36 protein-coding genes and 4 pseudogenes are annotated in these 40527 nt (G+C 33.6%); 29 read left to right on the top strand and 11 right to left on the bottom strand.

Going from position 1 to position 40527, the window contains the following annotated elements; genetic code table 11:
• Positions 1–177 precede the first annotated feature (177 nt).
• Positions 178–456, bottom strand: a pseudogene (locus tag CO726_RS27040) (MerR family transcriptional regulator); the annotation flags it as partial.
• Positions 457–631: 175 nt separating this feature from the next.
• Here CO726_RS27040 and fumC point away from each other — a divergent pair.
• Entirely contained in the window at positions 632–2020 is a 1389-nt protein-coding gene (fumC, locus tag CO726_RS27035) for a class II fumarate hydratase (RefSeq protein WP_099686296.1), read from the top strand.
• Positions 2021–2119: 99 nt separating this feature from the next.
• Here the strand turns inward: fumC and CO726_RS33070 are convergent.
• Positions 2120–2775, bottom strand: a pseudogene (locus CO726_RS33070) (FAD-binding oxidoreductase); the annotation flags it as partial.
• A pseudogene (locus CO726_RS27025) lies at positions 2768–3061 on the bottom strand (PH domain-containing protein); the annotation flags it as partial. The pseudogenes CO726_RS27025 and CO726_RS33070, both read right to left, overlap by 8 nt.
• A gap of 163 nt (positions 3062–3224) precedes the next feature.
• On the opposite strand from CO726_RS27025, the gene CO726_RS31985 reads away from it, so the two are divergent.
• The 3 genes from CO726_RS31985 to CO726_RS27010 all read left to right on the top strand — a co-directional run bounded on the left by CO726_RS31985 (position 3225) and on the right by CO726_RS27010 (position 6006).
• On the top strand, positions 3225–3386 hold the full coding sequence (locus CO726_RS31985) for a hypothetical protein (protein WP_169513091.1): 162 nt from the start codon (positions 3225–3227) through the stop codon (positions 3384–3386).
• A 345-nt stretch (positions 3387–3731) separates the two neighbouring features.
• Positions 3732–4496, top strand: coding sequence for a DUF2087 domain-containing protein (locus CO726_RS27015; RefSeq protein WP_016088466.1), 765 nt, complete (start codon positions 3732–3734; stop codon positions 4494–4496).
• A gap of 100 nt (positions 4497–4596) precedes the next feature.
• Positions 4597–6006, top strand: coding sequence for an MATE family efflux transporter (locus CO726_RS27010; protein WP_099686294.1), 1410 nt, complete (start codon positions 4597–4599; stop codon positions 6004–6006).
• A 55-nt stretch (positions 6007–6061) separates the two neighbouring features.
• On the opposite strand, the gene CO726_RS27005 is transcribed toward CO726_RS27010, so the two are convergent.
• Positions 6062–6760 (bottom strand): peptidase E, encoded by a 699-nt coding sequence (locus CO726_RS27005; protein WP_098760396.1) that lies wholly within the window; start codon positions 6758–6760, stop codon positions 6062–6064.
• A gap of 393 nt (positions 6761–7153) precedes the next feature.
• Between CO726_RS27005 and CO726_RS27000 the strand changes: the two genes are divergently transcribed.
• From CO726_RS27000 to CO726_RS26940, 13 genes and pseudogenes are all read left to right on the top strand, one after another.
• On the top strand, positions 7154–7552 hold the full coding sequence (locus tag CO726_RS27000; RefSeq protein ID WP_136699872.1) for a DUF3942 family protein: 399 nt from the start codon (positions 7154–7156) through the stop codon (positions 7550–7552).
• 107 nt (positions 7553–7659) lie between these two features.
• Complete coding sequence (locus tag CO726_RS26995; protein WP_099686293.1) at positions 7660–8073, top strand: BlaI/MecI/CopY family transcriptional regulator; 414 nt, start codon at positions 7660–7662, stop codon at positions 8071–8073.
• Between the two features lie 4 nt (positions 8074–8077).
• Positions 8078–8890 carry a M56 family metallopeptidase gene (locus CO726_RS26990; RefSeq protein ID WP_099686292.1) on the top strand — a complete coding sequence of 271 codons (813 nt, stop codon included), beginning with the start codon at positions 8078–8080 and terminating at the stop codon, positions 8888–8890.
• 74 nt (positions 8891–8964) lie between these two features.
• Positions 8965–9057: pseudogene (locus CO726_RS33335) on the top strand (cytochrome c biogenesis protein CcdA); the annotation flags it as partial.
• 91 nt (positions 9058–9148) lie between these two features.
• Positions 9149–9703, top strand: a complete 555-nt coding sequence (locus tag CO726_RS26980) for a TlpA family protein disulfide reductase (RefSeq protein WP_099686290.1) — start codon at positions 9149–9151, stop codon at positions 9701–9703.
• A gap of 18 nt (positions 9704–9721) precedes the next feature.
• On the top strand, positions 9722–10402 hold the full coding sequence (locus CO726_RS26975; RefSeq protein ID WP_099686289.1) for a prolipoprotein diacylglyceryl transferase family protein: 681 nt from the start codon (positions 9722–9724) through the stop codon (positions 10400–10402).
• Between the two features lie 712 nt (positions 10403–11114).
• Positions 11115–12434 (top strand): hemolysin BL lytic component L2, encoded by a 1320-nt coding sequence (gene hblC, locus CO726_RS26970; protein ID WP_099686299.1) that lies wholly within the window; start codon positions 11115–11117, stop codon positions 12432–12434.
• Between the two features lie 61 nt (positions 12435–12495).
• Complete coding sequence (gene hblD, locus CO726_RS26965; protein ID WP_099686288.1) at positions 12496–13740, top strand: hemolysin BL lytic component L1; 1245 nt, start codon at positions 12496–12498, stop codon at positions 13738–13740.
• A gap of 31 nt (positions 13741–13771) precedes the next feature.
• Complete coding sequence (hblA, locus tag CO726_RS26960; protein WP_099686287.1) at positions 13772–14905, top strand: hemolysin BL binding component B; 1134 nt, start codon at positions 13772–13774, stop codon at positions 14903–14905.
• Between the two features lie 608 nt (positions 14906–15513).
• The gene (locus CO726_RS26955; RefSeq protein WP_098760387.1) at positions 15514–16134 is read left to right on the top strand and encodes a DsbA family protein; all 621 of its coding nucleotides are present in this window, start codon (positions 15514–15516) and stop codon (positions 16132–16134) included.
• A gap of 290 nt (positions 16135–16424) precedes the next feature.
• On the top strand, positions 16425–17246 hold the full coding sequence (locus CO726_RS26950; protein WP_099686286.1) for an MBL fold metallo-hydrolase: 822 nt from the start codon (positions 16425–16427) through the stop codon (positions 17244–17246).
• Between the two features lie 4 nt (positions 17247–17250).
• Complete coding sequence (locus CO726_RS26945) at positions 17251–17643, top strand: nuclear transport factor 2 family protein (RefSeq protein WP_098760385.1); 393 nt, start codon at positions 17251–17253, stop codon at positions 17641–17643.
• A gap of 153 nt (positions 17644–17796) precedes the next feature.
• Complete coding sequence (locus CO726_RS26940; protein ID WP_099686285.1) at positions 17797–18324, top strand: nuclear transport factor 2 family protein; 528 nt, start codon at positions 17797–17799, stop codon at positions 18322–18324.
• Between the two features lie 368 nt (positions 18325–18692).
• Here the strand turns inward: CO726_RS26940 and CO726_RS26935 are convergent, their stop codons facing one another.
• A complete protein-coding gene (locus CO726_RS26935; protein ID WP_098760383.1) occupies positions 18693–19238 on the bottom strand; it encodes a helix-turn-helix domain-containing protein in 546 nt (181 codons plus the stop codon).
• A 149-nt stretch (positions 19239–19387) separates the two neighbouring features.
• On the opposite strand from CO726_RS26935, the gene CO726_RS26930 reads away from it, so the two are divergent.
• Positions 19388–20719: a D-serine ammonia-lyase gene (locus CO726_RS26930; protein ID WP_099686284.1), complete on the top strand. Its 1332-nt coding sequence runs from the start codon at positions 19388–19390 to the stop codon at positions 20717–20719.
• Between the two features lie 153 nt (positions 20720–20872).
• Complete coding sequence (locus CO726_RS26925; protein WP_099686283.1) at positions 20873–22120, top strand: DUF445 domain-containing protein; 1248 nt, start codon at positions 20873–20875, stop codon at positions 22118–22120.
• Between the two features lie 30 nt (positions 22121–22150).
• On the opposite strand, the gene exsE is transcribed toward CO726_RS26925, so the two are convergent.
• From exsE to CO726_RS26905, 4 genes are read right to left on the bottom strand one after another with little or no spacing between them, the layout of a single operon-like run.
• Positions 22151–23107 (bottom strand): exosporium protein ExsE, encoded by a 957-nt coding sequence (gene exsE / locus CO726_RS26920; protein ID WP_099686282.1) that lies wholly within the window; start codon positions 23105–23107, stop codon positions 22151–22153.
• Positions 23104–24174: a hypothetical protein gene (locus tag CO726_RS26915; protein ID WP_099686281.1), complete on the bottom strand. Its 1071-nt coding sequence runs from the start codon at positions 24172–24174 to the stop codon at positions 23104–23106. The genes exsE and CO726_RS26915 overlap by 4 nt, the downstream gene beginning before the upstream one ends.
• Positions 24167–24610, bottom strand: a complete 444-nt coding sequence (locus CO726_RS26910) for a hypothetical protein (protein ID WP_099686280.1) — start codon at positions 24608–24610, stop codon at positions 24167–24169. The genes CO726_RS26915 and CO726_RS26910 overlap by 8 nt, the downstream gene beginning before the upstream one ends.
• Positions 24607–25089, bottom strand: coding sequence for an RNA polymerase sigma factor (locus CO726_RS26905; RefSeq protein ID WP_001195471.1), 483 nt, complete (start codon positions 25087–25089; stop codon positions 24607–24609). Before CO726_RS26905 ends, CO726_RS26910 begins: the two co-directional genes overlap by 4 nt.
• Positions 25090–25372: 283 nt before the next feature.
• Between CO726_RS26905 and CO726_RS26895 the strand changes: the two genes are divergently transcribed.
• From CO726_RS26895 to cls, 6 genes are all read left to right on the top strand, one after another.
• The gene (locus tag CO726_RS26895) at positions 25373–26011 is read left to right on the top strand and encodes a response regulator transcription factor (protein WP_098760376.1); all 639 of its coding nucleotides are present in this window, start codon (positions 25373–25375) and stop codon (positions 26009–26011) included.
• 4 nt (positions 26012–26015) lie between these two features.
• The gene (locus CO726_RS26890) at positions 26016–27116 is read left to right on the top strand and encodes a sensor histidine kinase (protein ID WP_099686279.1); all 1101 of its coding nucleotides are present in this window, start codon (positions 26016–26018) and stop codon (positions 27114–27116) included.
• 138 nt (positions 27117–27254) lie between these two features.
• Positions 27255–28193: an ABC transporter ATP-binding protein gene (locus CO726_RS26885; RefSeq protein WP_099686278.1), complete on the top strand. Its 939-nt coding sequence runs from the start codon at positions 27255–27257 to the stop codon at positions 28191–28193.
• A 37-nt stretch (positions 28194–28230) separates the two neighbouring features.
• Positions 28231–29340: an ABC transporter permease gene (locus CO726_RS26880; protein WP_099686277.1), complete on the top strand. Its 1110-nt coding sequence runs from the start codon at positions 28231–28233 to the stop codon at positions 29338–29340.
• 1 nt (position 29341) lies between these two features.
• Positions 29342–30487, top strand: a complete 1146-nt coding sequence (locus tag CO726_RS26875) for an ABC transporter permease (RefSeq protein ID WP_099686276.1) — start codon at positions 29342–29344, stop codon at positions 30485–30487.
• A 110-nt stretch (positions 30488–30597) separates the two neighbouring features.
• The gene (gene cls, locus CO726_RS26870; RefSeq protein WP_136699869.1) at positions 30598–31809 is read left to right on the top strand and encodes a cardiolipin synthase; all 1212 of its coding nucleotides are present in this window, start codon (positions 30598–30600) and stop codon (positions 31807–31809) included.
• 52 nt (positions 31810–31861) lie between these two features.
• On the opposite strand, the gene pyrH is transcribed toward cls, so the two are convergent.
• On the bottom strand, positions 31862–32605 hold the full coding sequence (gene pyrH / locus CO726_RS26865) for a UMP kinase (RefSeq protein ID WP_099686275.1): 744 nt from the start codon (positions 32603–32605) through the stop codon (positions 31862–31864).
• A 378-nt stretch (positions 32606–32983) separates the two neighbouring features.
• Between pyrH and CO726_RS26860 the strand changes: the two genes are divergently transcribed.
• The 3 genes from CO726_RS26860 (at position 32984) to malS (ending at position 37506) form a co-directional block, all read left to right on the top strand.
• Positions 32984–34255 carry a cation:dicarboxylate symporter family transporter gene (locus CO726_RS26860; protein WP_099686274.1) on the top strand — a complete coding sequence of 424 codons (1272 nt, stop codon included), beginning with the start codon at positions 32984–32986 and terminating at the stop codon, positions 34253–34255.
• Between the two features lie 24 nt (positions 34256–34279).
• Positions 34280–35719: an aspartate ammonia-lyase gene (gene aspA, locus CO726_RS26855; RefSeq protein ID WP_099686273.1), complete on the top strand. Its 1440-nt coding sequence runs from the start codon at positions 34280–34282 to the stop codon at positions 35717–35719.
• A gap of 74 nt (positions 35720–35793) precedes the next feature.
• Complete coding sequence (gene malS / locus CO726_RS26850; protein ID WP_136699868.1) at positions 35794–37506, top strand: oxaloacetate-decarboxylating malate dehydrogenase; 1713 nt, start codon at positions 35794–35796, stop codon at positions 37504–37506.
• Between the two features lie 537 nt (positions 37507–38043).
• Here the strand turns inward: malS and CO726_RS26845 are convergent.
• A complete protein-coding gene (locus CO726_RS26845) occupies positions 38044–39171 on the bottom strand; it encodes a DUF11 domain-containing protein (protein ID WP_099686272.1) in 1128 nt (375 codons plus the stop codon).
• 881 nt (positions 39172–40052) lie between these two features.
• Here CO726_RS26845 and CO726_RS32185 point away from each other — a divergent pair.
• A partial coding sequence (locus CO726_RS32185) for an alpha-helical endospore appendage domain-containing protein (protein ID WP_483860602.1) occupies positions 40053–40527 on the top strand: 475 nt, incomplete at its 3' end.

Here is a 40527-nt window from a genome sequence, read left to right as displayed (position 1 = left end):
TTTGTGTAATCTCAAGATTTTGTTGATTATAAAACATAAAAACGCCTCCTTTCTTTTTATTCTTCTAGAAAAGGAGACATTTTTAAAGTGTTTTATTTAAAAATTGTATTGACAGAGTTGTTTTTCAACACTCTGAAAATAAAAAATCACCTTCTACAATATGTAGAAGGTGATTTTTTATTTTGTAATAGGAGTTGAAGAAGTTATCTCGTCCTCATATTTAGAAATTTTTTGTTGTATCTTTTTTAAGTTTTTTTCAGTGTCTCGAATGAGCTGTAAGAGATTGGCCTTCTGTTGTTTCATTAATTCCAACCGTTGAAAGATGGTAGATTCTTCAGCCATAGACCAGTCGATAAATTGTTTTATTTTTTGAATTGGCATACCGGTGTTTTTTAAACATAAAATCATTTCTAAATATTTCAGTGCTTCTTCATCAACCACTCGATCTCCTTTTTCATATGGAATTCCTCCAGTAGTGTTATAGAAAGGATATAGCCTAAACTTAAGTTTAGGTCAAGAAGAATTTTTAAAAATAAAATATCTATATGTGAGAGTGAGAATTCTTATCATTTGAGAGAAAGTCTGTTATGATAAGAAATGTAGGTATTATATTTTTCAAGGGGATGAAAACATGGAGTACAGAATTGAAAGAGATACATTAGGAGAAATAAAAGTTCCAGCTGATAAATTATGGGCAGCACAAACACAACGTAGTAAAGAAAACTTCCCGATTGGAACAGAGAAAATGCCACTTGAAATTGTAAAAGCATTTGCAATTTTAAAGAAGAGTGCAGCACTTAGCAATCAAAAATTAGGAAAGTTATCAGAAGAAAAAACAGAAGCAATTGTGGCAGCAGCTGACGAAGTGATTGCAGGGAAATGGAATGAACATTTTCCACTTGTCGTATGGCAAACGGGTAGTGGTACACAGTCAAACATGAATGTGAATGAAGTAATTGCAAATCGAGGGAATCAAATTTTGAAAGAGAAGGGGTTTGACGTACATATACATCCGAATGATGATGTGAACATGTCCCAAAGTTCAAATGATACATTTCCAACGGCGCTGCATGTAGCTTGTGTAATCGCAGTAGAAAATCACGTATTACCAGCAATTACGAAATTAAAAGAAACGTTGGCAGAAAAAGTAACTGCATTTGAACATATTATAAAAATTGGTCGTACACACTTACAAGATGCAACACCGTTAACATTAGGACAAGAAATTAGCGGATGGCACCGTATGCTTGAAAAAACAGAGCGTATGATTGCAGAGAGCAATACATATATGAAAGAGCTTGCAATTGGTGGTACTGCAGTTGGAACAGGTATTAATGCTCATCCTAAATTTGGTGAGATGGTGTCAGAGGAAATTAGTCAATTTACAGGTAAGAAATTTATTTCTGCACAAAATAAGTTCCACGCATTAACGAGCCATGATGAAGTTGTATATACGCATGGTGCATTAAAAGCATTAGCAGCTGATTTAATGAAGATCGCGAACGATGTGCGCTGGCTGGCAAGTGGCCCACGTAGTGGTCTAGGAGAAATTATTATTCCGGCAAATGAGCCAGGAAGCTCTATTATGCCAGGTAAAGTAAATCCAACGCAAAGTGAAGCGTTAACGATGGTTGTAGCGCAAGTGATGGGAAATGACGCAACAATCGGATTTGCTGCGAGTCAAGGTAATTTTGAGTTAAACGTATTTAAACCAGTTATTGCATATAACTTCTTACAATCCGCTCACTTATTAGCAGATGCAATTGTTTCATTTAATGATAATTGTGCAGTAGGTATTGAAGCAGATGAAGAAGTAATTAAAGAGAATGTGAATCGTTCACTAATGCTTGTAACAGCATTAAACCCGCATATCGGATATGAGAATGCAGCGAAAATTGCGAAGCATGCTCATAAAGATGGTTTAACTTTAAAAGAAGCAGCATTGCAATCTGGACTGCTAACAGAAGAACAATTTGATGAAATTGTAGATCCGAAAAAAATGATTGCTCCAAAAGAGTAATAGAAGAAGCCAAGGTTCGTATTTTAGAATCTTGGCTTTTTAGATGTTAATTTTTAATTCCTTGTGGAAAAGTGAATACATTTAAAGGATCATACTGTTCATCGCTTCAAGGAAACTGACATATTGTAAATTCATTCTTACTCCACTTATATGGAGTAGTTCTTGTAAAATAATCGTTGCATCTTCGGGAGGACCGTAATATAAACCACGTCCATATATCGCTAGTCCTTCTGCGGAGGAATTATAAATACTTACACCGATTGTCATTTTCTTATTTAAATTAACTAACCAGCTTTGCCATGTATGAAGAAATTCTTTTTGCATGTCTACTGAAGTGTTAGGCCAATATAGTTCAATTAAAGTAACTTTGTCAACTTTTGGAGGAAGCTTAAACGTTAATGAAACGATGACACCAAAGTTTCCGCCACCTGCCTCGCGGCACGCCCAAAATAAATCTTTATGGCAAGTTTCATTAGCTGTAATCACTCTACCTTTATAGTCTATTAATTCTAGCTCTATTAAACTGTCACAACCAAGTCCAAAATATCTGCTAGAATAGCCCCAACCACCACCTAATGTGTATCCGCTTACTCCAACAGTTGGACAAGTTCCTCCTGGAAATGGATAACCTTTTGAGGAAATATAGTCATAGACTTGTTTGTTTTGAGCTCACCTTGAATTACTAGTATATTTTTGTGCTGATTAAGTTGTATACAGTTCATTTTACTTATATCAATTACGAGGACGTTGCTGCCTAGTCCACTTTTCGGAGCGAAGTGTTTTGCCAGAGTATTTAATGTGGCGAATATTTTCAAATGGAATTTCAGTACGCAGTATGAAACCATGTTTTACAACAAGAGATGATGCCGTTATGTTGTAGTGAGAAAAATAGAATGATGAAAGATTTACGATATTTAGTAGCATCATGAGAGTGAAAAAAATAGAATTTTCATTTTGGAAGAATAGCGAAACGAAAAAAATAATTATAAATAATGTAATAAAAATGACATGAAATGGATTCTTTTTCGCTTTAAATTTCAAGATAGTCACCTCGGTATACGTGTACTTTAACTAAATTAAATCACAACATTGTAATAAAACGGGTGGATATGCATAATTGCATATTCTTTCGGTTTATTATTAATGTAAAATTTCTTGATGGGATAAATTCAAAGGAAGTTTTGTAATAGTGGAGTGGCATAAAGTGACTTACAAGAATAGAAAGCTAGCGTTAGTCATAATTAGTTGTATGATGATTATGGGTAGTTGTGCTAATAAATTTGTTGAAGATCGAAACCGAAAGCATGTATTTGTACAGGCAAGTAAAGTTTTAGTAGAGATTGTAGATAGAATATATAAAAGGTAAAAGGTGTTTTCGTAAACGGAAACATCTTTTTTATAGTTAAAATTGAATGTTGAAGTTTTGGAATGAGTGAATACCGGTTCCGTGTTTAATAAGCTCTTTATCATTTAAATATTGAATAGCATATTTCACCTCTTTCAATTCGTAATTCATGTATTAAATACATTCGCTTTTCGTTGCTTTATGTCCTTTTTAAATAATATCTAATAGATGTTTTTATAAAAGTTTATAAAATAGGTAAACGAAACATTGAAATGTTTATTTTAATTGTGTTAAGATGATGAGGTGGTGATAAACAATATTGGGATTTGTCTGTTTTTAGATAAACATTTTAAAGGAGTGTTTAGTATGAGTGATATTTCAGAGAAGTTTTGGGATGCGTCGGTAGAGGAATTGAAAAAAGGGTATGTGTTTGATGAGGAAGCAGAGGAATATATTTGTTTAGCTTGTGGAGAAGCGTTTATTAAGGGTGTTATTTATCAAGATAATCAAGTTTTGTATGAAGCAGAGAAGTTTGTACAAGTGCATGTGCAAAATGAACATACGTCTATGTTTGATTATTTATTAAACCTTGATAAGAAGTATACGGGTTTAACTGATTTGCAAAAGAAGATGGTTCAGTTTTTCCATATGGGGCTGAATGATAAAGAGATTGTAAAAGAGATGGATGGCGGAAGTACTTCAACAATACGAAATCATCGATTTACACTTCGAGAGAAAATGAAACAGGCGAAAGTATTTTTAGCGTTAATGGAACTGTCAGAAGAAAAATCAAAAGTACAAACGAAATTTGTACCCATTCATAGAACAGCAACGATGGTGGATGATCGTTACAATATTACGCAAGAAGAAAATGATGAAGTATTAAAAGCTCATTTTACAGAAGGATTAGATGGACCGCTTTCTAAATTCCCGAAAAAGCAAAAGCGTAAATTAATTATATTACGCCATTTAGTGACGAAGTTTGATAGTAATAAAAAGTATACTGAAAAAGAAGTAAATACTATCATAGAAAGCGTATATCCGGATTTTGTGACTTTAAGAAGATATTTAATCGAATATGGTTTTTTAGATAGAACAGCTGATGGAAGCCAATATTGGGTGAAGTTATAATAATACGGAAAAGAAAATGAATAGAAGTATATCATTATAACAACTATACAAAGAGATGGAAATTGAAAAAATAGATTTTTAATAAAAGGAGAAATGAAATTTGAAACCACCTACAGATAATAATAAAGAAGGTGCGGAGTCACATAAGTTAGAAAGTAAGAGTAAACCGATATGGAAATCGATGTCGATGTTTTTAGTACCGTTACTATTAAGTAATGTATTACAATCGGTTGGACAATTATTTGGTATGGTAGTAGTAGGAAGATGGCTTGGTGTAAATGATTTAGCGGCCATATCAGCATTCTTTCCACTATTTTTCCTACTCGTTTCATTCGTAATTGGTATCGGTTCAGGAAGTTCTATATTAATTGGTCAGGCGTTTGGTGCTAAAAACGAAGATCGTTTAAAAGCTATCGTTGGTACGACACTGACATTTACCTTTATTATTGGAGTTGTGTTGGCGATAATAGGTAGTATTTTTGCGATGGATATTATGCGCCTTATGGGAACGCCAGAAAATATTATTGAAATAAGTGTACACTATGCACGTATTTTATTTATATCGATGCCAGTATTATTTTTATACTTCGCATACACAACATTTATGAGAGGTACAGGAGATTCTAAAACACCATTTTACTTTTTAATTGTAAGTACAGCGCTAAATATGATCTTATTACCGATTCTTATTTTTGGATGGCTAGGAGCTCCGAAATTAGATGTGTATGGAGCAGCCTATGCTTCTGTTATATCTACAGTGATTACGTTCATTGTCATGTTAGTGTATTTAAAGAAGAAAAATCACCCACTACAATTAGATAGTACGGTAAGAAAATATCTTCGAATGGATGGGGAGTTATTAAAGTTATTGCTACGACTCGGTATTCCAGCAAGTATTAATATGATATTAGTTTCATTATCTGAAATTGCAGTAATCGCGTTTGTAAATCGTTACGGTTCGGATGCAACAGCGGCATATGGCGTTGTGAACCAAGTTGCAAGTTATGTACAAATGCCAGCAGTTAGCCTTGGTATTACAGTTTCCATTTTTGCGGCACAATCCATTGGTGCGAATCAATTTGATCGATTGCAGAAAGTTGTGAAGGCCGGAATTATTATGAACTACGTCATCGGTGGTGTGCTAATATCTCTTATTTACTTGTTCTCAAGAGATATTCTATCACTATTTTTAACGAGTCAAACTACAATTGAAATTGCTCATAGTCTAGTTATGATTACATTATGGAGTTATTTAATTTTCGGGCATGCGCAAATTATTAGTGCGACAATGCGAGCAAGTGGTACAGTACTTTGGCCAACTGTTATCGGCGTTGTATCAATATGGCTTGTTGAAGTACCTGTAGCGTATTATCTTTCTTACCATACAAGTCTTGGCATAGAAGGGATATGGATTGGGTACCCAGCAGCATTTATTGTCAGCTTACTATTACAGTATGCATATTATAAGCTTTCATGGCAGAAGAAACGAATTACACGATTAGTGAGTTAAATAATAAAAATGTCCCTAAGTAATTATACTGAGGGACATTTTTGTAAGTGTAGTTTTACAAATAGCTTTTCAAAGTGATATCAAAATGTTGTCTAATGAGTTTGTTATCACTTATATAAAACTCCCACGCTTTTTCAGGTTCACCGATAATTTCAAAAGATTCTTCTGTAATATATAAAGCGCAATTATCCTCTAGTGCAATTCCTTCTATATTACCTTGATGATGTTGTAAAAAGGAATGGAAGGCGTTCATTCTATTTAATTGATTATAATGTGGACAAAACCTTTTGTTCACAATCCCCCAGCCATTGCTCTCTATATAACCAGAACCTTCATAATCTGAGCGGATACTAGATGTGAACCAGCACATAGCACCAGCGCTACATCCTGCAATGAGTGTTCCTTGCTCCAGAGCCAATAATAATTTTTCATCTAGTTTATGTTCTTTCCATTGTGTAAGCATGTGAATATAGTTCCCACCACCGAGATAAATTAAATCAGCAGACTGAATTATTTCGTCTATTTCATATTTAGAAGGTGTATCGGCTATAATACGTAAAATTTGTACTTCACAGTGTAATTGTTTTTCAAATGTGTCTAAAAATAATTTTATATAGCTTTCATCATCATTACTAGCTGTAGGAATGAATAATACTTTTGGATACTGTTTATTTGTTAATTCTATAAGTCGCTCATTAATAGGCGAGTGATTTGATTCTTGTAAATCACCGCCACCAATGACAGCTAATTTCATAGTAAAGCACCACCTAATCATTTTCGTTATATAAAAATTCGATAGAAGAGAGTTACATTCCTTCTGTGATGTAATGAATAAGTAGAAAATATAGTTTGAATATATTGGAATAGTAAAGCAGAGACTGGCTACATAGAGAAATGAATTAGAAACAATTTATCGATATATAATACTTCATACTATTGTTTCAAAATATGGAAACAATATGTTTAAATGGATATAACGAAGCATGAATTCATATTGAATGAGTGCTTATACTTTAAAAAGGAATCGGAAATAATAGAGATTTTACAAATGAGTTTTTACTTTTAATAGGAACTTGTATTACAATATGGTAAAAGTATTTCAATATATTTATTTAATATAAAAATACAAAGAGGGAGCGTGAAAAAAGTGGATTTTCGATTCGAATTTACAACGAAGGTGAAAGAATACTTGGATGATGAGAAGGATGAAAAAATAATAAAAGATGGACATAGAGATATCATTTTTCAGTATTTATATCCGCTAGAGAGTGAAATTGGTATTTATAAAAATCCTAACTTTACTTTTTTTGCATCAGGAAGACGCTCACATATCGTATTAGAAAATGTTGAATTTAAAACAGAGGTAAATGTAAAAAGTAATATCATTGAAATTACAAAAATAGTGGATAATGTCGTTATTCCGTTAGATACTATCGTAGCGAAAAATCGGGAATTATTTGCACTTGGGCGTAATGAGAAGTTTAGTGTACAAATATTAGAGCAGTATCTCTTTGATACATTTGGAGAGAAATTAGGTTTAAAATGAATGGAATGGCGGACGTATTTATAGGTAGTGAATTTTAGTGTATATCATTCGTGTTTGACCTTTCATTTAATTTGTACTACAATTCGTAGTGTGAAAGGAGCCATACTATGTTTACTCAAAACTATAAGTTAAATGAGCAAGGGTTAAATCATTTTTTTGGACCGCTTGAAGCGAAAATTATGGAGATTGTTTGGTCTACCGAGGGTATTACGATCAAAGAAGTGCAGCAGAAATTAAGTGAAGAATCACCTGTGAATTTTAATACTGTAATGACAGTTATGAACAGGTTAGTAGAGAAATTACACTTAGAAAAACAGACTGTGAAAAGAAGTGGTATATATCGCGCTGTACAAACGAAAGAAGAATTCTTATCCAATCAAACTAAGAAAATGACACAGGAATTGATGGGGGAATTTGGAGAGTTAGTTGTAAATCATATGCTAGATGAGTTAGAGCAAGCTGATCCGACTTTAATAAAAAAATTAGAAGAAAAATTGAGTCAGTTAAAAAAAGAGGGTTAATGAAATGAAATGGCAAATGCGTAAAATCGTATTGTTAGCAGTCATTGTGAGTACCCTCTTTTTCAGTATGTTAGTGTATTACGTTACATATCCATTTCTGTTTCAAAATAAGGCGTTCTTTCTTTCGAATTTTTGCTTGTTCCAGTTAGAACAACATATGAAGGAATTATCGCTCATTCGTAGTATAATTGCTGGATTTCTACTACTTACTGTGTTCATCGTGTGCAAAAGAATGTGGCGACAATTTTTCTATAGTAAAAAATTACAAAAAGTACTTATCCCTTTCGTTCGAAAAGGAAAACAAATATATATATTGCCGACCGCAGAAGTTGCGGCATTTACAATTGGATTATTTCGTCCGAAAGTTGTCATGTCGGAAGGGATGCTTCAAACATTTTCAGATGAAGAAATGGATGCGATTATTTTTCATGAAGAATATCATCAAACTAATCGAGATCCGTTAAAATTATTTTGTTTTACGTTATTAGCAGAAGGAATGGTGTACATCCCAATATTAAAAGGGCTATTACAGCGCTATCATGTGTATCAGGAGTTAGCTGCAGATAAGTATGCGATGCGAAAAATGAAATCTAAATTCGAGTTAGGTAGCGCGTTATTAAAATTAATTAAAATAAAGACAATGGAAAATCGATGTGTTACAGCTTCATTTGCAAAAACAGCAATAAATTTACGAATCGAGCAAGTGTTAAATGAAAAAGTTGTTAAGCTTAATATTCCGTTACATACGAATTCGGTATATGTAACATTAGGTTTATTCTGTATGTCGGTTGTACTTATTGTCGGAGAGTGCATATAGCCTCTTTTTTTTAGAATTAGAACTACATATTGTAGTGCTTCAAGGGGAATAAAACGAATGCAGCAGATTTAACAATTTGGCTTGTAGCTGGGGCAGGAGTATTGTCATTTATATCACCATTTTTTTTACCGCTATATCCATCTTATTTATCATATATTACAGGTATTTTATTGTATACAAATCAAATGACAAAAATTACAGCGTTCTTTATCCGTCTATTTGGTGGATTTACAGGGTTTTAAAATGAGGAGGAAAAAAGTGAAGAAACTAATTGCTATTATACTAGTAGGAGCGCTCGTTTGGGCGGGTGTTAACTTTTATAATTCAAAGAAAGAAGAAAAGGAAAGAAAAGCGAAGCAAGCAGAGTTACAAGAGAAAGAAGTATTACCACAAGTAGGCTTTAAAGCGCCAGACATAACATTAAAAGGATTAGACGGGGAGTTGTATTCGTTAAATGATGCAAAAGGAAAACCATATGTTATTAATTTTTGGGCATCGTGGTGTGGCCCATGTGAAATGGAGGCACCTGACTTAGTTCATATGTATGATAAATATAAAAAGGACGTTGAAATTTTTGCGGTAAATGCAACTATCGGAGATCCAGTACAAGAAGCGAGTGCATTTGCAGATCGTCATGGATTTAAGTTTCCTGTTTTACTAGATATGGACGGAGTTGCTGGATTAGATTATAAAGTATTCTCGTTACCAACGACATTTTTTGTTAATAAAGATGGAATTATAGTAGAGCAAGTACGAGGCGTATTACCTCCAGATCAATTAGAAGAGAAATTTAAGAAATTAATTGAGAGTTAAAGAGGGGATTTTGTAGTGATGGAGTGGATCGTAAGGTTACAACCCGTATCTCTTATAATTGGAAGTCTATTTGGATTTATGTTAATGAAACGAAAGATGAAGCAACAAAGTGTACCATATGAAAAAATGATGGATGCTGTAACAAATGCTTTTCTTATCATCGTATTTGTATGGAAATTTACACCAGCAATTTTAAATCCAGTATGGGCTATTAGGTCGCCATTGCAAGCATTATTAGCTATAGGAAGTATGCAGCATATTATAGTAGGATGCATAATGGCAAGTGTATACATTGTTTGGAGAAGTAAAAAGGAGCAATTTTCGCTTCGTATTTTACTTGATGTATTGCCTTTTGCATTGTGCATGAGTAGTATCTTTTATTTTTTATTCCATCGAGAAGTAGGTGCACAAACGACACTACCATGGGGAATGAAAATATATGAATCTAAATTTTTATACCACCCCATTTTCGCATACGAGATCATCCTTGCTCTTTGTATAATGGGCTTGTTATGGATAAAAAATGAAAGGATAGGAAATGGAAAAAATATAAGTGTTTTTCTAATTATTGAGGGATTTGCTCATATCATTATTTCGTTTATTAATGAACAAAATTCGGTTCTATTTGGTTTATCAATAGAACAAATAATGAGTGTATTTGTTATTAGTTTAGGGATTTTATTGATTCAAAAACATTAAGAAATAGCCATGTGCAGACAAAGTAAGGCAGACTGCTGAACCGGTGGTATAAAAGGCAAGTTATAATTGATAAAATATAATGAATAGGCTGATAGATTATGTATAAGAAGAGTAAATTGAAGAGATGTCCTAAATATGGTACTAGGACATCTTTTTTTGCTTTAATGGGATTTAGTCTATACATAATAATTGATAAAACGCTTAATGTATGAGTGAAATCACAGTAAAAAACTCTTCTATAGGAAAGAAGATATACTATTCTGAAGGCAATGCTGTTTTGTCTAACTTTATGGGATCACTTCATTTGTAAATATGCAATTTTACATATTCATATAAAGTACATATATACATAAAAAACCATAAAATTATATTAAAATCATTTTTTTAAAAGATATATATTAAGATTGAATGATATCATTAAAATTTTCGTTTAATTATCTTAGTATAATTACTTCACCTCGTGAAGTGATAGTTATACTTAAGTTTTTTAAGTATAACTTTAAAAAAATAAAACGTTTAATGTCAGAAAAATCAAATATAACAAATGCGATTTTCTAGTTTACTTATGAAAAACATAGTGTTTAAATGATGGGGAAGTAAAGTCTTTACGCTCTATTAAAAAATCGAGTGTACGAGAGGAGAAATTCTAACGTTAGATTTTACAATGTATACGATTAATATCGTAAAAAATAATAGTGAAGAGGTGTACGGAATGAAGAATAAAATTATGGCAGGATTTTTAATAACATCAATTGTTTCTGGTGCGACTATTCCTATTAATACACTCGCAATGCCAATCGTTCAGGCAGAAATGAAACAAGATAATATAGATATTTCCTCAGCATTACGAAAAATAGGTGCACACTCCAAATTAACACAAACCTTTATAGATGGAGCCTTAGCAAGTCCGAATGTACAACTTGAAGAAGTTCCATCTTTAAATACAAATCAATTTCTAATTAAACAAGATATGAAAGAGTGGTCATCAGAACTATACCCAAAATTAATTCTATTAAATTCAAAAAGTAAAGGATTTGTAACTAAATTTAATAGTTATTATCCAACATTAAAAGGGTTTGTAGATAATAAGGAAGATAAAGAAGGGTTTACAGATAGACTGGAAGTCCTTCAAGATATGACCATAACAAACCAAGAAAGTGTGCAACGTCAAATTAATGAGTTAACAGATCTAAAACTACAGGTAGATAAGAAGTTGAAAAATCTTGATACCGATGTGACAAAAGCACAGAGTATCCTTAGTTCAGAGGGAACAGGAAAAATAGATAAGTTAAAAACTGAAATGCTAGATACAAAAAAATCAATTCAAAATGATTTACAGCAAATAGCATTATTACCAGGAGCTTTAAATGAACAAGGGCTGAAGGTATTCCAAGAAATTTATAGTTTATCAAAAGATATCATTGAACCGGTTGCTCAAACAGCAGTAGTAGCGTATAACAAAGGAAAAGAAATAAACAATGCTATTGTAGACGCAGAGAAGAAAGCAGAGAAAGAAGCAAAAGAAAAGGGAAAATCAGATATAGAAATTGAGGCGGCCAAAAAAGAAGCACGTGAAGCGATAGAGAAAAGTAAAAAAGGTGAAATCGCCGCAGCTGCAGTTACAAAAACGAAAGAGTATGATCTTATGAAAGTGATTGACCCTGAAAAAATAAAAAAAACATATAGTACTTTTGCTGAAATTAATAAACTAACAACAGAGCAAATAGCACATTTAAATGATTTAGAGAAACAAAACCAGAAATTATATAACTTAACAACTAAATTAACAGTGGCAGATTTACAAAAATCAATGATTCTTTTCATGCAAAATGATTTGCATACATTTGCTAACCAAGTAGATGGAGAAATTAATTTAATGAAACGCTACAAAGAGGATTTGAATCTAATAAATAATAGTATTACAAAATTATCAACTGAAGTTGATACAAATAATACTCAGTCTCAAAAAGCTATATTAAGACGACTAAAAAATGTAACAACTCAACTCGAAGAGCAAGTTAATAAATTTTAATATTAAGAAGTTAGGTTTAACGAAAGATTAAAAAGCAACTGAAAATAAGGAGGAGAATCAAATAATGAAATTCCCATTTAAGGTCATAACTTTGGCCACTTTAGCAACGGTTATAACTGCTACAAATGGTAGTACTATTCATGCACTTGCACAAGAACAGACAGCTAAAGAACAGACAGTTCAAGAACAGAAAATAGAAAAGTATGCGTTAGGACCTGAAGGGTTAAAGAAAGCGTTGGCTGAAACAGGTTCACATATTCTTGTAATGGATTTGTACGCAAAAACAATGATTAAGCAACCAAATGTAAATTTATCCAATATTGATTTAGGTTCAGGAGGGGGAGAATTAATCAAAAACATTCACCTGAATCAGGAACTGTCACGAATCAATGCAAATTACTGGTTAGATACAGCGAAGCCAAGCATTCAAAAGACAGCACGTAATATTGTGAATTATGATGAACAATTTCAAAATTATTACGACACACTAGTAGATACTGTAAAAAAGAAAGATAAGGCGGGCCTCAAAGAAGGTATAGATGATTTAATCGGTACAATTCATACAAATTCAAAAGAAGTTACGGAAGTCATTAAGATGTTAGAAGCTTTCAAAACAAAGTTGTATACAAATACTATAGATTTTAAAAATAATGTTGGAGGTCCAGATGGTCAGGGAGGATTAACGGCTATATTGGCAGGAAAACAAGCACTAGTCCCACAACTTCAGGCTGAAATTGAGAATCTACGTTCTACGCAGAAAACACATTTTGATAATGTATTAGCCTGGTCAATTGGTGGTGGATTAGGAGCAGCTATTTTAGTTATTGGAACGATTGCAGGAGCGGTAGTAATTGTTGTGACTGGTGGCACAGCGACACCAGCTGTTGTTGGTGGTCTTACAGTACTAGGGGCAGCGGGTATTAGTTTAGGAACAACAGCTGGTGTTGAGGCATCTAATCATATGAACTCTTATAATAAGATTTCAAATAAAATTGGAGAATTAAGTATGAAAGCCGATCTTGCTAACCAAGCAGTTATTTCACTTACTAATACAAAAGATACTTTGACATATTTGTATCAAACAGTTGATCAAGCAATTATGTCTCTAACAAGTATTCAGCAACAATGGAATAAAATGGGAGCAAACTATAAAGATTTATATGATAATATCGATCAAATGCAAGAACATAAACTTTCGTTAATAACTGACGATTTAAAGGCTGCTAAACAAAGTTGGAATGATATTCATAAGGACGCAGAATTCATTTCAAAAGACATTGCTTTTAAACAAGAAAAAATAAACTAAAAATTTATATATATGTATAGGAGGAATTAAAGTGAATAATAAATTTCCTTATAAACTACTTGCTGTATCGACATTTTTAACCCTGACAACAACTACTGTAGTTTCTCCAGTAGCAGCTTTTGCAAGTGAAAATAAAATAGAACAAACGAGTACTGAAGATATATCTCTTTCTGTAAACAGCGAAAAGATGAAAAAAGCTTTGCAAGATGCTGGGGTATTTGCAAAATCCATGAATGATTACTCTTATTTGTTAATTAATAATCCAGATGTTAACTTTGAAGGAATTGATATTAAAGGATATACAAATCTACCTAGTCAAATTCTACAAGATCAAAAGAATGCAAGAGAGCATGCTACGAAATGGGATACGCACATAAAAAAACAACTTTTAGATACACTGACAGGGATTGTAGAGTATGATACCACATTTGACAATTATTACGATACATTAGTAGAAGCAATTAATGAAGGAGATGCAGATACATTAAAAGAAGGTATTACAGACCTACAAGGTGAGATTAAACAAAATCAAGTGTATACACAAAATTTAATACAAGAACTAGCTAAATTAAGAGATAATATTGGAGATGATGTACGAGCATTTGGGGGGCATAAAGATATCTTGCAATCGATTTTAAAAAACCAAGCATCTGGAATAGATGAAGATGAAAAGCGCCTAAATGATGTTTTAGAGCAAGTAAGACATTTTAAACAAGTAGAATCGGATGGAATCATAACTGTATCAGTTCCCTCAATTCCTACATGGATTGCTGGCGGTGTAATGATAGGGGTAGCAAGAAATAATTTAGGTACGTTAGAGCCGTTATTAGTGCAATTACGTCAAACGGTAGACTATAAAATAACATTAAATCGTGTAGTTGGAGTTGCGTATAATAATATTGCTGAAATGCAAAATGCAATTGGATCAGCTATTAATGCTCTTACCTATATGTCAGCACAATGGCATGATTTAGATTCTCAATATTCAGGAGTACTTAATCATATTGATAAAGCATCCAAAAAAGCAGGTCAAAATAAATTTAAATTCTTAAAACCTAACCTGAATGCAGCGAAAGATAGTTGGAAAACATTAAGAGCAGATGCGTTTACATTAAAAGAAGGAATAAAAACATTAAAAATGGATCCTGTTCCTTCAAAAAAATAGGGAAATACGGTTTTGTTGTAAAGTTTTCTAAAATATAGAGACTTTAAAAACATACTGTTAAATAATCAAATGATTCTTTATATATTAAAAAGGTGGAGTTGCATTAAGGGCTCCGCCTTTTTGACGATATGCCTCTAATGAGCTAAAACTTTTGAAATGTTAATTTCAAATCTTTATTAGGATAGAAATTTAATGTTTTTGTTAAAAAAGAATTGACTTCTATAAAAGTTGTAACTAAAATGGTTACATAGAGTTGTAATTGATTTAGTTACAACTTGTGGCTATTTAAAGTGAAAATAAGGTTTATATATTTAATTAAGGATGGTAGTCCGCATTTTATTGCTCGGTGTAGAAAGTTACTAACGTATTTAAATCCAGGCATATTCCGAACTTTATTATCTTCTATTTTGGAGCAATAATGTGCAGCATTATCTTTTGTTAAAGATCTTATCTGATTTTTTGGGGAAGGGTTAGTTTTGAAAAATATAGTAAGGTAACTCAAAAAAGAACAAGATATAAAAAAGATGTACTTATATAAGCCAGAAAGTTAGCTGAGAATTTTAAGTGTTAGCTGGACTGGTTAATAAAAATAAAGGTAGGAGATTTAAATGGAGAAGAAACAAGATAATCTTATATACGTATGGGACGCATATTGTGGGTGGTGTTATGGATTTTCAGAAAGTATTAAAGGATTTTACAAAGAACACACTGAAATGCCGTTAACAGTTTTATGTGGAGGGTTATTTTTAGATGATTTACCAATAAAAAATTTCTCATATATAGAAGAGGGGAATAAAAGAATTAATCAACTTACAGGTGCAGAATTTGGTCCTTCCTATCAAAAATTGGTGGAAGAAGGTACTTTTAAAATGAATTCAAAAGATGCTGCAATTGGCTTTTCAGCATTACGCTCATTAGCGCCAGACCGTTTGTTAGAATTCACTTCGGCTATGCAAAAAGCGTTTTATTATGAGGGAAAAAGTCTAAGTGATCCTGAAACATATCGTAAGATTGCAATTGAGCATGGTTTGAATCCTGAACAAGTACTAGAACGTTTAAACGCTCAAGAAACAATAATAGATGTCCAAAACGATTTCAATAAAGTTCGACAGCTTGGTGTTAATAGTTATCCTTCATTACTTTTACAAAAGGATAATCAAATTATTCCTATTGGTGGTGGGGTAATGACGCCAGATAAAATTGAAGCGCGTTTTAAAAATTTATATTAAAAAATTTCAAGTTACAGTTTATAACATGTAACGTTTTGAAAAAGACTAGAAGTGGATGGACTTAAATCTTTTTTATTACAGTTAGAGTTTCAATTTATTTTTAAAGAGAGTTCAAGTTATAGGGTAAAGTAAGTAGCAAACATGTTAGCTTATACAAAATGATATTCATGTCCCGTCAATTTGCTGATGTTATCACACCTTCAAGCAAATTGAAGAGAACGCTTCTGTCAGAACAGGATAAAAATGTGTGACCTATTTGATAACTTTTAACAAAAGGAGAATAACATTCTATGTTTAAAACAATCGATACAAATCAAAAAGATGTAAAATTGACGGTGTTTAGTTCAGACGAAAAAAGTTTCATGGTCACTGCAACCTTAGTTGAGAAAGCAGGACATGCATTTTTAATAAACTCAAAATTTACGCAGTCTGATTCGAAAGAAATTGTAGAGTATTTGAAAAAAAACGATTTATCTTTAGATAAAATCTTTATTATTCATGGGGATCCTGACTACTACTTTGGATTAGAAAGTATGAAAGCTGCATACCCAGAAGCTATAGCGTATGCTACAGAGTCTACGGTTGAACATATCGTTCATTCTGTATTAGGGAAATTGAAAGTTTGGAAAGATGCACTTGGAGAAAATGCACCAAGTAATGTGGTATTGCCTCAAGTGTTTAAGGAAAAAACGATTGATTTTCAGGGATTAACATTTGAACTAGTAGGCTTAGACGATTACAGAACTAGCTTATTTAACAGAGAACTGAAATTATTAATTGGGGGAATAGATGTATTTAACGAAATCCATCTATTCTTAGCGGATACTAGCTCAAAAGCAGCAATGGAGGCATGGATTGCGAACTTGAAAGTATTACAAGCTTTAAATGCTGACATAATAGTACCAAGCCATGGATCAATTGAAAAATCATTAGATAATCAAGCGATTACTGCAACTATGGATTATCTAAGAACTGCAATTCAAGCTTCTGAGGAAAGTAAAACTTCAAAAGATTTTGTAGCAAAACTTGATACAGCATATCCAGGCTATGCTAATAAAGGTGTATTAGAATTAAGTGCAAAAGTTGTAACAAAAGAAATGCCATGGGGTTAATGCTATGAATAAATATCAAAAATTATTACATGAAACGTATGTGTTAACTGGCGAGGGAAAATTGGATGATTTCAAAGCGTATTTAAGTGAGAATGTATCTTGGACAGAGTCTGCTGGATTTCCATATGCAGGTACTTATATAGGCCCAGATGAAGTAGTGAAAAACGTACATGAACGTCTTGGCACGGAATGGGATAACTATAGCGCTAAAGATGAAATGTATGCATTTAATAATAATACTGTTATCGTTTATGGGAAATATAGTGGAACATTTAAAGCAACAGGAAAATCATTTGTAGCTGATTTCTGTCATCTTTATGAATTTGATGAGAACGATAAGGTTAAGAAATTTATTCAAATTGTGGACAGTGCAACTGTTAATGAGGTATTAAGTTAAAGTTAATAGTTTCTAGCATACCGTGTATAGGGGGCAGTGTTAGTAAAAACTGGTCTTGCCAACATTACTTCTCACTTCACATTGTGGGAAGTTTTTTCCTTCATCAAGCGTGTTATCGAAAATGAATTATATAATTAGAAGAGGTATGTATATATGAAATTAGAGAAAAATTTAATAATAATAATTGTTTCTGTATTTATTTTAGGAATTGTGTCAACTTTGATATTCCAAGCTTCCACTGGCAATAAAAAAGGCAATTCAATAAAGAATGAGAATGTTGCACCAGTATCGAAAGATGATGTGACAGAAAAAGAAAAGAATAAAAAGATGGTAGTTGATTTCTATAATGAAGTTTTTAACAAACATAATATCGATATTATCCCTAAATATGTAAGTGAAGATTATAAGCAACATAATCCTTTTGTGGCTGATGGACGAAAAGCTTTCATGGATTTCTTTAAGGAGGATTTTGTTAAAAAACCTAATTCCTCTGCAGAAATTAAACGTGTAGTAGCTGAAGGAGATACAGTTGCTCTTCATGTACATTCTCGTACGAATTCTCAAGATAAGGGAGTTGCTATAGTGGATATTTTTCGTATAAAGGATGGTAAGATCGTCGAACACTGGGATGTAATTCAAGAGATTCCAAATGAGACAGCCAATAATAATACTATGTTTTAGGTAGAAAATATATTGGATTATTTTTTAATATTAGAGTTGTATAGTATCCGGAAATTTAGATGAATTGTGTATAAGAAGAACAAAATAAAGGGATGTCCTAGATATAGTACTAGGACATCTTTTTTGTTTTAAAGAGATTTAATTTATATATAATAATTGATGATACTCTTGATGTATGAATAAAATTGCAGTAAAAAACTCTTCTATAGGAAAGAAGAGTTTTTTGAGTCTATACTATTCTGAATACAGTATTGTTTTGTCTAATTTTATGGGGGCAGTTAATTATGAATTGACTCCAATTGTTAGATACAGTCTAACAATGGAAGGCGTAATTTTTTTATGAGGATTAACCTGTTTTTATATGTATATTAAAAAATCGGCGGAGTAACAGAAAATAAAACAATCGCATTTTTCTCGAAATGATTCACCCATTTATGTTTTAAATAAGCAGGTATTTTTACGCTATCACCAGTTTCTAATATGTATTCTTCTTCGTTTAAATATAATGTGATTTTCCCTTCTAATACAAATGCTAATTCTTCACCTTTATGTTCTAGCACATTTTCTGATGAAGCTGTATTCGGTGGAACAGTCATAATTGCTGTGGCTAAATTCCCTGTGAAATCAGGTGATAACAATTCATATGATAAATTATCGATAATCATTTTTTTACGTTTATGAGAACGAACAATTAAATCGTCTGTATTTGTATCTTCAAGTAAAAAACTAAATGTTGGAACATCAAGGGCTTTAGCGAGCATCTTTAATGTTTGAATGGAAGGGTTAGCAGAACCACGCTCAATTTGACTTAACATAGATGGTGTAATATCGGCCATCTTTGCTAGGTCTTTACTCGTTAAACCTTTTTCTTTTCTTTGTTTTTCAATTTTTTTACCAATATCTATATTTTCCATAATGAAAATCTCCTAACGATTATCAAATTATATTTAAATAAATTAAATTAAAATTAACTAAAATGAATAATTTATGTTAAACTATATTAAAATTAAATTAATTATAATTTATTATTTAGCAAGCTACAAGGTTATGAGGAGGAAGAGGAATGAAAGGAATCGAGAAAATAAAAGAGCAATATCCACTATTAAACAAACTAATTGCAACAGAAGAAGTATTTTGGATAAACCCGAATATAGAAAAGTATGAAACAGCAATAAAAGGTTCACCGTTAAATGAAGGAAATGTAAAAGACGCGGAAGAAAGATTAAAGCGTTTTGCACCATATATTGCGAAAGTTTTTCCTGAAACGAAAGAGACGAACGGCATAATTGAATCCCCTTTAGTGAAAATTCCTTCTATGAAACAAGCTTTAGAGAAAAATTACGGGCAACCTATTTTAGGAGAATTATTATTAAAATGTGATAGTCATCTTCCGATATCAGGATCAATTAAAGCTAGAGGCGGCATTTATGAAGTGTTGAAGCATGCTGAACAATTAGCTTTGCAGCATGGTATGTTAACAGAGGATGAAGACTACTCAATTTTAGATAGTGATACATGTAGAGAGTTTTTTGCAAAATACTCAATTGCGGTAGGTTCTACAGGTAATTTAGGGCTAAGCATTGGGATTATGAGCGCAAAACTAGGTTTTAATGTAACTGTTCATATGTCAGCAGATGCGAAACAATGGAAAAAAGATTTATTAAAAAGCAAAGGTGTAAATGTTATTGAATATGAAGCTGATTATAGTAAAGCTGTAGAAGAAGGAAGAAGGCAAGCAGATGCTGATCCTAGCTGTTATTTTGTAGATGATGAAAACTCACATGATTTATTTTTAGGATACGCAGTAGCAGCATCGCGTTTACAAAAACAATTAGAAGAGTTAGAGATTGTAGTAGATGAAGAACATCCTTTATTCGTTTATCTGCCGTGCGGAGTAGGGGGCGGACCTGGCGGAGTCGCATTTGGTTTAAAGTTATTGTATAAAGACAACGTACACTGTTTCTTTGCGGAGCCAACGCACTCGCCATGTATGTTACTCGGTTTAATGACAGGACTTCATGATAAAATTGCTGTTCAAGATATCGGGATTGATAATGTAACAGACGCGGACGGACTTGCGGTAGGGAGACCGTCTGGATTTGTCGGTAAAACGATGGAACCATTTTTAAGTGGGAATTACACAGTAAGTGATGAAGAGTTGTATAGATTATTAAAAGAACTGGCTGATACGGAAAATATTTATTTAGAGCCTTCTGCACTAGCGGGTATGATAGGACCAGTGAAAGTATGTAAAGAAGATGAGTATTTACAAAAACAACAGTTAATGGGGAAGATAAAGAAAGGTACTCATATTGTGTGGGGAACGGGTGGAAGTATGGTTCCAAAAGATGTAATGAATGAGTATTATAAGAGAGGTTTAGAATTAACAATATAAGGGAAATGAGGCTAGTTGTAGCCTCATTTTTTCATGTACATAAAAATCTTTGTTATTTTCACAATAGTTCTTTATAGTATATATAAAGGATAATTAATATTGTATAAATACAACAAAAAGCTTTATTTTACATAATAAGAGGATGTGTATACGATGTCATTACAGACTAAATATATAGCGGGTATTTCGCTTGGGATTATGGGAGTAGGTTTTGCTGCTTCTATCCCTTTTCAAGGAACGGTAGCTGGTGAGATTATACAAGGGGGATTTGAAGCTGGATTGGTTGGCGGACTTGCGGATTGGTTCGCAGTTACAGCTTTATTCCGTCATCCGATGGGAATTCCAATTCCCCATACAGCGTTATTACCTAAAAATCGTAAACGAGTAACGAAAGGGCTCATTCACACGTTAGAAAATGAGTGGCTAACGAAAGAAAGTATTACGAATAAAGTAAAAGAAATGCAGCTAGCACAAATGGTGCTGCAAATTGCAGAGAGAGAAATGCAGTCTGATGCTGTGAAGAAAGGAATTGTAACAATTGCTGAGAAGGCGATTGTTACAATAGATACGGAGAAATTAGCGGTTATTATTGAAAAAGAATTAAAGACGTATTTACATACAATTAATACAAGTAACATTTTACAAGTGCTTGTTGATCAATTAGTTGTGCAAGAATATGATGAAAAGACACTTGATTACATATTAGTAAAAGTGAAAGATTGGACAGCACAAGCTGAAGCGCGTTATCAGCTCGGAAGCTTAGGTATGAAGGCGATGGAAAATATAAAAGTAGATGGATTCTTGCAGTTTACGTTGAAATCGTTTATGAATATTGTAGATGAAGATAAAATTGGCGGCATTTTGCAGAAATTTATTATTAGCAATATTAACAGCTTACAAGATGCAGATAATAGCACGAGACAACTTATATTAGCGAAAATTCGCCAAGAAATTATAAATGTAAAAGAAAATGAAGCGTTACTACAAGAATTAGAAAATTGGAAAGAAAAGTGGATTTCAAATTGGAATGCTACTGACAAAATTAAAGAGATGCTGGAACAAGTGCAGCAAAAAGCAGTTACCTTTGCAAACAATGAAGAATTTACTGATAAATATGTTATTCCATTTTTACAAACACAAATGAATAAAATAAAAGAAGATGAAATGACTGTTCAAAAAATAGAAGAGTGGTTACAAAAACAAGTTGTGAAACTTGTTGAGAATAACCATTCGAAGATCGGAAAGCTTGTGCAAGAAAACCTTGATAAGTTAGATGATAAAACGTTAATCGAAATGATTGAAAATAATGTCGGTAAAGATTTGCAGTGGATCCGAGTTAATGGGGCTGTTTGCGGATTTATGATTGGATTAGTGTTAGAAGGAATTAAAGCGATTATATGAGAAAAACCTTCCACAATTGTGGAAGGTTTTTTATTTTTCGATAACACTTACATTTAAATTGTAAGCTTTCTCAATGTTTAGCTTGTACGTCCCATTTCCTGTTTTAATCGAATTTTTATACCAATATTCTCGGTCGATTAATTCTGGATTTTCTTCTGAAGTATTATCTTCTTTTTTCGTTAAATCTTCAACTTGTTCCCAAGGTGTGTTTCCGGGCGCTTCTTTTTTGTTTGTTACGGCGATTAAAGATACATCACTCTCTTTTGCAAGATGGACAGACACTCTTGAGCTTTCTTGTACAAACCAATTATTTTGTAATTGACCAGGATAAAGAGATAGTTCGTTATTTGAAGCACGGATTTCCACATTTTTATTTTGTGGAAGAGCGAGTGTTGGTTTTACCTGTGGTGCTGAATTCCATAATGTATGTTGAACTGGTAATGATTTCAAAGTGATATACATCGTTTCCCCAGCTGTTTGAACGGAAAGAAAATCTTCCTGTTTTAAATTGAGTTTTTCATTAGCTTTCATAGTCATTTCATATGTTCCAAGAAGGTGAATTTGATTTGTATTATTTCCCTCTATTGTTAGAGGGTGATGCCCTGCATCCACTACAATTTTTTTAATAGATTCAGGTATATCAAGTTGTCCACCTGGAATATTACTCGTTTGTCTAGTTGTATTAATAGAATGACGAACTTCTTCTAGTAATCCAGTTGATAATAAACAGTAAAAAGCAATTCCAACACTTCCTAAAACGCCGATAAAGAAAATACTAAAAATATCATATTTAATAAATGATTGTTCCTTCTTAGAAAATAGAAGATATAGTAAAATTTCCACGCCAAGTATAATAAGTAAAACAGGCCACCATGCTGTTAAGGAATCTAATACCTCAGTACCTTTTATAACTGAAAATAGTAAGAAGCAACCTAATGCAATAATAGAAAGCCCCATTGAAAATGTTCCAACGCGCCATGTTCTCATTCTTTTGTACCACCTTTGTTTTCTTTATTTCCAAGTAACAATTTAAAGCCGCCGCCAATTAAGAGGAGTGCAACGATAGATGTTTGAAAATAGCGATAATACAGCTCGCTAAGATGAATGTTAAATATAGTTGCGAAGTAATCATTCAAAATAGGAAGGACTGTTTGATCTAGTAAATAATAACCACCGAGTGTAATTAACCCAATACCGATCCATCTTTGATGATTGATAAAATAATCAATGATAGGTTCGTCATTTACACGTTCTTTTCCATACTTTGCAGTTTGCTGTAAAGCGTCAAAAAAGCTATAGAACCAAATGATTGGTACTAAAAATAAAAACGCTGAAAGTCTTAATAAGTCGAGTAAATATATTGAAAGTAAAAAGGCTGCCATAAGCTGAAGACCACGGCGTTGTAAGCCTAAATACATATGCCCTGCTCCAGGAAACATCGCTAAAATAGAAGCGAATGTTTTACTTTTCTTTCCGTGTTCACGGTGCTCTTCAAACTCTTCGAAAATAGTACGATCATCTAGTTGCTCGCCACGTTCTTTTTTCTGTAGTTGCTGCACAACATCGAAGAAATTGTAAATCCATAAAACAGGTAATGTAATAAGAAAGATAAGGAAACCTTCTTGTGATGTTAAGAGCGCAACGAAAATAATCATACTTCCTATTCCTGTGCAAGCTACTAAAAATGTAAGTCCACGTTGCATAAGGCCTAATTGAAAATGTCCAAGTCCAGGAATGATGGATAGAAGAATGATATAAAATCGTTCGCTCTCTTTAGATGACTCTGTAAATTCTCCGGCAGCTTGTTTTTTCGATTGATTAATAATAGTGATAACTAAATCTAATAAATTAATCGCCCATAACACGACTAGTAAAAATAGAGAAAGAAAAGCAATATCACGGGATCCTAATGCTATTGTACAAAATGCTGCAAAGATAAATAGAAATACAGCCCCTCCGCTATATAAAATAAACCGTCCAAACTTTTTTAAATATAAATGTCCAAGCCCGGGAATTAGCCCTAATACAAGTGCTAAAAAGGGATTTTTATTCATACTTTGAACCTCCGTTCTTTTTCGATGTGTCTACTGATTTGTTTACAATTTGTTGTGAGATAGAAGACTCGTTATGTTTTGAAGATTTCTCGAAATTTGATGTCGCTGTGAAAATATACTGGAATAAACCACTTACCATAAAAATAATTGTAGCCGCAGTTGCAATTATGTAGTGAATGATCGTGCGCTTTAGCGAGTTTGTTTTTATATTTTCATTAGACTGTAGTATTTCAAAATTAATTTGCGTCATAACTTCGTTCGTAAATGAATCATCATTTATCATTGGAAGGTTTTCATGTTGTTCATCAATACTTTCCATATAAAGTGCTAAACAATGATCACATTCATAAAGATGTTCTTCCATAGATTCACGTTCATTGCTTTCTATAAAATCTAATGTATAATTGCGCCAATCTTCTTTTGAATAATGCATCATAGAAACTCTTCCTCCTTCCAATGTTTTTTAATCCATTTTCTTGCCCGATACAGTTTCATTTCGACTGTTTTCACTTCGATATTTTCCTGCAAAGCAATTTCTTGATAGCTTTTTTCTTCTAAGTAATGTGCGAGAACGACGTCACGGTAATTTTCGGGAAGTTCTCTCAGTTTTTGAGCAATGAGTAATTTTTGCTCTTTCGTCAATAATAAAGCCTCGATATTATGAGAGGATTTTATATTTTCTTCAGTTTCTTTACATAAGGAGAGTTCTTCATTTTCTCTAGCTTTCTTTCTCTTATAATCAATAGCGTGATTGGTGGCAATACGCGCCATCCACGTTTTTAATCCGCGAAATTGATAATTAGGGAGAGAGGCGTGAATTTTTACGAATACTTCTTGTGTAACATCTTTCGCATCTTCTTCATGTCTTAAAATAGAAAAGATAACTTGAAAAATATAATGACGATATGTTTGCACAAGGATACGAAAAGCATGTTCGCTTCCTTGCTGTGCTTTTTCAATTAATTGTTTTTCCTCAATGGGTCTCTCCCTCCTTTTTGACGCATTCTATTATATAGACGTAAGAAATGACAGGTTACCCTACACATGTTGTAAAAAAAGAATAATATATTTTTAGGAAGGAGGCTATATGAAAAAAGGTGTGAAAAAATGGTAAAGAGAAGTATATAATGGGCAAGTAGGAAACGTTACGGGAAGAAAGGATGTGAATGTCAGTAGGGAGTAGTCCTTACTAACAAACATGAAAATTAAAATATTAATCGCAGATGATAATTCTTTTATTAGAGAAGGCATGAAAATTATTTTAAATACATATGAAGAGTTTGAAGTAGTAGATACAGTAAACGATGGGAAAGAAGCGGTGGAATATTGCAAAAAGAACGACGTTGATATCGCTCTATTAGATGTTCGCATGCCAAATATGAACGGGGTAGAGGCGACGAAATTCATTTGTGAAGAGACGAAAACGAAACCGTTAATTTTAACGACGTTCGATGATGATGAATATATTTTGGACGCAGTGAAGAACGGGGCGAAAGGTTATTTATTAAAAAATAATGATCCAGAGCGTATTCGTGATGCAATAAAAGGGGTATATAACGGTCAAACTGTTATGCAAGATGTAGTGCTTGATAAAATCAAGTCTAATTTAATGGAAAGCAAAGAGGACGAATGTAAAATAGATACAAGTCTTTTTACAGAAAGAGAACTTAGTATTATCGCATTAATTGCGAAAGGTTTCTCGAATAAAGAAATTTCAAAGCAACTTTTCATATCAGAAGGAACGATTGCAAATTATATTACATCAGTTTTAGGGAAAACTGGACTTGAACATCGTACACAAATTGCGATTTATTATTTAACAGGGAAAGTAGATTAAAGATATGGAATTTTGGTTAATTGTAAGTAAATTAATTGTCTTTATATATATTGTGTTTAGTTACATTTATTTAAATGTTGCGAACTTACCATGGATTATACTTACTTTGCTTTTATATCTTTCTGTAAACGTGCTAATATCTATATTTAAAAAAGATACGTACAAAAACATATTAACTTCTGTGTCAATTGGCTTAGTTATGTTATTTACATGGAAGGTTCATCCGTTTTTTATTTTGTTTTTACCATTGAACTTATATGAAATTATATTTCGTTATATAGAGAAGAGATGGCAACTCTTTATCATTATGATGATTCCTATTATATTTACAGATGAAAGTATTCGAATGACATATGGATTAATTGTTGCATTTTCTTTCCTCGTATTAATTATGGCAGAACGGTATATATCGCGCGTATTAAAGCTTGAATCACAAAATGATAAGATGCGTAAAGATATGCAGCGACTGACGAAAAGCTTACATGAAAATAAAGAGTACATAAGGCAATCAGAGTACACATTTAAGTTAGAAGAGAGAAATCGGTTATCACAAGAAATTCATGATAAAATTGGCCATTCGATGACAGGTGCGCTAATTCAAATGGAAGCAGCAAAGAGAGTAATGGGGAGAGATAAAGAGAAATCTGCCGAGTTATTACAAAATGCAATTCATATTTCAAAAGAGGGAATTGAAAGTATTCGGATTACATTAAAAAATATGAAGCCACCAACTGAGCAAATTGGCATTCATCGTATGAAATTGTTCATAGAGGAATTTGCCAGTAAGCATGATGTGAATATTCCTTTCGTTTATAAAGGGAACTTAGATATGATTTCTCCTATACAGTGGAAAATTATTGGTGAAAATGTTACAGAGGCACTAACGAATGCGATGAAATATGCTGATGCGACAGTCATTTCAATCGATATTCATGTGCTTAACAAGATGGTGAAAGTACAAGTGAAGGATAACGGAAAAGGGGCAGCTCTTGTTAAAAAAGGTCTTGGTATTATGGGGATGGAGGAGCGAACGGCGTCTGTAAACGGAAAAATTATTGTAGATGGGACAAGTGGTTTTTCAGTAACGATGTTGTTGCCAATATAAAGAGAATGGGACGAGGATGAACCATCTCATATGAAAAAAGTGAATATTCTCATGTGAAAAGAATGAATTTCTGCACTGAGCAGGTTCATTCTTTTTGTTTATACTAATAGCAGAGAAACCGAAATAGGGGTGAAAATGATGAATACATTAGAAATTAAAAATTTAACGAAAAAATTTGGTGATTTCATCGCAGTTGATAATATGTCTTTATCGATTAAAGAAGGGGAAATATTTGGCTTTTTAGGATCAAATGGTGCTGGTAAGAGTACAACGATAAATATGATTGCTGGTTTGTTAAGAAGTAATGAAGGTGAAATTAGCATACTAGGAAAAAATATAAAGAAACATAATCGATTTGCGAAAATGAATATCGGTATTGTTCCACAAGATATTGCGATTTATGAAGAGTTAACTGCCTATGAAAATGTGAAATTCTTTGCTGGGTTGTACGGATTAAGAGGAGCTGAGCTAAAAGCGAGAGTAGAGGAAGCACTTCAATTTGTGGGGCTTAGCGATAAATATAAAAGTTACCCGAAAAACTTTTCTGGTGGGATGAAACGAAGACTGAATATCGCTTGTGCGATTGCACATAGACCGAAGTTAATTATTATGGATGAGCCGACAGTTGGAATTGATCCACAGTCAAGAAACTATATTCTTCAGTCTGTTCGAAAATTAAATGAAATGGGAAGTACAATTATTTATACGAGTCACTACATGGAAGAGGTAGAAGAGATTTGTACGAAAATAGCGATAGTAGATCACGGTAAAGTGATTGCAGAAGGAACGAAAGAGCAGTTAAAAGCAATTATTACCGATACGAAAGATATTTGGATTGAAGTGAAGTCAGTAGAAAATTTAGATATAGAACAGTTAAAAGAGATAAATGGAGTGAAAGCTGTTCAAATTGAAGAGAACGTAATTAAAGTAAACTCGGATGCAGGATTAAATAATTTAAATAAAATTATTCAGCACTTCATCAATCATGACATTGAAATCCGTTCGTTAGAGGAGCAGGCTCCAAACTTAGAAACAGTATTCCTCACGTTGACTGGTAGAAACTTACGAGATAAATAAACGGTAAATGAAGAAAAGGTAAAGGGAGGTTCATCAATTGAACATCTTCAATATTGCAATTATGCATATTAAAAGAGATTTCAGGGACGTAAGAACTTTAGTTTTTATGTTAGCATTTCCAATTGTGCTTATGCTTGTACTAGGAACAGCATTAACAAACGCATTTAATAGTGATAGTCATTCGATTAAAGATATACAAGTGCTATATAAGGATGAAGCAAGTAGCACGTTTTCTCAAGCATTTGAAGCATTTGCGAAAGAAGTTGATAAATCGGGTATTCATTTTAAAAAAGCTTCTGAAGGTATAGATGGGAAGGAAGCGGTGAAGCAAAATAAATTTGCTGCTTATGTAGAATTAAATAAAGATGGTGCAAAAACTTACGGAAGTGACAAAAGTAGTATTGAGGGAAGCATTGTGGAAGGCATGCTTACAACATTTGTTGATAAGTACAACGTAGCGGCAGAAGTTGCAAAAGTAGATCCTACTAAGGTGAGCACAGTTATTTCAAACGGAAATCATAATGATTATATAAAAGAAACATCTTTACAAGCCGCGAAAAAGCCCGGTTCTATGGATTACTATGCGGTTGTAATGACAACGATGATTGCACTATATGCTGCAATGGGAGCGAGTTCTTTAATTCGAAGAGAACGAATACGTAAAACAGGAGATCGTCTCATTGCTGCACCAATAAGTAAGGCTGAAATATTCATTGGAAAAGTACTTGGTAGTCTAGTAGCAAATGCCCTGTGCATATTACTCGTTATGTTATTTAGTAAATTTGTTTTTCAAGCGAATTGGGGCGATCATTTTGGAATCATATTTATTATTTTATTAACACAAGTCTTTCTAGCAATTAGCTTCGGTTTAGGAATCGGATATATTACGAAAACAGCTGAATCATCAAGAGCAATTATTATGGTAGTAGTGCAATTAGCTTCTATTTTTGGTGGTGCATATTTCGTAGTAGAAGAAAATTTCGTTACGAATTTATCACCATTAACGTGGGCAAATACAGCTGTTATGAAAATTATTTATGCGAATGATGTAGGGGCAGCGCTACCAGTCATTTCTTTAAACCTTGGAATATCAGCACTCTTTTTATTAATTGCAATTATTGCATTACGTAGACGGGAGGGGCTATAGTATGAAAGATATTTTATGGCTCATACAAAAAACGTTATCTGTACTTTTGAAAAATAAAAAAGGGTTATTCATTATTATTAGTTTACCAATAATCGGAACGCTTATCTCTTTTTCGATATACGGAAATGCAGGGCAAGGAACGTTAAATATCGGGATTGTAAATAAAGAAAATGAGTCGATAGCAAACGATACGATAAAGTTTTTAGAAGGATTAAATCATGTGAATGTGAGTAAGGTTAAGGAGTCTGAAGTAGAAGATAAACTTACTTCCAAAAAACTTGATGGAGTTATTACATTAGATTCTGGTTTTTCAAAAAGTGTTCGAGAAGGGAAACCAGATCATATTGAAATTTCATCGATTAAAGGTGATCAAGTAACAGGATTTATAAAATCATATGTATACAACTATATTGATAATGTAGCAGCGATTAGTAAAGTGGCAGGAACAGATCAAAGTGCATTTGATAATATGTACGCAGGGTATCAAAAAAGTGCATTTAATATGAAAACGGAGACGCTAGAAGATACTTCGAAAAATAAGGATATGACAAACCAAACGATGGGTTATCTTATTATGTTTATGCTGTTTTCAGCAGTGAACTTATCAGGATTTATTTTAAAAGAAAAAGAGAACAGAACGTATTTTAGATTATTATCAACACCAATTGACGGAAAGAAATTTATATTATCTAATGTCGCAGTAAATATGATGATATTAACATTGCAAATTATAATTGCAGTATTCTTTATGACGAATGTTTTTCATACAAATATTAATATGCCTTTCATAGTAATGATTGGTGTGCTTATGATATTCGCTTTAATTGCAATTGGTTTATCATTAGTCATTGTGTCTTTTTCAAAAAGTTCAACTGCTTCAAATGCATTGCAAAATCTAGTGATAGTACCAACATGTTTACTTGCTGGATGTTATTTCCCGTATGACATTATGCCAAAAGCAGTGCAAAAAGTAGCTAATTTTCTTCCGCAGCGCTGGTTGTTAGATACAGTATCAAAGCTACAACAAGGAATACCGTTCTCGGAGTTGTATTTAAACATTTTAATTTTATTTGCTTTTGCAATTGCCTTCTTCTTAATTGCGATTTATAAGTTTGGAAGAAATAATGATGCGAGGAACTTTGTTTAATATAACAAGGGTGTGACGTTAAGTCACATCCTTTTTTGTATGAAGCATGAAATCTAAATTTGAATGACAAAATAGAAAGGTGGAAAGAAAACGAGCGGAAGGAAATCAAAATGATAAAAAAAATATTGCGAGTTACTTCTATTATTATGGCTATTTTCATTTTTATATTCATTTGGATGCATATTGATGTTACTTTAGGTAGGGAAATGGAAGCTGGTAAAAACATGCCGACAGAGTACGCTCCTCATTATAGTGACTTTCAATTATATGTAGAAGGGAAGTCATTTTATAAACAGTTATTTACTGATATAAAAGAAGCGAAACAATCTATTTACACATATTTTTTTATTTTGTCGGATGATAAAAGTAGCCATACTTTTTTAAACTTATTAAAAGAGAAGGCGAAAGAAGGAGTAAACGTCTATTTATCAGTTGATCGCATTAATGATTTATCATTTGAAAGAAATATGAAAAATGAATTGCGGGAAAGTGGTGTACATTTTACATATAGTAGAAACCCTGAATTGCCATTCGGATTTTATTCACTTCACCATCGTAATCATCGCCGTATTACAACGGTTGATGGGGAGATTGGATATACAGGTGGTTTTAATATAGGAGATGAGTACTTAGGAAAAGATAAGCGATTTGGATATTGGCGTGACTATCATGTAAGGATAAGAGGAGAAGGAGCAAAAGATTTAGAAGAGCAGTTCGCTTTAGATTGGAAGCGGGATACGAAAGAACATATAAAGAGAAGTACGAATAAAGCGAGTAAAGGGAATACATTACATACAATCGTTAGCTACAATGGGCATCATGTCGCTGAAAAATATATAGAATTAATAAAAGAAGCGAAGCATTCAATTGTCATTACAACACCTTATTTTATAGCGAAAAATAAAGAGTTAATGAGTGCTTTAATTGGAGCACAAAAACGTGGCGTTACAGTAAAAATACTTTGGTCATATAAACCGGATATTCCTCTCATTAAAGAAGCAGCATATCCGTACATACGTCAAGCTGTTAATAACGGGATTATGGTATATGGTTATAAAAAAGGGATGTTTCATGGGAAGTTAATGTTAATTGATAATGAACTAACTGTTATCGGTACAACGAACATAACTGCACGTAGCTTTTATATTAATGATGAGATGAATTTGTATATTCATGGTGGGACTATCGTATCAGAAGTGAATAAGGCGTTAACAGAGGATTTTCGCGATTCGAAAGAAATGAAGAAAACGTTTTTTGAGAATTTATCTTTTTGGGAGCGGTGTAAGGAGAAATTGGCGGGGGTATTTGATTTTTATTTATGAGAATTAAGGAAGAAAAGGTGTCTTTTATAGACACCTTTTTTGGTGGAAATAACTATTTTTCATGCACAAGCAGTGAAGCATCATCATTAATCAATGTCCCCACATGCTCACCTAAGCAAATTCTTTTCATTACTCCAGGCTCATCAAAGTTAAAGACATGTGCTGGTAAATTATAATCACGGGCAAGTAATAAAGCGGCTTGATCCATTACTTGTATGTTTTGCCTAACAATGTCGTTATAGTTTAGTTTTTTGTACATTTTCGCTGATTTATTATGTTTTGGATCACTAGTAAAGACGCCATCTACTCCTTGTTTTGCGACTAATATAGCATCACTATTCATTTCAATTGCTCTTTGGACACTTGGATAATCTGTCGTAACGAATGGTTGCCCGTTCCCGCCTCCAAAAATAACGATATAACCGTTATCTAAATGGTGGACTGCACGTAGGCGAATGTATGGTTCGGCTACTGCGTTAAATGGAATGGATGTCATAACACGTATTTCTCTTTCTGTTTTACTAGTTAAAACACCGCGAAGCATTAAACTATTAATAATTGTTCCTAGTGTACCGATATTATCAGCTTCTACACGATCGATTCCCCATTCTTCAGCTAAATGACCTCTGAAAATATTACCGCCACCGATTACGATGGACACCTCGATACCTAAATCAACAATGGATAAAATTTCGTTTGCGATATGTTCTAATCGTTTGGAGTTAAAACTATTTCCGGTTTGATCGGCAAGTGCGCCACCGCTTAGTTTAATTAAGACTCGTTTATATGGTTTCATAACCATTCCCCCTATATAGATCGCAATAAAAAAGGAACAAAGGCGAATGCCCTTGTTCCTTTTTAAGAAAATGAAAAAGAAAAGAAGAAGATAGAACAAATTTCTGTACATAATTTTTCATACCATCCACTCCTTTTCATTTTGATTTGTTGTAAGTATATATCTTTTTGATTATACAAAACAATCTGATTACTTATCAAGTATATTTTATCGGTTTTTTGATAAAATGGTGTCAATGAAAAAGAAAAGAAAAATTTTTGAATTTTTTGTGACGAACTTGTAGGTTTTTGTATGATTTTGTAGGTTCCCCTATATGATGTGTGAGTAAGCTTTTATAAATACGAAATGAAAGCGTTCGCAAGAAGGGGATGAACATAAATGAAAAAATTCGGATTGGCAACACAAATTTTTGTCGCGCTTGTTTTAGGGATTGTAGTAGGGGCAATCTTTTACGGTAATAAAACGGCAATTTCTTATATCACACCAATTGGGGATATATTTATTCACTTAATTAAAATGATTGTAGTGCCGATTGTTATTTCAGCATTAATTGTTGCGGTAGCTGGTGTAGGAGATATGAAGAAGCTTGGGAAACTGGGCGGTAAGACAATTCTTTATTTCGAAATTATTACGACAATTGCTATTTTAATGGGATTACTTGCGGCAAATATATTCCAGCCAGGTAATGGCGTTGATATGAATAACTTACAGCAAAGCGATATTTCTTCTTATAAACAAACAGCAGATGCTACAGAGAAGAAAGGTTTTGCTGAGACAATTGTTCATATTGTACCGAAAAACGTATTTGAATCGATTGCACAAGGTGACTTATTACCGATTATTTTCTTCTCAGTACTATTCGGTTTAGGAGTTGCGGCAATTGGGGAAAAAGGAAAGCCTGTCTTTAACTTCTTTGAAGGTGTACTCGAAGCGATGTTTTGGGTTACAAATCAAGTTATGAAATTTGCACCATTTGGTGTATTCGCATTAATTGCTGTTACGGTTGCAAAATTTGGTGTAGCAACACTACTTCCTTTAGGAAAACTAGTGCTAGCTGTATACGTAACTGTTATACTATTCGTTGTGATTGTATTAGGTATTAATGCTCGAATGGTTGGCGTAAACATTTTTACATTAATGAAAATTTTAAAAGAAGAACTTATTCTTTCATTTACGACAGCAAGTTCAGAAGCTGTTTTACCTAATATAATGAGAAAAATGGAAGAGTTCGGTTGTCCAAAGGCAGTTGCCTCTTTCGTAATTCCGACAGGTTATACATTTAACTTGACTGGATCGGCTATTTACCAAGCGTTAGCGGCATTGTTTGTTGCCCAAATGTACGGTGTGCACATGTCACTGACAGAGCAAATAACGTTACTATTCGTTCTCATGTTAACATCCAAGGGTATGGCGGGAGTTCCAGGTGCATCGTTCGTTGTTGTACTAGCAACGTTAGGTTCAATGGGGTTACCACTAGAAGGTATCGCGTTAATTGCGGGAATTGACCGCATTTTAGATATGATTCGCTCATCTGTTAATGTATTAGGAAATGCATTAGCGGCCATTGTAATGTCGAAGTGGGAAGGCGAATTCGATAATGAGAAAGCAAAACAATATGTAGAAACAGTCAAACAAACAGAAGCAGCATAAGAAATCGTTAAGGAGTGAATAATCATGGCAACATTAACTGAAGTTAAAAATGGTGTGCGAATTGAAAAAGATTTTTTAGGTGAAAAAGAAGTACCAAACTATGCGTACTACGGCGTACAAACTATGCGGGCAGTAGAAAACTTCCCAATTACAGGATACAAAATCCATGAAGGTTTAATTAGAGCGTTCGCAATTGTAAAAAAAGCAGCTGCACTTGCAAATACAGATGTAGGAAGATTGGAATTGAACAAGGGCGGCGCGATCGCAGAAGCTGCTCAAGAAATTCTTGATGGGAAATGGCACGATCATTTCATCGTAGATCCAATCCAGGGCGGAGCAGGTACTTCAATGAACATGAATGCAAATGAAGTCATTGCCAATCGTGCTCTTGAATTATTAGGAATGGAAAAGGGAGACTATCATTATATTAGTCCAAATAGTCATGTGAATATGGCGCAATCAACAAACGATGCATTCCCAACGGCGATTCATATCGCAACATTAAATGCGTTAGAAGGTTTATTACAAACGATGGGTTATATGCACGATGTATTTGAATTAAAAGCAGAACAGTTCGACCATGTTATTAAAATGGGTCGTACACATTTACAAGACGCTGTGCCAATTCGTCTTGGACAAGAATTTAAAGCGTACTCTCGCGTACTTGAACGTGATACGAAACGAATTCAGCAATCACGTCAACACTTATATGAAGTGAACATGGGGGCAACTGCAGTTGGTACAGGCTTAAATGCAGATCCAGAATATATTGAAGCAGTTGTAAAACATTTAGCTGCAATTAGTGAGCTACCACTTGTTGGTGCAGAAGACCTAGTAGATGCAACGCAAAATACGGATGCATACACTGAAGTATCAGCAGCACTTAAAGTATGTATGATGAATATGTCTAAAATTGCGAATGACCTTCGCTTAATGGCATCAGGTCCACGTGTTGGTTTAGCGGAAATTATGCTACCTGCTCGTCAACCAGGTTCATCTATTATGCCAGGGAAAGTAAATCCTGTTATGCCAGAAGTAATTAATCAAATTGCGTTCCAAGTAATTGGTAACGACCATACAATTTGCCTTGCTTCAGAAGCAGGACAATTAGAATTAAACGTTATGGAACCAGTACTTGTTTTCAATTTACTTCAATCTATTAGCATTATGAACAATGGCTTCCGTGCCTTTACAGATAATTGCTTAAAAGGAATTGAAGCGAATGAAGATCGCTTAAAAGAGTATGTTGAGAAGAGTGTAGGAATTATTACAGCCGTGAACCCTCATATCGGTTATGAAGCAGCAGCTCGCGTTGCGAAAGAAGCAATTGCAACAGGTCAATCCGTTCGAGAACTTTGTGTGAAAAATGGTGTATTGTCACAAGAAGATTTAGAGTTAATTCTAGATCCATTCGAAATGACACACCCAGGGATTGCTGGAGCAACTCTTTTAAAGAAAAATTAAAAGAAGAGGGGGACAAGCCCCTCTTTTTTGTTTACAATATAGAAATGCTATATATGAATAGAGGTAGGGATGTTATGAGTAAGTTTACAGTAGCTTCTAATGGTTCATTAGAAACGACATTAAGAGGAGTAGAAGTATTATCAACACCACTTTTAAATAAAGGGGTCGCTTTCACGCAAGAAGAGAGAGAAGAATTAGGTTTAAAAGGGTTATTACCGCCAGCAGTTTTAACATTAGAAGAACAAGCACGCCGAGCATACGAACAATTTTGTTCTCAGCCGGATGATTTATTAAAGAACGTATATTTAACCGCGTTACATGATCGAAATGAAGTATTATTTTATCGTATTTTAACAGATCATTTACGTGAAATGTTACCGATCGTATATACACCAACTGTTGGTGTAGCAATTCAAAGATATAGTCATGAATATCGTAAACCACGTGGTGTGTATTTATCAATTAACGATCCGTCAGGTATTGAAGAAGCATTTGCCAATATCGGTGCAACAGCAGAAAATATTGATTTAGTCGTTGTAACAGATGGAGAAGGTATATTAGGAATTGGTGACTGGGGCGTTGGTGGTATTAACATCGCAATCGGAAAATTAGCTGTTTATACGGCCGCAGTTGGAATCGATCCTAGCCGCGTATTACCGGTAATTTTAGATGTAGGTACAAATCGTGAAGAACTATTAAACAATCCATTTTATATTGGAAATCGTCACCCTCGTATAACAGGTGAAGCTTACGATGAATTTATTGATACATTTGTTCAAGCGGTAAATAAACAATTCCCGAAAGCACTTCTACATTGGGAAGATTTCAGTTCTCGTAACGCACGAAAAATTTTAGATAAATATCGTCATGACATTTGTACGTTTAATGATGATATTCAAGGTACAGGTGCAGTTTCACTTGCGGCAGTATTATCAGCAGTAAAAGCTTCTGGTGTACCGTTAAGTGAACACCGCGTTGTTGTATTTGGTGCTGGCACGGCTGGAATCGGTATCGCAGATCAAGTTAGAGATGCGATGGTCCGCGTAGGCGTATCAGAAGAAGAATCATATAAGCGTTTTTGGTGTATTGATCGTAACGGGTTAGTTACAGATAATATGGAAGATCTTCTTGATTTCCAAATTCCATATGCAAGAAAAGAAGTGGAAGTAAGTGAGTGGAAAGAAAATGATGTAATCGGACTTGCTGAAGTTGTGAAATATGTAAAACCGACGATTTTAATTGGTACATCAACTGTTGCAGGCGCATTTAAAGAAGAGATTATTAAAGAAATGGCTTCTCACGTAGAAAGACCAATCATTTTACCGATGTCGAATCCGACGCCACTTGCTGAAGCGAAACCAGCTGATTTAATCGAGTGGACAGAAGGAAGAGCATTAGTTGCAACAGGAAGTCCGTTTGAACCAGTTACATACAACGGTGTAACGTATGTAATCGGGCAATCAAATAACGCACTTATTTTCCCAGGACTAGGCCTTGGTACAATTGTTGTACGTGCAAGCGTCATGACGGATGGAATGTTCGCAGCAGCTGCTGAAGCAGTTGCAAGCATGGTAGATACAAGTCAGCCAGGAGCACCTATCTTGCCAGAAGTTGAAGAGTTACGTAATATCTCAGAAAGGGTTGCAATTGAAGTAGCGAAAGTTGCCGTTGCGGAAGGTGTTGCTAGGGAGAACTTAAGTGATAACGATATTAAGATTGCAGTGAAAGAAGCAATCTGGGAGCCGGAGTATCGCCAAATAAAAGCGGTAGAGAAGGTTAGAATATAGAATAGTAAGGGGTACCACCCTGTGCCCATCAAGCTAATGTTTTGAGATATCCCCATAGCGGAAATTTTACCTCTTCACTGTTATTTATGAGAGTTCGGCTTTTTCGTTCTGGGAATCTGCTTTCCTTAGCTTGCTGGTGATGGAGTCACTTCACACTACAAGATTTTTCTTTTTATTAAAATATAGAATCGAAACATATTTTGCAATAGCCAATATAACTTAACGATGTGAGTTCAATGTATATTTTTAAAAGCATGGTAAAAAACCTATTTAGAAGGTTCTTTACCATGCTTTTTCTTATTCCTCCTTTCAAGGGGTGGATAAAGAAACCCAAATACGGATTCAAGAATAAGTTTGGTTTTAAATTAAGAAGTGAGAAAATATGATCCTACTATATACACGCGCTGCATATTGATTGACCTTTGAAATGGAAGAAAGGATGAAAAATGGTGAATGATATTTCTATTTTTGTTAGAAAGGATGAATATGAAATTATGCCTGTTTAATACGAGAATATAATAATTATTTATGACTCTTTTATGAATGTATATATACGGTACTAATATTACTAGGTTGGTTACCAACTCTTATTGTGTTCTCTATAGGGGTGAACTGATAATCAAGTACAGGCTGATGAAGGATAAAATCTCGAGAAGGTTTGTGAGCGATTTTTATTTTATAAGCAATCGTTATTGTATCATTTATAGGCAAGTTTCCTAGAAGTAGCCCTTCGCTAGGATTTACAGCAACAGGCATGGTATTTACTGTTACACTATCTGAGATAAGTACGGTTCCATCTGGAAAGCCTGTTCGAAATTGAATACATTCTGCAGTCGTTGTTCCGTCATTTATGATGACTGTTGTATAAGTGACAATGTCACCAACCGAAGTATGTTCTTTATCTGCTGAATGAGCAATAGTCATTTTTGGTTCAGGCGCATTAACTTGTAGTCCGACTGCAAACAAATTGATTGAATCCATTTGTTCAGCCGGTATGTGGAGTATGGCTGATGTTTGCCCTGAAAGTAATGTTGAAGAAATATCAATCTCTTCATTTAAAATTGAATGGGGTAAATTATTTGTTTTGTTCAGCGTGCTAGTTAGAGGGTAGGTGGAGGGCGCATGTTTTATAGATGGTCCGAAAGCTATGCATGGAATAGAAGATAATATCTGCTTCGTTTCTCCAAATAAATAGAGGGTACCAGAATTTTGGTCTAATGATGGTAGTAGTAGAGGAGAGAATGTAAATAAATCTGCTTGTTCATTGATAAAAAGAGAAATATGACGGACAGGAAAATTTGAATCTCCGTAAATGATTATTAAACCCCAAATTGGATTTCGCTTTGATGTATATTCATCACTATAGTTTGGAAAATCGACTACGAAAGTAGTAGCACCACTATATGGAACAAGGGAAGTAACATTTATAGTGCGCACATAACTTGAAGAATATTTATGATATTGTTCGTCTGTAGGTGGAATAGTATGTGTCTGGTCGTATGTCTTTATTTCTATATTCGTGTGAAGAGGTGAGTCAGCCACCACTATTAATTCTGCATGAAGAATATAGTTAGAGCTATTTGGTTGTAATGAAAATTTGCATGCCTTACCGAATGAATTTCCTATACACTTCAAAGCTAATCGATCAGTTGTAATAAATTTCACTTGTTTATACCCCCCTTATACTATCTGATGATATGAATATCATACTGATTAATGATTCTTTTTATCTATTTATTAAAGGTGCCTAAAGTACGGATATAAAAGAGATGGACGTTTTAGAATTTATAATTGTAATTCTTATGTGAGGAAAATGTTAAATATTCCTTTGTTCCTCCTTTCTACTGAAAGTTTAATCGCTAAAGATAGGTGTAACAAATCCACTCCATGTACTCAAAAAATAACAGGAGTTGTTGGAGCTAGTGAGATATTCCAATAACTGATTCCTACGATCACCAAAGCTAAAATTAGGATAAGAAATATAAACATTCCTTTTTTCCGTTCTTTAAGTATTTAACTTCATCTTTTCCTCCAAAAATACTTTTATTCATTTAGTAGCTGTATAGTCTGCTTTGTCTTTTCTAATTGCTTTACGTGAATTCATATTGAGATGATGAATTCGCGAAGAAGGGACTATCCATTACAAATAGTTGGGCAAAGCGAGAAGTATTTGCCGCACTACGAATTTTCACCTCGGGAGGAAGTGCTGTAAATGAAGCTACATCTACTAACTTAGAAATGTACGGTGTTTTGCTACATGCCCATCAAGTCAAGAGAATAGGTCACTTTGTATCCATTAAACTAAGATTTTAAAGTACTATTAAATGGGAACTTTTTTCTTTTAATACCGAAGTTTATTTTTATCATTTTAGGTAACAATGAATTTCTTATTTTGATGGTAATAGGGCGGTCCCCTTATATAAAAAAATACGAATAAAATCAGCTAATAGCTTATCCCATTTTAATTTTTTATGAATAATATAAGTTGTAGATTTATCTTTAAGGTTTATAAATTTTAGCACGAATAGAAAGGAGAGCATATAACTATGTCACAAGCTAACATACCTAATATTACGCCTAGTATTTCTTTAACTAGAGAGGAATCCATTAATTTAATTTTAGCTTCTATTGCTTTAGAAGAATTAGGTTTAGCTCATATTATTAATGCGGAGGCAGAAAAAATTCAGTATGCACTTGGAACATTGTCTGGGTTATCGCCAGCTGCTACGCTAGATGAAATTTTAGCAGTCAATGAAAGTGTTAATAAAACGATACAAAGTGCACTCAAAACACAGATGTTGTTACAAAGTAAGCTGGATAGTGTGATACAAACCCCTGTATTAACAGGACCTCCAGGACCAACAGGGCCAACAGGACCGGCTGGAGGGCCAACGGGAGCAACAGGAGCAACAGGAGCAACAGGAGCAACAGGAGCAACAGGAGCAACAGGAGCAACAGGAGCAACAGGAGCAACAGGAGCAACAGGAGCAACAGGAGCAACAGGAGCAACAGGAGCAACAG

It is taken from the genome of Bacillus fungorum (assembly GCF_002746455.1).
Lineage (GTDB): Bacteria > Bacillota > Bacilli > Bacillales > Bacillaceae_G > Bacillus_A > Bacillus_A fungorum.
This window is presented reverse-complemented; position numbering and strand designations above follow the sequence as displayed.

What these genes read in the sequence shown, in the direction of transcription:
- fumC (WP_099686296.1), top strand. Translation starts at nt 632, where the DNA reads ATGGAGTACAGAATTGAAAGAGATACATTAGGAGAAATAAAAGTTCCA.
- CO726_RS27015 (WP_016088466.1), top strand. Translation starts at nt 3,732, where the DNA reads ATGAGTGATATTTCAGAGAAGTTTTGGGATGCGTCGGTAGAGGAATTG.
- CO726_RS27005 (WP_098760396.1), bottom strand. Translation starts at nt 6,760, where the DNA reads ATGAAATTAGCTGTCATTGGTGGCGGTGATTTACAAGAATCAAATCAC.
- CO726_RS26995 (WP_099686293.1), top strand. Translation starts at nt 7,660, where the DNA reads ATGTTTACTCAAAACTATAAGTTAAATGAGCAAGGGTTAAATCATTTT.
- CO726_RS26990 (WP_099686292.1), top strand. Translation starts at nt 8,078, where the DNA reads ATGAAATGGCAAATGCGTAAAATCGTATTGTTAGCAGTCATTGTGAGT.
- CO726_RS26975 (WP_099686289.1), top strand. Translation starts at nt 9,722, where the DNA reads ATGGAGTGGATCGTAAGGTTACAACCCGTATCTCTTATAATTGGAAGT.
- hblC (WP_099686299.1), top strand. Translation starts at nt 11,115, where the DNA reads ATGAAGAATAAAATTATGGCAGGATTTTTAATAACATCAATTGTTTCT.
- CO726_RS26955 (WP_098760387.1), top strand. Translation starts at nt 15,514, where the DNA reads ATGGAGAAGAAACAAGATAATCTTATATACGTATGGGACGCATATTGT.
- CO726_RS26950 (WP_099686286.1), top strand. Translation starts at nt 16,425, where the DNA reads ATGTTTAAAACAATCGATACAAATCAAAAAGATGTAAAATTGACGGTG.
- CO726_RS26945 (WP_098760385.1), top strand. Translation starts at nt 17,251, where the DNA reads ATGAATAAATATCAAAAATTATTACATGAAACGTATGTGTTAACTGGC.
- CO726_RS26940 (WP_099686285.1), top strand. Translation starts at nt 17,797, where the DNA reads ATGAAATTAGAGAAAAATTTAATAATAATAATTGTTTCTGTATTTATT.
- CO726_RS26935 (WP_098760383.1), bottom strand. Translation starts at nt 19,238, where the DNA reads ATGGAAAATATAGATATTGGTAAAAAAATTGAAAAACAAAGAAAAGAA.
- CO726_RS26930 (WP_099686284.1), top strand. Translation starts at nt 19,388, where the DNA reads ATGAAAGGAATCGAGAAAATAAAAGAGCAATATCCACTATTAAACAAA.
- CO726_RS26925 (WP_099686283.1), top strand. Translation starts at nt 20,873, where the DNA reads ATGTCATTACAGACTAAATATATAGCGGGTATTTCGCTTGGGATTATG.
- exsE (WP_099686282.1), bottom strand. Translation starts at nt 23,107, where the DNA reads ATGAGAACATGGCGCGTTGGAACATTTTCAATGGGGCTTTCTATTATT.
- CO726_RS26915 (WP_099686281.1), bottom strand. Translation starts at nt 24,174, where the DNA reads ATGAATAAAAATCCCTTTTTAGCACTTGTATTAGGGCTAATTCCCGGG.
- CO726_RS26910 (WP_099686280.1), bottom strand. Translation starts at nt 24,610, where the DNA reads ATGATGCATTATTCAAAAGAAGATTGGCGCAATTATACATTAGATTTT.
- CO726_RS26895 (WP_098760376.1), top strand. Translation starts at nt 25,373, where the DNA reads ATGAAAATTAAAATATTAATCGCAGATGATAATTCTTTTATTAGAGAA.
- CO726_RS26890 (WP_099686279.1), top strand. Translation starts at nt 26,016, where the DNA reads ATGGAATTTTGGTTAATTGTAAGTAAATTAATTGTCTTTATATATATT.
- CO726_RS26885 (WP_099686278.1), top strand. Translation starts at nt 27,255, where the DNA reads ATGAATACATTAGAAATTAAAAATTTAACGAAAAAATTTGGTGATTTC.
- CO726_RS26875 (WP_099686276.1), top strand. Translation starts at nt 29,342, where the DNA reads ATGAAAGATATTTTATGGCTCATACAAAAAACGTTATCTGTACTTTTG.
- cls (WP_136699869.1), top strand. Translation starts at nt 30,598, where the DNA reads ATGATAAAAAAAATATTGCGAGTTACTTCTATTATTATGGCTATTTTC.
- pyrH (WP_099686275.1), bottom strand. Translation starts at nt 32,605, where the DNA reads ATGAAACCATATAAACGAGTCTTAATTAAACTAAGCGGTGGCGCACTT.
- CO726_RS26860 (WP_099686274.1), top strand. Translation starts at nt 32,984, where the DNA reads ATGAAAAAATTCGGATTGGCAACACAAATTTTTGTCGCGCTTGTTTTA.
- aspA (WP_099686273.1), top strand. Translation starts at nt 34,280, where the DNA reads ATGGCAACATTAACTGAAGTTAAAAATGGTGTGCGAATTGAAAAAGAT.
- malS (WP_136699868.1), top strand. Translation starts at nt 35,794, where the DNA reads ATGAGTAAGTTTACAGTAGCTTCTAATGGTTCATTAGAAACGACATTA.